Source organism: Sphingobium psychrophilum, from assembly GCF_012927105.1.
In the GTDB taxonomy this organism is placed as follows: domain Bacteria; phylum Pseudomonadota; class Alphaproteobacteria; order Sphingomonadales; family Sphingomonadaceae; genus Sphingobium; species Sphingobium psychrophilum.
On sequence record NZ_JABBFV010000016.1, the window covers coordinates 56,879 to 112,239 of the forward strand.

The following is a 55,361-nucleotide window of genomic DNA, read 5'->3' on the forward strand; positions in this document are numbered from 1 at the left end:
TGCAAACCCCTCATAGATTTGCTTTTCAACGTGTTCGTTGGGCCCATACACAGTTTTGGTAGCCTCATACGCGGCCAGCAAGCGGGTTTTGAGTGCGTCGTCGCTGCGAAGATCACTAGCCCGAACCGCAATGTCATCCTGCGTCAGATCACCGAATAGGTGGTCGGGCACATCCTCTAGCGGCGTCATGGTCGGCGCGGCGTTGGCTTTGATTTTGCGAAGCGGCTTTGGTGAGCTGACTACGAGACTTTGCAACTGAGCATCGGTCAGATTGCGAAACTTATCGAGATCGTGTGCCAGGTCGAAACAGACCGAAACATTGGACTGTTCGCTGTCCTGACCAATCCGCAATACCGGCATATGCTTGGGACGGTTGAAGTAGAATTCCGTCAGGAGGAATGGCTCATCTTCATCCAAAAACTCGGCGGCCGCGGCTCTTTGCGTGAACCGCAAAAAACGATTCCACAGATCGCCAGCGCCGTCCCGAACAAGGCGGCACATGTGAATCGTAGCCTCTACATCCGACAATGCATCATGGGCATTGTCATGAGCAAAGCCGTTAGCGGGTGCGAGTTGGTCGAGCTTGAAAACTGGCTTGCCGTTGCCACCATAGGGAACAGTCACACAATCTGGTTCAAATTCAGTACAGGCTTGAACGAGGGGCAACACGTCACCCCGGCAATTACCGTCGCGATTGGTCAGATATGGATTGTGCAGAGTTTGGTAGAAGGCTTGGCGCATGAGCTCTTCGTCAAACCGCAGACTGTTGTAGCCAAGAAAAATGGCCGGCGACCATTCGGTCAGCTTGCTGCGAACGGCTCTGACCATCTCGTAGTGCGATGGCGTGGCGGGATCGTGCAGCCGATCGATAGTCATTTTGGTGACACGAAGTGCGCCTGGAGCTGGAACAATGAACGGCAGGAGCCGAGAACGTACCTCAAAGCGTTCCAGGATGTTCAGGTCTTCGTCGGTCCTGATTGCCGCAAATTGCAAAATCTGATCGAAGGAGGTGTCAATGCCAGTCGTCTCAGTATCGTAAAAGACAAACCCCATGCGCCCCTCCGCAGTCAGCTAGATGTATGAGGAGAGTCTATTTTGCAACGCTGTCACGCTCACACGAAAACGCTTGGCGAGCGCCTTCATACCAACCTCATCGTCAATATCTAGGCTTTCAATTCCTTCGATTTGACTGATAAATTGCTTTGGCATCAGGAGTTCCGAGGCAAACGCATTAGCCTGTACCTCAACCCGGTCAGTCCCTTGAGTCGCCAACTCGCCGCGCCAGAGCGTAAAGCCTTTGTCTACATGCACCGTGCCATCAATCAGTTCGCGGTGCATGATGTGGTGCCCCAGTTCATGGGCGATGGTGAACCGTTGGCGATTGGGATGGTGGAGCGCATTGACCCCGATCACTGACACGCCGTCTTTGATGAGCGCCATGCCCGAAAGCTCCTGATCGAGCGGCGAAAAGCGCACGGCTATGCCGAGACTTTTTGCAATTTTCTCGACTGGCACCGGTAGCGCCGTCACAGCGTATTCTGTCAGGATACGCTGCGCGTGGTCACGAGCAATTTGAGCTGGGCTGGTCACTAGGAATCGTCCGAAGCAGCAAGCGTTGTGCCGTTGCCAAACATGCCCATCAGCGCATCGCTCACTTGAGCCTTTTGACGCTCTGAAATGTCACTGCGCGAAATGGGGACAACCATATCGTTTTCGCCACGCACTAGCGACTTGGGCAAAAGTTGCATGATCGACGGCAGCTTCAGGGCTTCCGCAAACAGATACACTTGATGCAGCAAAACCTTCTGTCGGCCGGACTCAATATTAGCGATTGAGGCGCGGGAAATGCCCACCTTCACAGCAACTTGTGCTTGTGTGAGGCCAATGGCTTTACGCCTTATCGCCACAGCTTCTCCCAACGCCGAATAGATTGACCACTCGTTCATGGCCGTGCCTTTGGACCAATACGCCAGCTATGTCAATCACACAAACATATGTTTGTGTGATTGACATAGCGTATGTTTGCGTTGACGCCATTTCCAAATCCCGTCATATAGCGAATCGAGGCAAGGGCATCGTGCTCGAGTCCAAGCGGAAAGGAACTGCCATGCAGCTCGAAGGTGCTGTCATTAAGGAACAAGGCCAGACCTTCGCGGTCGTGGTGGTCAAGCGTCATGTCACTGACAATCGGCATGAAGCGTCGTCGGCAATGCAGAGTTTTAGTCGCTGCTTTCCGGGAATGCCGATTGTCCTGATGTCTCAGGATTCTCGCGGGGTGCCGACATATTTCGGTCGCCGCGACATTGCCAATTTTCTTTCTGGGGTGCCGACCAACGCCATCCCTTGGAAGCGTTACACGTTCAACTAAGATCACAGGAGCATTTATGGCCAAGAATACCGGCAACAACTTTCGTCGCGGCGCAGTTACAGCCCGTACCCAATTTGAGCGCCCCGATGGCAACTACCAGAAGCGCAACGAGCGCACTGGCGAGTTTATGAGCGTCAAGAATGGCGGATCGCCGTTCAAGGGCGTCGCCAAAGAACCCGATGGGCGCGACAGCCCCAATTCGTGATACAATTATCGCATGTCTAACCCAACCCCCGTGCCCACCCCGAAGGATGCAATCCGCCTCGAACTTGAGCGGATCGAAGAGGATTGCATCCATTCCGGCAAATCTCACTTCAACGCTCACGAGCGGTGGAGCCGATTTCATTATTGGCTGGGAATCCCGTCGGTCATTTTAAGTAGCATCGCGGGCTTGGCCTTTTTTAAGGACTACCCCGAAATCGGTGGCGCGATTGCATCGGTGGTTGCCGTCTTGACCGCACTATCGACATTCTTGAAGCCGTTTGAACGTGCCGCATCGCACAAGAGTTCCGGCGATCAATATCTCTCGCTCAGAAATGATGCGCGCGTATTCCGGCAGATTCGGCTTGAAAACGTCTGTGACGACCAGTCGGCGATTGACGGCTTGGATGAGTTCACCAAGCGCAGAAACGAATTGAACCAAGCCAGTCCACAGTTTTCAACCAAGGATTTCAAGGTCGCCCGAGACGGGATCGATGCTGGCGAATCCACTCATGCAGTCGATAAATAATCCTATGACAGTCAACAGTTACCTCACCAATCGTGCCAGCAACGCAATCCTTTCGACCGGCGAACAGGATTCAATAAACCGTTCGGTTGCTACCTTGCAAACGCGCCTCAATTCATATTTTGGTTCCAAACTAAACAGCCATTTTCGTTTTGGTTCTTCTACGCGCGGTACGATTTTGCCTCGCAGCATGGATGGTCATTCCGATATTGATTACATGGTGGTGTTTGCCGAAGGGGGCTATACCCCTCAAACCTACCTCAACCGCCTTCGGGCCTTCGTCGATGCCTATTACTCATCGTCAGACATCAAGCAGTCCTCACCGACCATCGTGCTGGAACTCAACCACATCAAATTTGACCTTGTGCCCGCACTTGCCAACATGTGGGGAGGCTACCAGATTCCAGATGGAACAAGCGCGTGGCAAAATACAAACCCTAATGATTTCAATGGCAAGCTGACCGAAAAGAACACTGCTAATCACCACCTCATCAAGCCGACCATCAGGCTCGTGAAGTTTTGGAATGCCCAGAACGGCTATGTCTTTGATTCATACTCGCTGGAAAAATGGATTGTCGATCAATCATATTTCTACATCAGCACCCAGCGTGACTACCTGCTTGAAACATTCGAAAAATTGGCAACGCCAACCGATACGCAATGGCGAAAAGACAAGGTTGAGCGCGCCAAGAAGATTGTGGCTGAGGTTCGCAGGCTTGAGCGCGAGAATATGCCTGTTTCCGCTGAGCTTGAGATCAAAAAACTCATCCCGGAGTAATGGCGGATCGGCTCATTCCAATTAACTGACCAATATGCATCAGGCTGTAATCGAGTGAGAGGCTAGCCGGGAGCGGGCGAACCGCCCGGGTTTGAGAGAGAGTGTCCGGGCGTGATCCGCCCTTTCTGCTCTCCCGGAGATCCCACTAATGGCCCACATCCTTACGGACGCAGCGCTTGGCGCTGCGCCGCTCGCCACGCATTGCGCATTTGACGCGCGTGCGCGTGCGCTGCTGACCGCAGTAACCTCGCTTCTACCCCTGCTCGAAATCGGGCGGCCCGTTGAATCCGCCTGGTTGCGCGAGGCAATGACGGCAGCCTTTGGCGGCACCGATGCTGAAGGCGCATGGGATTGGAAGAGTGCCTATGATGCCTGTGAGGTTGCACAAATCCTTTTCCTGCGCCGTTTTGGCCCGGCAATCTTGTCACGCGGTGGCCCTCGATCTCGCTCCCTTGCGCTGATCGAACGAGTTTCGGCTCTCTTGCCGACCCACACCCGGCGCTCTGAAGCCAGCCAGGCCTTGCAACAATATTCGACGCCTGCTGGCCTGTCTTTCGTGGCCGTTGTCGCTGCTTCGATTGGCGCAGGCGAAACTGTGCTCGAACCGTCTGCGGGCACAGGCATGTTGGCGATTCAGGCCGAACTGGCCGGTGCACAACTCGTGCTGAATGAACTCGCTGAAGGCCGGGCAGCGCTGCTGTCGCACTTGTTCTCAAGCGTGGCCGTCAGCGGATATGACGCCGCGTCGATTGACGATCGTTTGCCCATTTCGGCACACCCGAGCGTCATCCTGATGAACCCGCCGTTTTCGGCAGTCGCGCATGTTGAGCGGACGATGAAGGACGCTGCGTTTCGCCACATCGCTTCCGCCCTAGCCCGGCTCGAACAGGGGGGCCGGCTGGTGGTCATTACCGGCGCTGGCTGTTCTCCGGATGCTCCAGCATGGCGCGATGCTTTCATCCGGTTGCAGGGGGCCGGACGTGTGGTCTTTACAGCCGCCATCGACGGCAAGGTTTATCGCAAGCACGGCACGACGATCGACACCCGATTGACGGTGATCGACAAGCTGCCCGCTTCCGATCCCACGACCTTCGTTCCGAGCGCAGGAACCGCTCCTGATACCGCGACCTTGCTCAAATGGGTCGAAGCGCAGGTGCCGCCGCGCGGACCGATGGCCCCAATGCCCGGTGCAGGACTGCATTGCGCTTCTTCGCCGTCGCCCGTGAACCGCGCGGTGGCTCGGACTGCCCCGATCAATCCCTTGGTCGATGCCGATGCGCCGGAACTCAGCTATTCGACTGCTGACTGGGCTCCGCCCGAGGGGCAGCTCGGTGACAGCATCTACGAACGATATGGACTTCAATCGGTCATCATTCCCGGCGCATTGCCGCACCCGACGCCGCTGGTTCAATCGGCGTCGATGGCCTCGGTGGCCCCGCCAAAACCAACCTATCGCCCGCACTTGCCCGAGCACCTGTTGGATGACGGCGTGTTGTCCGACGCGCAGCTGGAATCCGTAATCTACGCTGGCGAGGCCCATTCCGGGCATCTGGCAGGGGCCTGGACCGTTGACGAGACATGGGATCTCGTCTCGGCGGCGGCTGAAGAAAACGACGCAGCCATCCGCTTTCGCCGGGGCTGGTTTCTGGGTGACGGCACGGGCGCGGGCAAAGGCCGTCAGGTCGCAGGCATTATTCTCGACAACTGGCTCAAAGGCCGCCGCCGTTCGCTCTGGGTTTCGGTATCGGACCGCCTGCTTGAGGATGCTCAGCGCGACTGGTCGGCATTGGGTCAGGAACGACTGCTGGTGACGCCCTTATCACGCTACCGGCAGGGTTCACCCATCAAGCTGACGGAAGGCATCTTGTTCACGACCTATGCGACCCTGCGTTCGCAGGAGCGGGGCGGCAAGGCGAGCAGGGTCCAGCAGATCGTCGAATGGCTTGGCCGTGACTTTGACGGTGTCATCATCTTTGACGAGGCGCACGCCATGGCCAATGCCGCAGGCGGCAAGGGCGCGCGCGGCGATGTCTCAGCCTCGCAGCAGGGACGGGCGGGCCTGCGATTGCAACATGCCCTGCCCAAGGCCCGCATCGTCTATGTCTCGGCCACCGGTGCCACGACGGTGCAGAACCTCGCCTACGCACAGCGGCTCGGCCTGTGGGGCGGCGAAGACTTCCCTTTCGCCTCACGCGCTGACTTCGTGGCCGCGATTGAGGATGGCGGCGTCGCAGCTATGGAGGTGCTGGCCCGCGATCTAAAGGCGCTTGGCCTTTATGCTGCCCGTTCATTGTCATTCGACGGTGTCGAATATGACCTGCTCGAGCACCAACTGACCCCTGAGCAAGTGCGGATTTACGATTCCTATGCCGGGGCATTTCAGATCATTCACGCCCATCTCGATGCGGCGCTCGAAGCATCGGGCGTCACCAGTGCATCCCATGGGACCTTGAACGCACAGGCCCGATCGGCAGCGCGATCAGCGTTCGAAAGCGCCAAGCAACGTTTCTTCAATCACCTGATCACCGCAATGCAGACGCCAAGTACCATTCAGGCGATGCAGCGCGATCTTGAGGCCGGTCACGCCTGTGTCGTGCAAATCGTATCGACGGGCGAAGCCCTGCAGGAACGCCGCCTTGCCGAAATCCCGAACGACGAATGGGATGACGTTTCCGTGGACATCACGCCACGTGAATATGTGCTCGACTATCTCGCGCACAGTTTTCCTGTGCAGCTCTATGAGCCGTTCACCGACAGCGAGGGCAATCTCGCCTCACGGCCTGCTTTTGATGCCGACGGCAACCCCATCCTCAATCGCGAAGCCTGCCGAGCCCGTGATGCGATGCTCGAGCGGCTTGCGGCTTTGCCGCCGGTGCCCGGCGCGCTTGACCAGATTGTCCAGCATTTCGGGAGCGATGCGGTTGCCGAGGTGACCGGACGTTCCCGTCGCATTGTGCCCCGCGCCAACAGCGATGGTTCGGTGCGCTTCGCCGTCGAAAACCGGCCTGCTTCAGCCAATATTGCTGAAACCCATGCATTCATGGATGACAAGAAGCACATCCTCGTCTTCTCCGAGGCTGGCGGGACGGGGCGATCCTATCATGCCGACCTGGGCGTGAAAAACCAGCGCCGCCGCGTCCACTACCTGCTCGAAGCGGGCTGGAAGGCCGACACCGCCATTCAGGGCTTTGGCCGCACCAACCGCACCAATCAGAAGCAGCCACCGCTGTTCCGCCCGGTATCGACCGACGTGAAGGCGCAGAAGCGCTTCATCTCGACGATCGCCCGAAGGCTCGACAGTCTAGGGGCGATCACGCGCGGCCAGCGGCAAACCGGCGGCCAGAACATGTTCAGCGCCAGCGACAATCTGGAATCCTTCTATGCCCGCGATGCCTTGCGTCAGCTTTACCAATTGCTTGTGCGCGGCAATGTTGATGGCTGTTCGCTGGGGCAATTTGAAACCGCCACCGGCCTGTCGCTGCTCGACAGTGACGGCGGGCTCAAGGACGAGCTTCCTCCCATCACGACCTTCCTCAACCGGATGCTGGCGCTCACCATTTCCATGCAGAACATCCTGTTCGAGGCCTTCGAGGGCCTGCTGACGGCCCGGGTCGAAGGCGCAATCGCCAGCGGCACTTATGAAATGGGCCTCGAAACCCTGCGTGCCGAAAGCTTCTCGGTCTCCGACCGCAAGACCATCTACACCCATCCCGGCACCGGAGCGGTGACCCACCTCCTGACCATCGAACGCAAAGACCGGATCGAGCCGGTTGTGCTCGAGAGGGCGCTGGCCATGGCAGTGGATCGCGACGCCGAACTCGTGATCAACACCCGCTCCGGGCGCGCGGCAGTCAAATTGCGCGCGCGCAGTCTGATCGACGATGATGGCGGCATTCACCCGCGCATCCGCCTCGTCCGCCCCTTGGAGGCGACCAATATTCTCGCCGAGGCGTTCGCGACCAGTCATTGGGAGCCGGTGGACCGTGAACGGTTCACCGAAGTCTGGCAGGCCGAACTTGCCGACTTGCCCGAGTTCGAAACCTCGACCCTGCACATGGTTTCAGGCCTGCTGCTGCCGATCTGGCGGCGGCTCCCCAATGAATCGACCCGCGTCTACCGCCTGCAAACCGATGCTGGCGAGCGCGTCATCGGCCGCAAGGTTTCGCCCGCCTGGGTCGCCACGGTGATTGAGCAAGACACGGCGTCCGTCGTGCCTGCCGATGCTTGGGCGATGCTGTGCGCCGGAGATGCCAAATTGCATCTGGCCGAAGATCAGACACTCGCTCGCGTCCGCGCCATGAATGACTGGCGGATCGAACTGACCGGCTTCAACGATCTTGGTATCGAGCGATTGAAGGCAATGGGCTTGATCTCCGAGATCGTCTCGTGGAAACTCAAGCTCTACATACCGACAGGGGCTGTCGGGGTGGATGTGCTCGCCAAGCTGCTGGACCGGTTTCCGATCCAGCGGATTGCGGCACGAAAAGCCGCCTGAAGGAGCCCCGCATGGATAGTCCCGCCACCGATATCGCCCGCCGCCTTGCCGCCTCAGCCGAGGCGGTTTGCCGCCGTTACCTGTCCAATGGTCGCCGGGAAGGCCGCTACTGGCTGGTCGGCGATGTTCACAATTCGCCGGGTCGCAGTCTCTACGTCCGATTGTCTGCAACAACCGAGAGCCGGGGAGGCGCAGGCAAATGGACAGACGCGCAAAGCGGCGACCATGGCGATCTTCTCGACATCATCGCCGCAAGCTGTGCCCACCAGACCATGCGCGAAACGCTCGACGAAGCCCGCCAATTCCTGAGTCTGCCGCCGCCTGATGAGATCAAGCCCCGAAACCCGACCATACGCAAGGCGCCGACCGGCACACCAGAAGCGGCCCGGCGCCTATGGGCCGCCTCAAAGCCGATCACGAACAGCATCGCATCCCGTTATCTTGGTCGCCGGTCGATCACCGATCTGTCCGGCATAGATCATCTGCGTTTCCATCCGCGCTGCTACTATCGGCCTGCTGAAGATGATGTCCCTGGTGCGCGGGAGGCATGGCCCGCCATGATCGCTGCGGTCACCGACAATGAGGGCACTATCACGGGGGTTCACCGCACATGGCTTGATCCGCAATCCCACGACAAAGCCGCTGTCGCATATCCACGACGCGCCATGGGGCACTTGCTCGGCTCGGGCGTCCGGTTCGGCAAAGCGGACGGTGTCATGTTAGCCGGTGAAGGCCTCGAAACCCTGCTGTCGCTGCGACAGGTGATGCCATCCATGCCCATGATCGCCGGATTGTCGGCCGCCCATCTCGCTGCCATCCAGTTCCCTGCCGCGCTGCGCTGCCTCTATGTCGCGCGCGATGATGATCCCGCCGGGGCGGCGGCATTATCGACCTTGGCCGAGCGTTGCGACCCGTTGGGCATTGCGGTCATGCCGCTTGAACCCCGTCTCGACGATTTCAACAGCGACCTTACAGCCTATGGCCACGAGCGGTTGGCGGCGGCCATTCGGGTGCAGCTCAGCGCCGCCGATGCCGTGCAGTTTCTCAAAGGATGAGCAAAGCTGGCCGGTAAGCGGGGGATTGTCCGGAGAAGTGGGGCGCAAGGCCACCTCTCCCGGTCCTTGAAGGTCGCCACGCCCTCGGCCTTCGGGAGGGGGCGTCTGCGGCAGCGGACACGGGCACCGCAATGGCTACGCTGCGGCTATTTTCCGCCGGGGCTGCGCCCCTTTGCATCGCGAAACAAAATAGCCTTGCTTCGCCATCCTCCGCTGACGCTCCGGCCGCGCGTTTCCGCGCGGTGCAGACCCGTGCCCGCCGCCGCTGGTCGTCGCCACGAAGGCCGCGAGAGGCGCGGCTCAGGACACGGAGACCATCATGGCAAGCGCCCCAGATCTTCCCCTTGAAGACACCACCCCCGAACTCGGCTCAACCGCCTATCTCCTTCAGGAAATGCAACTCTACGGATATCGGCCCTTCGAAGACGAACCTGATGGCAGGCCGCTCCCCGATGCCCGCCTTGCCGGTGGCGCGGTCGCCGACATGTTCGACGGGCTTGTCTCAGCTTTGATCGACACCCGCATTGAACCCGATCTCGAAGACCTGCTCTGGAACGTCGTCAACATCTTCCACCGTGCCGGCGAGCGGGTCGAACGCGATCTCGACGACAATGAACAGGCGCAAAAACGCCTTCAACGCGAACAGGATGGCAGCGAAGTGCGCTCGGTCGAACTTGAGCGCCAGATCGCCGAGGGAATCTCACTCATCGAACGCCGCGATACGATGGAATTCTTCCGCGAAGCCGCCGCCGATCAATTCCGCATTCACGCACGCAAGGCCTGGACGCCCCGCACCGGATCCCGCGTCAACCGCAAGGCCATGACCTCAGCCATCATCGACAGCCGCGACTTTCTCGACAAACGCGCCAGAGAAAATGCCCGTGTGCTATTGCCCGAAGGCACCCGTATTGCCTTCACCGGTGGCCCCGATTGCAACGATCACTCGGCCATCTGGGATGTCCTCGACCGGGTTCATGCGCGTCATGCCGACATGGTCCTGTTGCATGGTGCCACACCAACGGGTGCCGAACGCGCTGCTGCCTGCTGGGCCGACACGCGCCGCGTGCCGCAAGTCGCCTTCCGTCCCGACTGGAACCGACACAAGAAGGCCGCTCCGTTCAAGCGCAACGATCGTATGCTCGAAGCCATACCCGTAGGTCTGGTCGTATTTTCGGGCACTGGCATTCAGGACAATCTTGCCGACAAGGCGCGCAAGATGGGTATCCCGCTGTGGGACTTCAGAGAACGTCGATGATGGTTTTATCCCTTCAATCCATCACACTTGTTGCAATAGCAATGCCGCCGCCGCTACCGGACGAGGTGCCGAACTACCGAAGCTGAAATATGATCGTGATCACCCTGGCAAGGGAGGGGGTCGGAGGTCGATTTTCCAGTCGGACGCCTGTTCAGCAGTGATGCCATTGCGTTCGATTGCGTCGAGCAGATCTTCCTGTCTCGGCAGGCCGATAACCAGCCGGTACGTAGCCAATCTCGCGCGAAGCTTTGGCCAGCCCTCCGCCTCCCGGCTATGGTTCAGATAGGGTACAATCCGCCGTATCTTTGTGGGATTTTCTCCTTGCTCGAACAGCCAGCAGGGCGAGAGATCGTTGTCCACATCGTGTCGCGCCGCAATGGCGAAGAGCCGCTTCCAGGGATCAGTATCAACCGGCGCACCCACCTCCGCCGACGATGGCTCAGCCACAAGCGCCAGGCCGGCGAGACCGAGAAACCTCGCGACGTTAAGCCGTACAGCATGTCCCTTGTACCGATGGACGCGACCTTCGCGCTGCTCGAGTTCGACGGGCGACCGCGGCAGGTTCCAGTGCACGACCGCATGACACCAGGGATGAAAATCCAAGCCCTCCTGGCCGACGGCCGTGGAAGCAAGAACAAACGGCCTGAAAGGAGAATTGAATGCGGCCCGCACCGCGTCGAGCCGGCTCACCGCGCCGTCCGCCTCCTTGATCTCGGCAAAGCGCACCGCATGGCGGCAACGAAGGCGAATGAAATCCGTGCTCGTGGTGGCATCGCGCCGACGGCGGCGCTCCAGGCCGCGCACGTCGATCGATGCACGGCGCAGGGTCAGCGAAGCGTGGACAAGGTTTGCTGCCATCACGAGCTTTTCCTCTGGCGTGCCTTCGAACATCGCCAACCCGTCAGTCTCGAAATGCAGCTGCTCATCCAGCAGTGCCTGCAGGTTTCCAAAGAGGCAATAATCGAGCACCTGATCCCAATAGACGCGTTTCGTACCCGGATATTCCAGCTGGACCGCCGCCGCGGCTTCTCCCTGATTGAAAAGGCTCTGAAACCCTCTTGCGACGTGAAAGGCGGATTGGCGAAGCTGGGCTTCAGAAACCGGGCCCGCAGCGGTGCGCGACAAGGCGCGATAGGCGCAATTGCCAGGGCCGGTAACAGCCAGTCTCGACAGGACCGCGACCAGGTTTTTGGGTTGTCGCCCGAGCTGATCAGGGTCATCCAAGATTGAAGAGATCGCGTCCGTGACCCGCTCCAGATCGACCGACGCGACTTCCTTGCTGGCCAGAAATGGATCGGCCAGGCCCAACCACTGCCTGATGCCGGGCTCGCCCTCCAGCAGGAGCGGAGCCGCCCAATACCAGCGATCATCAACGCGACCCTCGGTTTTGGCTGGTAGAATCTTCTTGAGCGCGGCCCTGATTTGGCGCCCAACGAGCTTCGCAAAAGCTGTCGCGTCAACCGGCGTTCCCGCGGCAATGGCTGCGGGAAGAGGATCGCCCCACGCCGCCATCCTTGGTCCCGACAGCAATAGCGCGAGGGGGATCATCGAGAGGGTTGGCTCGTCGGACGCCTGATTTGCCCGCCCGAGGCGCAGCATGTTTCCAAGGTCGCCGAAGCGCTTGTGTCGCTGTCCGGGCGCGCGCTCAGCGCGCCTTTTGCCGGTTGCGCGCGATGCCCGCAGTCCTGCGGCAAGGCGCTGCTCTATCTCATAGGAAGTAAGCGCTGCGATCGCGTCCGGAGCGAGACGCCACTCCGAGAAAATGAGGCGTTTGAGATCGTGAGAGGCGCCTGCGAACAGCGGACTTGGCATGAGATACGGGAGCGATGGCGGAACCCACAACAAGCGCTCAGCCTTGTCAGGGATCGCATTCTTGATCAGGTCGCGCAAACGCGCTGACGGCGGCACGATCGGATCGAGTCGGCGCACGCCGGGCTGATCGAGCAGAAGATTGCCGATCCTCGCTTGCTGCGAAACGAAGCGACGATCCTTCTCGGCCGCGCCGACCGCAGCCTCGCGGAATTGATAGTCGCGCATGAAATCGAGGAAATAGGGGGCCGATTTCCAATATTCGACCGGATCGCGAACCTTAAGTTTCACCGAAAGACGACGGGCGGCGATCGCCCCCCCCAGATCGACGCCGTCCGAGGCAAGAGGGCGAACATCTTCAGTCACCATGGCATTAGCATCGACTGTTGCGCTCGTCCGCTCGGTCCGGCACATGATCTTTCGAAGGATCGCCTGCGCCGCATCGCGCGCGCCGATCACCTCAGCCGGGATTGGCGGCCTGGCGCGCAAGGCGCGCGCAAAGGTGTCGAGCTCATCAGCGAGCTCGGTTGCGGTATCGTCGCCGGCAAGGAAGCGGACCAAGGCGACAAAATCGGCATAGGGCTTCTCGTCGGGACGCAGTTCTCCACCCGAAATGCGATAGGGCGTCGCCGACAAAAGGAGGACCCGACGATCCGGAATTGCTTCGGTCAGAAGGCGGTCGGCAAGGCGAACGCCAAAGTCTTTTTCAATGGATGAAATATCGAACAGCGAGGCGAAACGCTGAAATTCATCAACGACGATCAAGCCATTGCTAGCCAGTGCTTGCGCGCTCTGGAGCGCGAGTTCCTTGCGCAATCGCCCAACCAGCGCGTCGCGCTTCTTGTTGAACGCCTTGACCTCGGGACGCTCGGTCCGTTCGACCAGCGCTTCCCGGCCGAGGGCGCGGACTTCGGCCTTCAGCGCGTCGTCGGCGGCAACAGCCTGCCGAAAGGCTTTGATGACCGTCTGGTCGAGGTCGTGGTTTTCGATCGCTTCGACATGGTCGATCCAAGTGCGGTCGGAGACCTGTTGCAGGATCTTCAGAACGCCTTCGCCGGTGAACATGCCGCGCAGGCAAAAATAGATCAGCGCGCGCTCGCGCACGAGGCCTGAACGTCCGGCGACATTGAACGACGTTGTTGGTGTAAGCGCGAAATACCGGACGCCCTTGCGCTTCTCCAGTGCAAAAAGGGTAAGGCGGGTCGCCTTGGTCGCGCTGCCATGGCCATGGACCTTCAATCGTTTTAGGTTCTGGCTTGCGACCGGCTGGCTCGAGCAGAGATACACGATGTCGATATCCTCACCGGGCTTGCGCCGTAGCGCTTCCGCGATGACCTCGCGTGCAACGATCGTCTTGCCTAGGCCAACCTCGTCGGCGACCAGAAACCGCCGCGCTGGTTTGGCGTCGCCCCAGAAACGCTTGATGACATACGCGATCGTTTTTGCCTGAAAACGGGTAGGACCGGTCACGGCTTGTCACGCGCGATTGCCAGGACGGTCGACCAGAGGTCACGGAATTCAGGAGTCGTCACCTCGCTGAGCTGATCGACGCCAAGGGCGTCGAGCGTCTGCTCAACCGACTTGAGGCGATCCGGATCATCGGCGGCGCAGCGCACTAGCATCTCCAGTAGGCCCATATGGCCGCCAGCCTGCCAATCGACCGTTGCTGATCCCCCATCACCACCGCCAATACTCGTCTCCAGGGAATGGAAATCGCCGAGCAGGATTCGCAGAAAGAGCGAGAAGGTCTGCTGATCGGGCAGCAGCGCCTTCAGCGCCGCGTTGCGACGCGCATCGCCCTCGATTCCTCGAACTTCAAGGTTCAGAACAAAGGCGATTAGCCCATCCGGACCATCAGCTTCGAAAACGGTGAACCCGGTGATCTCGGCAAGCTCGAGTGTACCGGGAAATCTGGCTGAGTTTCCGGCTGCCAACGCGGCACCGCATGCAGCGCCGCGGCTGGACGCGAGCGTCGCGGGCCGGAAACGGAGGTTTGGAAGAAGCGCGTCGATCTGAGCGTCTCCCGACGCTGCGACCAAGGTGACCGTCCATCCGGTCTCGGCCTGATCGCATTCGAGATGCAGTTTCGCGTCGAGCAATGCGGACCGCGCCGGCCGGTCATCGAATGGTTTGGCCTCCTGTGGGACCATGGGATCTGGTTCGAAGTCTTCGAGCGCCATGCCAAGCCCGCGTCGCTCGAGCAGGGCATCGATACCACCCTCGCCGATCGCTGCAGTGCAGTCGAAGCTTGCCATGAATTCGACATTGCGCCCGCCAATCGCTGCTGCTGTGGCGTTCATCGATCCGATCGCCAGACGGGTTTTCGACCGGTTTTCCCATAACAAAATCTTGGCGTGCAGCCCGGTTGGCCGGGGAGCCTCCACCGGTTCGCCTGGCGGTGTAAGCACCATGTGACGGTCGAACGTTTTGCCGATATGGGGCCAGCATTGTGCCAGCGCGTCAGGGCGCGACAGGATGAACGGGCATGCCCGTGTCGTGCGGGCAAGCGCCGCGACGGCGGAAGTGCTTAGAAAGGGCGAGATGATGGCCAGTCGCTCACTTTGCGGCTGAACCCATACCCGACCCGGCGCATCGCCGGTAAGGTGGAATGTGGGGATACCGATCTTGTCGGGTGTTTTCCAACGCGCCCTTTCGACCTTGGCCGCGAGCTCGGTCAAGAGATCGCGCCGCGCTTGATCAAGCGGGCGTATGCAGAGCCCGGCAAGCGAGCGCAACAACAGGCCAAGGTCATTTGGTTTTTCAGCGCCAGGGCTGGGCTTGCTGTCGAGAACAAGGCCTGCGTCCCAGGACCGGTCTTCGGTAATGTTGCGGCTCATCACGACCACCCGGAGCGCTGTCCGCTGGTTCTCGCCATGTTTAAACTGCATCACCCAGACCTTAGGGTGAAATGCTCCCTTGTTGGGGGCGACGACCTCGTGAACCATCGTCTCTGCCTCGATCACCGCCGACGGCAGATCCGAGGCTGGGTGGATGGCAGCACCCTGGCAAAATATCGCCGTCCGGTCGCAAACTCTGCGCAGTGCAGCAAGCTCGGTGGCCGTAAAAACTCCAGCGGTTCGCCGCCCGATGCCAGGAATATCCGCAAGCATTGCCGCCGGCAGCGAGAGGACGGTATCAAGGGATGTTGTGTAGGTCGTCGCAATCAAGCAATCGAGTACAAACCCCGTCGGCGGACGGACGATATCGTAGATCGACAGACGGCCCTGTGGCTCAAGCATTTTTCGGGGTTGCCAGGTCGTTGAGGCAACTGCGTGCGGTGAACCATCGATAATCCATGGCTCCCCCCGATTCACCACCCCACCGCTCCCTAGCCTTTTTTGACCGAATTCGCGACGTGCCTCCGGCCGCCTTCAGAAAGGCTTCGCGATCGCTGACGAGTCGGTTCGCTGCCGCGTCGCCCAGGATCTTGCTCGGTTCCTGGCAATACCGGGTCCAGCGCGTCACGAATGCGATCGCCTTCTCGTCGATCCGATGCCGGGTCATACTGCCGAACAGAGACAATTCGGAAATCCTGCGGGTGAGCAGATCGACATCAGCTGGCGTGAGCGCGTCTGCCCAGGTGCCGAATGATCCGAGGTGGTTGTCGAGGATTTGGGCGGCATCCTCGCGCCCTTCCAGCAGGCGCGAGACGCAGACATTATAGAGGATCACCGCGCCGTGCATGATGCGCGAGAACGCGGCGCCCAACATTAGAAGGTCGCGGGCGCTTGGACGCAGTTCGGCAACCTTGGGGTGCTCCCAGGCAGCACGGACGAGCGTCTTGCGTCGATACCGGCTAAACGTCCCGAACAGATTGTACTCATGCCCCCTTCCGGTCTGGTCGATGCAAGCGTTCTTGAGGCGGGCGCGCAGGAAGTCTGCCTCCTCGACCAGCAATGTGAAGTCGACCTCCTGCTGCAAAAATCCATCGGGAGGAGGAGGGCGGCTAGGGTCAAAGCCAAGATCGTGCGAGCTGACGACACCTTCTTCCTCAAGCGCCTCGTAGCGGCCGGAAGCACGGCTCCCCGCCACTTGCCGGGCCCACCTCTGACGGCTGCCACTGGTGCGGCGCATGCCGAGCACCATTAGACCGTTCCAATAGATTTCGCTCGGCATCCGTTCGAGATCTTCCTGACTCAGAATACCGATAACACCCGCACCTTCACCGAGATGAGATAAGGCCTTGATCAGTCGAACCTCTGTGTCGTGTAGTCTCGCCACGATTCGATCGGCATCGCCTTGGCTAGCTGCAATTTCGCAGCACCATTGGACGAACAGAAAATAGCGAACGCGCTGCTGGATGGTAGACAGCCCGGGGAAGAACAGGTCCGCGAAACTGTCACGGATGGTTCCGAGACCGAGCTCATCCCGCGCGTCGTGTCCTTTCGCAGCACCAAGCGCCCGCAGAATTGAGTCTTGTTGCTCGGCGTTATGATCGACCCAACCCAAAAAGCTCACGAAAGTCCCCCCGAAGCACCGACTTACATGTGGGCACGATTCGCATGCCATAAATGACGATCGTTGGGGAAGAAAGTACGGGCCACGTTTGTGAAAGTGGCGCGAAAGTAAAACCTCGCATCGTTGGTCAACGAGATCAGCAATTGCCTTTGCTCGCCTATTCTCCACAGGGTCGAAAACCACCCCTACTTGTCGCCCGCCTACGGGTCTCGGATCGCCTTGGGCCGTCAACCCCGTTCGGGGTTCGCCCTTCGCTTGCGCTGCGGTGACGGCGGCTCCCGGCCCCTTCTTTTGGCGCCATCGGGGATGGTCCCCGACCTGCAAGGAGAAACGACATGGCTACCATCGCAAACCTCACCGTGAAGTCCGACGACAGCTTCGAAGGCAACCTCGCAACGCTGACTGTGTCCGCACCGATCGCCATCATCCCCAACAACCGCAAGACCAAGGACAGCGAACCAGACTACCGCATTGTCAGCCGCAAGAACGGCTTCGAACTGGGCGCAGGCTGGAAGCGCTTCTCCCAGAACACCGGCGCTGAATATGTCTCAGTCTCGCTCTCAGCTCCCGAGTTCGGCACGATCTACGGCAACATCGCCAACGCGCCGGGCGATGATCCTTCGAAGAAGGTCATCATCTGGAATCCGCCGAGCTGAGGCAATAGCACCGGCCCCGCCTTCGGGCGGGGCCAACGCTCCTGTTGGAGCTTCGCTAAGAATCAACTCCACAGACGTGACGGGCGTGCGTGAAGTCCCTCTCTTCGACGCACGCCCGCCTTCATCGCACGCGCAAAGCACGCACGCGGTCGGTCCATATGACGGCCGACCTGGTGGGCTTCATGCGGGTTCGCCGCCATCCCCACCACCATGCTTGATCCGCCCCTAAGTGCGGCGTCTCCCATGGTCCCCGCGCTTATTGGGTCCGGGTCCCCATTCTCTCAGTCCGCGTTGGGCGTGGCCAAGCTGCCCAGACTGTCGATCTCGGCAATGCGCTGAAACTCGGTCAGGTATTCAGCCCGGTGAACCGAAAGCCAGCGGACTATGCGCGCGTTTGCCAGCAGCTTTCCGAGATAGCCCCGCGCGAAGGTCAAATGGAGGTTGTCGATGCCGTAGGTTTCCTCGACCGATTTGACCTGAGTTTGCAGAGCGGCAAGCTCACGCTCCATGCGGCTGATCTGCTGGCTGGTCGGGCCAGTCACGTCGGGCTTGCGCGCCTTCTTGCCTGCGGGAACCAGCTGCTCTTCGGTCGTCGCCGCGAGCAGCGCGCGTGCGAACATCAACGAGAAATTGTTCTGGCCGATCATCAGGTCGGCTGCCTCAATCTGCCGCAGCGCAGTCATGCGTCGCAGCAGATCGAAAACCTTCATCGAGCAATTGGTATCCTTGAGGGCATCGGCGGCCTCGGTGCAGATGCCATCGAGCAGGCGGAAGCGCGCGCGGATCGACTGCACTTCGAGACCGAGCGCATCGGCGATGACGGCTTCGGTCACCCCGCGCTCGATGGCGCGCACGATCATCCGATGTTCCTGAACCGGCGGGAGGCGGTTGACGCGCTTGTTGTAGGTGTAAGTCTCATCGTCATTGGCGACGAGGCACTCGACCGTCGTAATTTCGAGCTGGCGCAGGGCTTCGACCCGTAGATGTCCATCGAGCAGGAAATACTTGCCCGCGTTCTTGGGGTCCGGCGCGACAGCGGGAGCCTCGACAATCCCAATCGCCTTGATCGAACTGAGTATCTGAGCGAACTTTTTGCTCTCGCGCACGCCCTGCTGGAGTATCTTTAACGGAACGAGCTGATCGAGCGCGACGGTGACGGTCTCGCGTTCAAAGCCGAGCCGGACACGGTGATCCAAGCCGGGTTCCAATTCTGGTGTGTTGGGTTCGGACCAGTCAGTCATCGCTCTCACCTGCAATTCGCATGGCCAGCGCGCGCGGCATCGTCTCGAGCGCCTCGGCGCGTAGCAGGGTCAGAAATCCCTCGTCGTCCAGGAGATCCTTGATGGCCTCGACGATGAACAGCAGCCGGGTCTGTGTGAAATCGGACTTCTTGATGAGCAGGCGCTGCTTCTCCGATTCCCGCTGGTAAACCTGCATGAGGTCGCTCGCGGTCAACTTGCGATTTGCGGAACGCCGACCGAGCTTTCCTGCGGGCATGGACTTGTTGTGCCCGCGCATCCGCAGCTCGAGCAGCCGTCGCACCGAAGCCAGCTTCTTGCCGCGCAGCTTGCCCGTCTCATATGCATCGAGCAGCAGGTTCTGTGATTCCTCGGATTCCGCGCGGGAGATTTCCATCGCGAGGCTGATCGGGATAAGGCCCGTTTCCACCGCCGCAACGAGCCGCTCCTCGCCGCGCTCAAGCAGCGAGACGATCATGCTGACCCATGAACTGCTGACCCCGATTTTGTGGCCGATCTGGGTTTCATTATACCCGCGCCCGCGCAAAGCACCGATTTCGCGCATCACGTCGATCGGGCGCGGCGTACGGCGTGCGATGTTCTCGACCAGGCTCATCACCAGACAATCGCTCTCGCTCGCCTCGATGACGACTGCGGGAATTTCCGTCTGGCCCAGCATCTGAAATGCTTCGAGCCGGCCTTCGCCGCAGACGAGATCATAGCGAGGCCCGCCCGGACCCTGATGGCGGCTCACGGTGATCGGCCGCTTCAATCCGATCGACTCGATGTTGTTCACGATCTCACGGTGCTGGCGCTTGTTGCGCGAGCGTGGATTGAGCACCGTAATCTTGGAGACCGGGATCATCTCGATCTGCTGGGGGCGCACGACGGGCATTAGGCAGCCTCCGGAATGGCGACGGGCGCCGTGATGTCATAGAAGAAGTCGAGCGTGTCGAAGCGATAGGCGTCGAGGTGCAGGTCGTTGTCCTCGGCGAGCCGCAGCCGTTCGCTTGCGACGTCGATCCTCGGAAACAGATAGTAGTCGAACGGCGCGCGGTTGTGCATGTCCATGCGCACGACGACGGTGATGTCTGCGAGGTGGCTGGTGTCAAAGCGGATCTTCCAGCGCAGGAGGCCGGTGGGTGTTGGTGTGCAGCGCACCAGAACAACGGCGAGGCTGAACTCGCCATTCACGCAGATGCTGTCGCTGGCGAGGTCCTGCCAGGCATCGCTCCCCTGGGACTGAAGGCCACTCAATATGTCCCGGACGATGTCTGGGTGCAGGCGGCGCAGCGCCTTGTTAATGGCAACGTAGCGGTAATCACGCTCCGGCGAAAAGCCCACCAAGCTGTAAGCGCGCAGGAGACTGCCAAATCGCGAGCCGAAGGCGCTGCTCGACGGCAATCCCTCGCATTCGTCGATGATGATGCCGGACAGCAGGCCCTTGCTGGCGTAGAGGCCTCGCAGAGCTTCCAGCATTTCCTCGTCGGACAAGCGGAACGAGCGGGCAGCGATGATCGAATGGGCCGCCTCGAACAGCTCCCGCTCAACGATCCCCTCGAATGCGCCCTGTGACCTGATCCACATGTCCGGGGCATTGCGAACACGCTTCTTCTTCAGCTTGAACGAGCGGCGATTCCAGACATTGTCGCCGACATATTTTTCATTGATCAGAAGCTGGTGGACGGTGCCGCGTGTCCACGGGCGTTCGAGGTCGGAGAGGATGCCCCGGGCGTTGAGATCCTCGGCGATCTCGTGTTCGGTCTGGCCGTCGTGAACGAAAGCCCGGTATATCTCGTGCACGACGCCAATCTCTTCTGGCGGTCCGGGTGTCAGGATGACGCGGTCGGTCTGGAGACTCTTTTGCTCGCCGCGGCCGAGCACCGCCTTGGTGTTGCCGTGCTCATCAATGAGCGTCCGGCGCAGGCCGAAACCGGCGGGACCGCCCTGGCGGTAGCCTTTCTCGATGAGCCGCCCCTGGCCGGCAAAAACCTTGACCGAAAGCTCGCGACTGTATTCGCCAGCCATGGCGCGCTTGAAGCCCTTGAACATGGTGCTCATCGGCGAGCCATCATTCTCGAACTGTTCGGCGCAATAGGTGATCTGAATTCCGGACCGGCGACAGATGTATTCGTAGTAGGCGCTCTCGTCCGCGTCCTGGAAACGGCCCCAGCGGCTGACATCATAAACTAGGATCATCTCGAAGTCGGCGGCGCCGGATTCGACGTCGGCGATCAGTCGCTGCAGTGAGGCGCGCCCATCGATCGACAGGCCGCTTTTGCCGTCGTCGGCATAGGTGCGGACAATTTCGATGCCCCGAGACGCCGCATAGTGGCGGATCGCGTCGGCCTGATTTTCAGTCGAGTATTTCTGATGATCGGTGGACATCCGAACATATTCGGCCGCCCGCACGGTGGGCCGCTGTTCGGCGTCGCTTGGCGCGTCCTCTTGATCCCAACCCGCCAATGCGCGCCCCTTTCGAAATCCGGACTGCAGTGGCCAGGTCGGCCAACCGCTGCAGCGCGAAACACGGACATCTCCGGCATTCCCGCACTCTCAACAGTATATGTGGGAAAGGACCGGAAGATGTTGCCGAAAAAGGGCAGGAAGTTGCCAGCTTGGGAAGGCGCACTCGCCAGCCGTCAGGCCTATGCCGAAGTCATCGCGAATCTGCTGCGCAAGGAACATGGCGATACGCATCGCGCGGTAAAGCAACTGATGCGTCTGACCCATGCCAGCGAGCGATCCGCCAAGCACTGGATGGCCGCGCAACATGGGCCAGACACGGTCTTCTTCTTGCGTTTGGTTGCGACGTCTCCGGTTATCCGGGCGTTTGTCCTGGGCATCATCGAGAGTCAGCAATCAGCCTTGTCGGAGGCTGCCATAGTAGGGCCAGGCAGAGCGTCTTTCGGGCACGGGCACCGGGAAGAAATGGCTACGGGCAGATATTGGCCGAATTCTGACCCTATAAATGGCCCTGAAAGTGGCCCTGTAAATGACCCAATAACGGACGGGCTCAATGAGCGTCAGCGCTGGATACTCGACCGAGTCGCGCGCGGTTTATCGACGAGGGCGCGCGATGTTGCCGCGCATTGGCGGGTGAGCATCAAGTCCGCGCGGCGCGATATTGCAGGACTGTGCGCCTGCAATCTTCTGCACTTTGTCGGTGCCCGGAAAAATGGACGCTATCACCTCGTTCGCGCGTGAACGCCGATGATGGCGGCAGGACCATGCCTCGCGCACGGAAGGCATTGATAGATCGCTGTCCTTCCGGTGGGTCTGTAGTTAAGATCCATGCCATGAAACGTGACATGGATCTGGTTCGCAACCTACTGCTGGAGATCGAGGACGGTCGGCGGGCGTTCGAATTGATGACTCCGGAGATCGCCGAGATACTGGGCGAAGATGGTGCAGGCAAAATGCCGCGCGAGCAGGCTGAGCTGATCGAATACCATCTGGCTCTGCTTGGCGAGGCGGGTCTCATCACGATCCAGGCGAAGCTGTCCGGTGCGGTCTGGCAAATCGGTCAGATTACCTGGGCCGGCCACGACTTCCTCGACACCATCCGCGACCCCGCCATCTGGCGCGAGACAAAGGCCGGGGCCAAACAGGCCGGCGGTTTCAGCCTCGACCTCCTGAAGGCGCTCGCCAAAGGGCTGATCAAGAAGAAGATCGAGCAGCACACCGGCGTTGAGCTGGACCTCTGATCTTCAATGGAAATTGCGTGATTATAGCCTGATCCGTCCCTCGTGTCGGTCGGCTCCGCGCGGTCCGGCCAGTAGCGGCACCCGCTCGCGGGGATCATCGGTGACCCCAAAGCGCGCGCCATCACCGCGACCTCCTGCCCGCGGGAAGTCGCCTTCACGCGCCTCGATCTCGTTGAGATGTGTGCTGCAACGCTTGAGCCGCGTTGGCGTCAGGCTGCGGCTGCGGCACTATGGACGCCCTTCTGCCCGGTCGAAGGGAGACGACCGCTTGCACTTTCCCGCGAGGCGAGCCTGCGCAGGTTGCGGAGGGTTTCCAGTTCCTCCGGATGGCGGTCCAGAATCTCGATCAAGCCCACTGCGGCTTCGCTGGGCGGTGTGGCTCCGCTTTCATACTTCTGGAATGCGCGCCGTCCGCCACCAATAATCCGGCCCGCCTCTTCCTGGGTGAGGCCAAGCTTCTTTCGCACAGCCTTGACGCGCGCGGCATAAGCCGTGCGCAGCTCGAGATAGGCCTGATCCAGAGCTTGCAGCTCCGCCCCCGAATGGATGGAATCACCATCGTCTTCGGGATACCAGCCCGGCACCTCGACCTCGCGCGACATCGACCCAACGCTGACCGTCTGCAAACGAGCGTCGCGGCGGAGGACCTGGCCGGTCTCGGGATGAATCCGTGTCTGCGTCACCTTCAAACCTCCTTGAACGACGTCAGCACGACATCGATCAGCGTCTCGCCGGCAAACTTCAGATAGAGATACAGACCGTCGCACGGGATTCGGTAGCTGTCGTGCCAAACCTTCGAGTTCACCGGATTGTGAGCCGTCTCCGACTTCACAAAGTCCCCGGGTTCAAGGGCCTGTACAACCGCCACCACATCTCCGAGCGAGTAGCCCAAGGCTTGAGCGCTACGCGTTGCCGTCCGCGTGATCTCCAAGCTTGCCACATCATAAAACTTCGCCTGCACGGCGGAGAGATTGTGGTGCGGGACTCTCTTTCTCGCCATTCAATATACACCTTGGAGGTTAATTTTCAACAGTGGGATTGCGGACACAATTCCACTCGGCATGACCCAGGCCGGTAGAGCAAAGGTCACGCGGCTTGCTGCATGGTTTGCAGTCGCGCCGCTCCGACCTCCAACAACCGAGCGATCTCATCCGAAGTCCGTTGGACCGCCAGCTTCAGCGCCTCATCGATATGGATGTAATCCTGCGTCACGTTCTGGGAGGCGTGCCCGAGCATGGCGCGGATCGTAAGTTCGGAAAAACCGAGTTCGCCCGCGATGCTCCCGAACGTATGCCGCAGTGTGTGGGGTGTGACCCCCGAGATCCCGGCGAGTTTGCAGACGCGGTCCAGACAGGAGCTTACAGCGGTGTAGGGGCCGGACCCAGCTTCAGACGGGAATACGTGAGGGTTTCCGACGATTTCCGCCTGACTCTGGATTACTTTGAGCGCTGCGGGCCCAATTGCGCGGACCTGCGCGCCGCCCTTGGTGTCAGGGAAACTGACAAATCCGCCCGTAGCATTGACCCAGGCACTCTGCATGGCTTGCGCCTCTTCCCGGCGATAACCGGTCAGAAGGAGCGTTTGTAGGACGCCCAGCGCAACAGGATTCTCATGATTTTGCTCGGCATAGGCAATCGCCTTCCCGAGCATCTCGATCTCGGCAACACTCAATCGCCGGGTTCGCTTCTTGCTAGCCAGTTTCTTGGCGCCTTGGGTGGGATGGTTGGCCAGCAATCCCTTGTGCTTGGCGTGGCCGATGATTGCCTGAATTGTGCCAAGGCACCGCGAGGCGACACCAGCTCCGCCGGTCGCCTTTCCGCCACGTCCACCAGTGCGAGCTTTGGCCGTTTTCCCATTTTTCACGTCGGATTGCATCTGCTCGACATCGGCGATGCTCAACTGCGCGACCACGCGCTTGCCGAGAAGGGGGATGATGTGCGTCTTGATCCGGCTTTCATCCATATCAAGCGAGGACGCCTTAATCGGCCGGTTCAGCCTTCCAAGGATGTTCCCAGCACGCGCCTCGATCAGATACCAATCGCACATCTCAGCGACCGTCATACCTTTGCGTGCCCGGCGATTCTCGTCGGCGGGATCTTCGCCTTGGATAACAGAAGCGAGGTGCAGCTTCGCCTGATCGCGAGCCTGATCAACCGTCAGTATGCCATATCGGCCAATATTGATTCGGCGCTGGATGCCCTCTGGATTCCGATATTGCAGGATAAAGGTCTTTGTACCCGAAGGCAGGATGCGTGCGCCGAAGCCCCGGACTTCCGTATCCCAGAGCACGGCTTGCCCTTTGGCGGGAGGGAGCAGCCCATCTACGCTGCGTTTGGTTAGTTTGACCGTGGGCATGAATTTCCCCCATTTGGTGACAAAATCTCTTGCCGAGCATTTTGTCACCATATTGTCACCAGACGCAAGCCCATTTTAGGCTATGTGATCGCGCTTCGGAAAAGATGAGTTGAGCTATATCGCTGGATTTGCGTACTCAATACAAGTCAGCCGCGCTCAGGAAAAGCCAGTCGGTCTTCTTGCCAAGGTTGGGGTCGAGGGTTCGAATCCCTTCGCCCGCTCCAAGTTTTTCAAGGGTTTAAGCGCCATCTGGCGGACCCCGCAGAAAAACGCCCCACCACATCCCCACTCGACAGCTTTGAAATCCCCACCCGGGTCTCCACTGGCGCGCTTTGCTGTTCGCTCCCGTCGGGGAGGGGGGCCTTGCCGTTTCTGCCTGATCACATGAGGGGGTGCCCCGGTGGGGGGTGGGGTAAAATCGCATCTACCCCGCGTTGTTAGAAAAGCGGCCTCGTGTCCGACGGAAAATTTTCAAAAAAATTGGCCGGAGCGTCAGCTCAAGACGCCACCTCGCGCCAGCGTTGCGTCCGCAGGACGGTTGCTTACGACCAAGCCTGCGCCAGAGATCGTTACCGAATGGACCAGACCCGCAGAGGCTAGATGCAGTAGCCGTCACGCAACGGCGTAGAGCGGGACTGGTCATCCCGGGGGCATCGTTTCCTAAAATACGTCGATACGCTGTATCGCATTGGCGCGCTTACGAGCGTTCACGCGCCGCGGGACGAACGAGAAAGTCCGTGCTCGGATCAGGTCGATTTGAGCTCCAACCCGCTCTGCGAATCTTCGCTTTCCAACCCTACCGAACGCATCTGCATGGCCATGCGCTGCCTGTCCATGCACGCCATCGATCCGAAATCGAGCAACGCGATGATTATTTCGCTATCATAACAACGGGCGAAATTGGGCATTTTCAACGTCGGAGACGGCCGCCAATCCAAATATCCTTGACAGATCGTCAACGCGAGCGTTGACAGTAGGAAAGATCGTTCCAAGGAGAGATGTGTCGTGAGTGGAGTTGAGACAAAGCCGGATTATGATGCGATCGTCATCGGTGCGGGTGTCACCGGCATGAACCAGACCTATCTTCTCGGCCGGGAAGGCATGCGGGTTCTGGGCATCGAGGCGGGCGAGGATGTCGGCGGAACTTGGTACTGGAACCGCTATCCCGGCTGCCGGCTCGATACCGAAAGCTACACCTATGGCTATTTCGCGCTGAGCGGCATCATTCCCGAATGGGAATGGAGCGAAACCTTCGCCGGGCAGCCCGAGATGCTGCGCTATGCCAAGTACGCCGCCGACAAAATGGATGTCCGTCGCCACTACAGGTTCCGCACCAAGGTTGAGTCCGCCCATTATGACGACCTCGCCAATGTCTGGAAGGTCGGCCTGGACAGCGGCGAGCAGCTGACCTGTCGCTTCCTGATATCGGCGACCGGCCCGCTATCCGCCTCGCGGATGCCGGACTATGCGGGGATCGAGGACTTCAAGGGAGAGGCCTTTCACACGTCCCGCTGGCCGACCGACGAACAGGGCAATCCTCAGTCGATCGATTTCACGGGCAAGCGCGTGGGCGTCATCGGCACCGGCGCGACCGGCGTGCAGATCATTCCGATCGCCGCGCAGACAGCCAAGGATCTCTATGTTTTCCAGCGCACGCCGAACTGGTGTACGCCGCTCGGCAACATGCCGATCGAAAAGGACGAGATGGATCTCATCCGCAAGCGCTATCCCACGATCCTGGAATATGTAAAATCGACGCCGACGGCGTTTCCCTATCATCGCGATACGCGCAAAGGCACCGAGGTTTCGGAGCCGGAGCGCGAGGCATTTTTCGAGCAGCTCTATAATCAGCCAGGCTATGGCATCTGGCTCAGCGGCTTTCGCGATCTCCTGCTGAACAAGGAGTCGAACAAATTCCTCGCCGATTTCATCGCGAAGAAAATCCGCCAGCGTGTGACCGACCCGGCGGTCGCGGAGAAACTGATTCCGACGGACCACCCGTTCGGTGCGAAGCGGGTGCCGATGGAAACCAACTATTATGAAGCCTATAACCAGGCCAATGTCCATCTGGTCGATATCAAGGACGCGCCGATCCAGCATTTCACATCCGACGGGATAGTGACTGCGGACGGCGTCTATGATCTCGACGTTATAATCTTCGCAACAGGATTCGACGCCGTCACCGGCTCGCTCGATCGCATAGACATCACGGGCAAGAACGGTCAGCGCCTCAAGGATGCCTGGGCCGACGGACCTTCGACGTTCCTGGGACTCCAGGCGCGCGGCTTTCCCAATTTCTTCACGCTGGTCGGCCCGCACAATGGATCGGCTTTCTGCAATGTAGGCGTGTGCGGCGGCCTGCAGGGCGAGTGGGTCACCCGCATGATCACCTATATGCGGGATCGCGATCTGACCTTCTCGGAAGCCAGCGAAGCCGCAGAAGCGCAATGGACCGAGGCCGTCTATGCCGATTTTGCAAGGACGCTCATGGCCGACGCCAATGCATGGTGGGTCAAGACGACGACGAAGCCGGATGGCAGCATCGTACGGCGTACCCTCGTCTATGTCGGCGGCGGCCCCGAATATCGCAAGCGTTGCGAGGAAGTGGCCTATTCCGACTATGCGGGCTTCGAACTCGCATAGACCGTTCGCCGCAGGTTTGCATCGGTCGTCTTTGCCGGACAACGATGAAACGCGCGAAATGGATGCAAGGTCGGGCGAGCACGGCATCCTTGTCGACTTCCGCTACAAAACGACAGTTCGCGCACCTAACAATCTTACCCAAATAGATGAGGAAGCCATGAAACCAGTCTATATCCTCTCCGGCGTTCGCACGGCCATCGGCGACTTCGGGGGAAGCCTGCGCGATTTCCCTCCGGCCAAGCTTGGTGCTGCCGTCATTGCCGAAGCCATTGCGCGCGCAGGGATCGCCGCCGACCAGATCGGGCATGTGGTCATGGGCAATGTTATTCCCAGCGAGCCCAAGGATGCCTATCTCGCCCGTGTGGCGGGGGTTGAGGCCGGCATCCCGATCGATGCCCCTGCTCTTACGCTCAACCGGTTATGCGGATCGGGCCTGCAGGCGATCATATCAGCCGCGCAGATGATCGCGCTCGATGAATGTGCCGTCGCTGTCGCAGGTGGCGCGGAATCCATGACGCGCTCTCCCCATATCGTCTCTGCGGCTCGATTTGGCCAGAAGATGGGCGACATCAAGATGGTCGATGCGCTGCTCGCAGTGCTGAGCGACCCTTTCGAGGGCATGCATATGGGGATCACGGCCGAGAATGTCGCGTCCGACCATGGCATTTCGCGCGAAGAACAGGACGCACTCGCAGCCTTAAGCCATAGCCGGGCGGCGCGGGCGCAGCAGGAGGGGCGCTTCGCCTCCCAGATTCTGCCGATCGAGGTCAAGGATCGGAAGGGCACCAAGCTGTTCGATACCGACGAACATGTCCGTGCCGACGTGTCGGTCGCCGGCCTGTCGGGTCTGAAGCCGGTGTTCAAGAAGGACGGCACTGTGACGGCCGGCAATGCCTCGGGGATCAACGACGGCGCGGCCGCGATCGTCCTGGCGTCGCAGGCGGCCGTCGATCGCGATGGACTCAAGCCGCTCGCGCGGATCATCAGCTGGGGCCATGCCGGTGTGCAACCCGACCGGATGGGCATCGGTCCCGTCAAGGCGGTCCCCATAGCGCTCGAACGGGCGGGCGTCGCGCTTGAACAGATCGACGTCATCGAATCCAACGAAGCCTTTGCAGCTCAGGCTTGCGCCGTTGCCAAGGTGCTGGGGTTCGATCCGGAGAAGGTCAATCCCAACGGCTCGGGGGTAGCGCTCGGCCACCCGGTCGGTGCGACCGGCGCGATTCTGACCGTCAAGGCGATCTACGAGCTTGAGCGGATCGGCGGGCGGTACGGTCTCATCACCATGTGCATTGGCGGCGGGCAGGGCATCGCCATGGTCGTGGAGCGTGTCGGAGGCGCTGAATGAAGAAGCTCTATCCCGACACAGCATCGGCGCTCGAGGGCATCTTGCGGACCGGCCCGTCGCCCCCGGATGCGCGCGCGATCAGCGTACGGGCGGTGAACTATGCGGCGGACGGTCTGTCGATGCGCGGACATCTCGCCATACCCGCTGACGCAGGGCCTCGCCCTGGCGTCCTCGTCTTTCCCGAGGGCTATGGTCTAAGCGACCAGGCCATCCTGCGCGCCGAACGGATCGCATCCGAGTTTGGGTATGTCGCGCTGGCCTGCGATCTCCATGGCGAGGCGCGCGAACTGGGCGGACTTGAGGAGGTTCTACAGAAGCTCGAACCCTTGCAGAAAAGCAGTGCCTGCGTCCGCGGCCGCGTGGTGCCAGCCTATGACGCGCTGCTTGCGCAACCGGAGGTCGATCCGGCGAAGGTCGGGGCGATCGGCTTCTGCTTTGGCGGTACGATGGCCCTCGAACTGGCTCTTACGGGCCGCGATATCGGAGCAGTCGTGGGCTTTCACAGCGGTCTGGCGCTGACTGCGCCACAGGATGCGCCGAACATCAAGGCAGCAATCCTGCTGCTGCTGGGTGCGGACGATCCCTCCATCGACGCAGAACAGCGGCTGCTTTTCGAGCAGACGATGCGGGAAGCTAAGGTCCGCTGGGAGATGCATGTCTATGGCGGGGTCCGCCACAGCTTCACCAATCCCAGGGCGCATGAGCGCGGCCTTCCCGACTGGCTTCGCTACGATCCCGTCGCCGATCGTCGCTCCTGGAATGCCATGCGTGCGTTTCTGGATGAAATCTGGGCAGCGCCTGACGGCGGGACGACGGCGACAATCGTCATGCCCTGATGCGAGCCGGCGTGCCAAGTCCAGCGGACTGGCACACCTGCGCTACACTTTAGGATTTGCGCGGGAAATCCGAGGTTGCAGCTTCGGCTCCCGGCCAGCGCACTGGTGTCGTCGAGGCGAACGCCGCGCCGACCTCATCCCACGGCGCGATATGAACCGCGCGCATGTCGCGCGAGGCGAAACGCCAGACCTCGCCGTCCCGGACATAGCTGTCGACATAACGGACGGCACCGACGACGCTGGTGCCACCGACAACCAGTTCCAGATGCGCGCCGACAAGGCCGGTAGCCCGATCGTCGGACTCGAACCGGCACTGGACATAATGGGGGGTGTGCACCGTCAGCCCCATATAGGAACGGGCCGTCTTTATGAATTCGACGATGGCATCGCGACCGGTCGCATTGAGAACGCCCGACGAACTGAATGTGGCGTCGGGGGTGAAGCTGGCTGCCACGCCGTCGGAATCGTCATCGTCGGACGCCAGGAAATAGGAGACGACGAGATCAGAGATCGCATTGCGATCCTCCAGCCGGCGAATGCGTTGCTCCAGGTCCATTTCTCTCTCCTTCTATCGCGGCGCCATTCTGATCGCGCCGTCGAGCCTGATGACTTCGCCATTGAGCATGGGGTTGCCGATGATGGCTTCCACCAGTTGAGCATATTCTTCCGGGTGCCCCAAGCGGCTGGGGTGGGGAACCTGTTGCCTAAGCGAATCCTGCGCCGGCTGGGGCAATCCCATCAGCATAGGCGTCAGGAAGATGCCCGGTGCGACCGTCATGACCCGGATCTTGTGCTGCGCCAGATCGCGCGCGACCGGCAGCGTCATGCCCACGACGCCGCCCTTGGATGCGGCGTAGGCCGCCTGGCCCATCTGCCCGTCATAGGCAGCGACACTTGCGGTGTTGACGATGACCCCACGTTCCTCGCCGACAGGCTCAGCAGCGGCCAGAAGAGCGGCGAACTGGGCGATGACGTTGAAGCTCCCGATGAGATTGATTTCGACGGCGCGGCGGAAGCTATCGAGCGGATGCGGCACATTCTCGCGGCCGACCGTCTTGATCGCAGGCGCGACGCCTGCGCAGTTCACCAGGATGCGCGCCGTGCCGTGCGCCTGTGCTGCGGCTTCCAGCCCATCCTTCACGCTCTGCGCATCGGCGACATCGACCCGGAAGAACGCGCCGCCCAGTTCCTGGGCCTTCTTGTTCCCCTGCTCTTCGTTGACATCGAAGATCGCGACCCGCGCGCCGTGCGCGGCAAGCATGGAGGCTGTCGCACCACCCAGGCCCGATGCGCCTCCCGTAACGATTGCTGCGACATCGCGCATGTCCATCGGTGTCTCCTTGAAAGTTGAATGCGCAAGGCGGCTCTCGCCCGGCAGGTTCATGATCTATTGCGCGCGGGCTCCGAGACCTGCGCCAACGCGGGTGGCTGCATCGATCAGATGCGCGATATAGATATCGATGCCACCTTCTGGCGGCTTGGGGAAACCATAGAGGGTCAGCGCCATGGCGATGGCACCGTCAGCGCCGAAAACCGGCACCGAGACGACCCGCGCCTGTCCCTTGGTCGCATCGGTCCATTCGGCAGGATCATAGGTCAGGTCCGAAATCAGTTCCTCCAGCGCCTCGACCGCGATCTCATCGTCACCTGTGGCGGCCAGCTGGGCAGAGAAGATGCGCTGGGCTTCACTTATTAGGCCGACCGAAAAGCCGCGCTCGCGCACTGTGGCAAGGACGGTGGCAGCAGCTTCGCGAACCTTAGCATCGTGGCGGCCAAGCCAGGTGCCGGCTTCCTGATCGGAGAGCCAAGCTGCGAACACCGACCCGGTCGGCAGGCGGAACGGCAATCTCTGCCCGACGAGCGTTGCGATGCCCGGCAGATTGCCCTGTCCGGCACTGGCCGCCACGATCAGCTCCTCCCCGGCCCGGACGGTGGCGATGCAGCGTCCACCGGTTTCGGCGGCAAGGCGCTCCAGTTCGGCCCGCGCCCGATCCACCTGCCGAAGCTGGGCAAGTGACAGGCCCGGCGCTTCGCTCGCGACGAGCGCGCCAGGGGCGAACTGGCCGTAACCACCCTGAAAGAAGAGAAGCGGAAGGCCCCCGCCAGCAATGTCGAGCGCGACAATTTCGCCTGTGACCATCTCATGGTCACCTGCATCGGTGATCGCGTGGCGTCGGCATTCGATCCAGGCGACCACATCCTCAAGCACGGGACAGCCCCGCTCTGAAATCCGGTGGGGCACCCCGGCAAATTTTTCGGGGTCCTTGGACGCCAGTTGGCGACAGACAGGCTCCTGCTGTGCGCCCAGGATATTCACGCAAAAATGCTCGCAGTCGCGCAGCTTGGCCCAACTGCTCGATCCGCGATCCGGAAAGAAGGCGACAAGCGCTGGGTTCAGTGAGACCGACGTGAAGGAACCCACGACCATCGACACCGGCACGCCATCGGCTGCCGTTGCGCTGATAACGCAGACCCCAGTCGGATATTGCCCGAGAACCTGACGATACCATTTCGGATCGATGGAAAGGACTTGCGGGGAAGATAGCACGGGGCGCCTCTTTCAGTCTGGCGTTCAGCCGGAACCGTTCGCAGGATCGACGACAAAGCCGACCTTCAATGTGACTTGGAAATGCTGGATCTGACCGTCTTCGATATGTCCGCGGGTCTGGACCAGCTCGAACCACCGCAGGCCATGCAGTGTCTCGCTGGCGCGGGCGATGGCGGTCTTGATCGCGTCGTCCACGCTTGACGTGGAGGAGCCGACGATCTCGATTATCCGATAGACATGATCACTCATTTCCTGGCTCCTCCTTGGTGCTATCAGCGTCCGGTCCAGACCGGCTTGCGCCGTTCGCCGGCGGCCTGTTCGCCTTCGCGCTTGTCCGCGCTTGCGGCATATTGCTCGATTTCCTCGAACTTCGTCATGAGGGCGACCTCGAGTGGGTAGCCGAGCCGATCAAGAGCGGCGACCTTCGCAGCCTGGTTGGCCAGCGGCGAAGCGCCATTGATCTTGTCCGCCCATTTCTGGGCCGTGGCCGCAAGATCGGCATAGGGCACGACCTCGTTTACGAGCCCATAGCGCTCTGCTGCTTCCGCTTTGATGCGATCGCCGGTCAGGATCATGGCCATCGCGATGTGATGGGGAAGCTGACGCACGGCCCGATGGACGACGCCGCATTCGCCGATGATACCGACCTTGGTTTCGGGCAGGCCGAACTGGGCGGTGTCGGCGGCAACGATGATGTCGGCGCACATGGCAAGTTCGAAACCGCCGCCGACGCAGAAACCCTGAACCGCAGCAATGAGCGGCTTCTTGAGTTTTACGAGCGGGCCGCCGATGCCGGTCAGGCCACCAGCCAGCGCCATGCGCGTCTTGCGTTCGGCGCCGCCGGAAACGTCCGCGCCAATGCAAAAGCCTTTCTCGCCTTCAGCCGAAAGAATGACGCTCCAGATATCGGGGTCGACATTGATGTCGGTCCAGGCCGCGAGCAGCAGGTCGTCCATTTCCTGCGTGATCGCGTTGAGGCCTTGCGGACGATTGAGCTTCACATGCGCGGTGTGACCGTCTTTCGTAAATATGATGTCAGACATTCATGACTCCTTTGGCGCGACCAGCGGGCTCGTCGGCGCGACCTTATATTCCTGGATGACCGCCTTGAGACCCTTGTCTTTCATGCGGGCGCGTATCTCGAGGACGGCGGGGGCGAGGTGCAGTAGCGCGTCGATTTCGGCGATGCCTGACAGCGCCTGACGGAAGCCCTGGGCTTCGGCCGCACGATTGATCGAAAGCTTCTTCAGCCTGAGCACTTCAGGCGGCGTGAGCGCAATGCGCTGCGCAAGCGAGCGCACGCAGGCGATGAGGTCGTCGGCCGGTACGCAGTGATTGGCCCAGCCCCATTGGACGGCCGTAGGACCATCGATCCAGTTGCCCGGCACGAAGGCGAATTCCTTCGCCCGCTTGTGCCCGACGAGCGAAACCCAGGCCGGGGCGATGAAGCCGCCACCGATAGGAATGGTCGGTTCGCCGATCTTCACATTGTCGGCGACCACGGTGATGTCGGTGAACACGCACATCTGCGCGGCGGCGGCCATGCAATAGCCATGGACCGCCGCGATGACGGGCTTTGGATGGTCCCACATCTGCAACCAGCGCGCGACATTGGCTTCGAGACGGTCACGGTCGGCCATGGGATCGGCCGGGCCATTGTCGCCACCGCCATAACCTCCCAAATCGATGCCCGAACAGAAGCCCCGACCTTCGCCCCGGATGGCGATGACCGGACCGCCCTCATGCTTGAGCGTTTCAAGCGCATGGCCGAACTCGTCGAGCAATTGCGGAGATAAGGCGTTGGCGGCCTCGGGTCGATCGAGCACGATCCAGCTCAACGCCTTCTCATGCTCTATCCTGATGGCTTCATAGGGAGGCATGGAGCGATTACTCCAGCCGACCGATGGGATTGGAAGCCTTGACGTGATAATCGGTGGTCATGGTCGTGCGCAGCTCGCGGCGCTTGAACTTCCACTGCCCGTCGACCTTGACGACGCGATCGAAATACTGGCCGTAGAGAATGCCGTCGGGACGGTCCTTGGTGTAGCGATGGACGGCCAGAACGATGGAGCGGACATCCGCTTCGGTCTCGCTGATAAAGTCGACGACAGCATTGGAATTATGGTGGCTGGTGCCCTTGAAGAAGGTGCCGATACCGTCGAGCGTCTTCTTATACGCTTCGATGCCGACCGCGCCGAAATTGGGGGCGTAGCTGACCTCACAGTCATCCACGAAGAGCGTCGCCATGTTCACCGGATCGTTCATGTCGAGATAGTAGGAATATTGGAACATCATCCGTTCGATCGCCTGCTGCTCCAAAAGCTGCGAGATCTGGCTGTCTGTCATCTTTGATCATTCTCCTTTGGGGGCAGAAGTCTCTCCCGCTCGCCCCTTCGCCGAGCGGGAGAGTAAGCGTCAGCGGAACTTGACGCTCAAGGTTGCGCCATAGGTCGCCGGGCGGGCCGGCCAGCGCGTCACAGTGTCGAAGAAAAAGGCGACGTTGTCCCAATAGTAGCTGTTGGTCACGTTCTTGCCCCAGACTTGGAACGACCAGCGGTCATCCTGAGACTTGATGCCTGCGCGCAGATCGAGCGTGCCATAGTCCTTGATTTCGAACAGGTTGGATGCACCGATGAACGCATTGGTCTGGCTACGATAGTTGAGGTCGGCTCCGCCAAAACCGTTGACGTTGTCATTGAGCGGGAAATCGACGCTGAAACCCGTGCCGATCTGATATTTTGGCGTGTAGGGCAGTGCGGCACCGTCGAAATTTTGTCCGACTGCTAGCGTCTCCGGGTTGAGACCGGTATAACGCTTCACCTTGGCATCGAGATAGGTGAAGTTGGCATAGGCGGTGAACCAGTCTGCGGGATTGGCCGTCAGTTCCAGTTCGAGACCCTTCACGTTCGACTTTGGCACGTTCACCAGAACGTCGAGCGGACCGAAATTGGGATCGAGCAGCTTCGATCGGATCTGGCGGTTGCGATAGTCATAATAGAAGATCGCGCCGTTGGCCTGGAGCGTCCGGTCGATCAGCGATAGTTTGAAGCCCGCTTCATAGGATTGCAGAGACTCCTGACGCACTGGCTGGCTCTGCTGGGTCGTAGAGGCTGCGACCGACGGGAAGCTACCCGCCTTGTAGCCCTTGGCGACGTTCGCATAGAGCAGGATGCCCGGACGCGGCTTGTAATCGATACCCGCGCGCCAGGACACGTTGTCCTCGTTCAGCTTGCCCACGAACTGGCCGGGCAGGAATGTGGGGGATTCGCCCAACAAGCCGGTATTGTCGATAGTCAGGCAGCCCAAGGTCTGTTCCGGCGTCACGGTGATGGGCGGAAGGCCATTTTGCGAACGGAGCAGATTGGCAAAGAAGGTATAGAGCGGCGCGAACGGCACGTTCGAGCCTTCCGCCGCAATGCCGAAAAAGCAACTGTCCGCCTCGCGTTTCGACTTGGTGTAGCGGACACCACCCTTGAAGGTCAGATTGCCGACGTCATATTCCGCGTTGGCGAAGGCTGCGTAGTTCTTCATATTCTGGTTGGCGCGGAAGCCCGACCGGAAGATACCGCCGAATGCTGCGGTGCCGGTGTTGATCGTGGAATCGCGATAGTCCAGTTCCGAACTGTCTTTCGCACGATCGTCGGAATAGTTCAGGCCCACGATGTAACGGAAGGGACCGCCGCCGCCATTGGCGATGCGCAGTTCCTGTGAAAAGCTCTTGATGCCGCCGCCGAAGAAACGGAAATCCGCATTGTTGAGCGTAGTGCCGTCACCATCGAACGCCATGTTCTGCTTATAGTCGACATAGGATGTCAGCGAGGTCACCGACAGATCGTCCGTCAGGTCATAGTCGATCCGGCCGATCGCCTGCCACATGCTATTGTCGAGATAGGGATCGATATTCGTCGAGAAATCGGCCGATCGCGCATTTTGCGGTGCCAGCGGATAGTTTGTAACCGGGTTGCCAGGGCCTGGATTGCGGATGCCGATCAACTGCAATGCTGGCGGCTTGCCCTTCTCGAGCCATCCGTTGACGTTGAGGTTGACCCGAAGGCGATCGGTCGGTTCCCAAGCGAGAATGATGCGGCCGGCATAATTTTCGCTGCCGCCGGTCTTCGCGTCGGTGGTGTAGCTCTTCTGCCAGTCGTCCGAATGCGATGCCTTGCCCGAAATGCGCACACCCAACGTTTCGGAAATCGGTCCGCTCACATAGGCTTCGCCGTCGATGGCGTTGAAGCGGCCATAGCTGAGAGTGCCGCCGGCTTCGAATGTCTTGGTCGGCTTGGCAGCGATGAAGTTGATCGCGCCGCCGGTTGCATTGTTGCCGAACAAGGTGCCCTGCGGCCCTTTGAGCACTTCGAGGCGATCCAGGTCGAAGCCGACAAGCTTGGTCATCACTGGGAATGGAAGCGGCGCCTCGTCCAGATAGACACTGACGTCGGGATAGGAACCCAGCGTCGTATCGTTGAAGCCAACACCGCGCAATGTATAGACCGGCGTGTTGGACGCACTGTTGGAAAACACCAGGCCAGGAACGGCCGAGGCAATGTCCGTCAGGCTTGAAATCTGGCGATTCTGAAGCGCTTCGCCGCCGATTGCCGTGACGGCCAACCCGACATCGTTCAGGCGCTGCTCGCGCTTCTGGGCGGTAACTACGATGTCCGCCGCGCCACCGCGCGGAGCCGAACTAGTGGCCTGACCGGCCTCCTGCGCGCTTGCCATTCCGGCAGGCATTGTGGTGGCGACAAGTGCCGTCGATGCCAGAAGACTCATGCGGCGCAATCGCTTGGTAAATGCTTGGGTCAAGCTATCCTCCCTCTCCCATGGCCGTGTTAGGACCAGTTTACGTGGAGGACTCATCCGGCCCTACCATCGTCAACGCCAGAGTTGACACAAGCATATTCGGTCGTCAACACCAGAGTTGAAGAAGCGGAGAATAAATGATGACGCCGACGTCGGGAGTGGGGATTGAAGAGTTTTATGCGCTGGCCGAGGCAGCGGATGTGGGTGATGGGGACGCGCTCATCGCCGTCGATCGCGCGCTGATTCAGCTCGGTCTGGCCTGTGCGCTTCCGTCGCTGAACAAGGATGCCAGTCGGCATGCGATCGCCGAGGCTCTGGCGCTTGGCGCGTCACCGCAGCAGATACAGGAGATCGTCTCTGTGATAGCGGGCCTGGGTGTTCACTCGCTGATGCTGACGTCTAGCCTCATCACAGAAGCGGCCGGCTTGGCCGATGCCGACGGCGTTATCGTATTTACTCAGCAGGAACAGCAGATATGGGACGATCGGGTCGGAAACGATCCTTTCTGGCATCGCATGGAAGATGAACTGCCCGGCTTTCTGCGTTCCATGCTCAAATTGTCTCCGGCTCAGTTCGAAGCCTTTTTCGATTTCTGCGCCGTGCCGTGGCAAACACGGACCGTGTCCGCGCGGACGAAGGAATTGCTCGCCATGGCGAGCGATGCGATGCCCTCGCACCGGTTCATGCCCGGCTTCAAGCTGCATCTGGCGAACGCCATCAAAATGGGTGCGAGCCGCGCCGCGATCAAAGACTGTCTCGAACTTGCGGCAGGCGCTCCGTCGCATATCGGTGTCGCATGAAGCAAAAGCGGCATTCCGACCCGATGACCGGAATGCCGCCACGCCGCGTTAAGGTTCAGGCGTTGACGCCACGCCAGGCCAGCGTGCCACCGTCGATCACATAGGCAGCCCCCGTGATGAAGCTGGAATCGTCCGACGCCAGGAAGCATGCGAGCTTGGCGATCTCTTCGGGCCGACCGAGCCGCGGGATGAGATGCGCACCGGTCATCACCGAAAGAATGAGGTCTTTGTCGGGTGCGGCCTCATAATATTTCTGGACCATCGGCGTGTCGATCGCGCCGGGGCAATAGCAATTGCAGCGGATGCCATATTTGGCGAGATCGACTGCCGCAGCCTTGGTCAGCATCAAGACGCCGCCCTTCGTGGCGCAATAGGCGCCTGCCTGCGGATAGGACACGAAGGATCCTGTCGATGCGACGTTGACGATCGCTGGGCCACGTTTCGACGCTTTGAGATAGGGCGCTGCATATTTAATCGCCAGCCAGACGGCGCGCAAGTTGATCTCATAGACCTTGTCCCACACATCGTCGGGCAAGTCCTCGATCGAGGTCTGCGGGGTCAGGTCCGTCTCATGTACCGCTGCATTATTGTGCAGCACATCAATGCCGTCGAACAGTTCCGCCGCCTTCGCCGTCATCGCCTTGATCTGGCCCGGATCGCGCAGGTCGCATAAATGGGCAGCGGCAACGAACCCCTCGGCAGTGATTTGCGCCACGGTTTCCTCGACCGCCTCCGCGTTGATATCGACGGCGAAAACCTTGCCGCCCTGCCGCGCCATCTCGATTGCGCACGCGCGTCCCATTCCGCTGCCAGCGCCCGTGACGATGCAACTCTTACCGGCGACGCTGTTACCCATGTTCTCTTCCTTTGCTCGCTGGCGAGAGTTCCGGGTCGATGACTGCCTTGATGACCTTGCCCTGGTGGACGGCCTCCAGGGCCTTGTCGGCATCCTCAATGGCGTAGCGATGCGTCACCAGCGCAGCGAGCGGCACCTTGTCCTGCAACTGAGCAGCCAGGTGCATTGCGCCGTGATAATGTTTGGGTTTGGGAAAGGTCGCCCCGGCAATGGTGATATTCTTGGTCGTCATGTCGCGCGGTGAGATCGGCTGTGTGCCGATCGCGCCCCACAGGCCCAGAATGACGTAACGACCATGGATGCCGGTCAGGTCCACGCCTTCGGGGAAAGCCGGCAGGAAACCCGCAGCCTCGACGACAAGTGACGGCCCGGATGGACCTGCAATGTCGTATATTTGCCGACGCCGTTCTTCAGGCGAATCCGACAGCGAGACAGTCGCGGTGGCGCCAAGACTCCGCGCAACTTCTAACTTGCTGTCGACACCGTCGATGACGATCACGTCCCTGGCACCAGCCTGCCTGGCAACGAGAACGGCCGACAGGCCCACCGGGCCGGCACCCTGCACAACGACTGTTTCGCCGAGACGGACGGGTCCGCAGCGGTCGAAGCCGCGCAGGACTGTTGGCAGGGCGCAACCCAGCGCCGCGATCGCGAGCGGGTCTGCGCCGTCGGGCAGCTTGAAGAAGGCAAGACCGTTTGGCAGCCACGCGAAGTCGGCATAGCTGCCCCAATTGGGCTTGCTAGCATCCTCGAAGAAGCGCGAGTTTTCGCAGGGCGTCTCGTCGAGGACGTTACAACTATGGCAACGATGGCAGGCAGCTATCGGCGACCAGTAGACAAGGTCGCCCGGCTTCACGGGCACACCAGCATAGTCGGTGTCGAAACCCCCCAGCTTCTCGATCCGCCCGATGCCTTCATGGCCCAATATGATGGGAAAGGGCATGACGCCGGCCTGTCCGTTGGTGATGTGTACGTCGCTGCCGCACACGCCGCCCAGGACGATCCGCACCAACGCGCCACCCCGTTCGGGCTCGACGATCGGCACGTCCCAGGTTTCCAGTCGATTGGGTTCCACCAATACGGTGGCGCGGCCTGTTGCCATCTTCTTTCTCCTCAGGGGCTGCTACGCCGGATGCGTCAGAAGCAATGCGACGCTGGAATTCTAGCCAGCATCTTGGTCCGATCCCCTGCCCGCTCTTGCCTTGCGCAGAAGGCAAGAGCGGGCAGGGGAACCGATCCGTATAAGCGATCGGATGCCTCGAACTCAGTCGATGCCAGGCATCCGCACCTTAGGGGCGACTTCCGACGCGAAACGGCGCAGCGATTCTTCCCAAGGTTTGGGATCGTCGATACTATCATGCTGATTGTAGACGAGTTGTCCCCAGCCGCCGACTTTGTCAGCGAGCGCCTCGAGCTTTTCGATCGCGGTTTCCGGTGAGCCGCACAACACGACATGTTCGGCCAGGAAATCCTCATCGATATCATCCGGCGTCAGATCCTTGCCGGAATCCTGGATGATTCCGTTGAACAGGCCGAATTTGACGTAAATCTCCTTGAGATAGTGTTTCCATGTCTGGGCGAGGCCGCTGGCAAGGAACCGGCGCTTTGCCTCCGCATCGGTGTCGGCGATGAAGATATCGCGGCAGACCCGGTACCGCTTGCGATCGGGCGTGCGTCCTTTGGATTCCATCGCGGTCGCCCAGGTATCCCAATGCGCCTTCATTTGCGGTGTGCCACCGAAGAAAGAGATCGGCGAATAGTCCCGCTCACCGGCGAAGCGCATGGAAGAGGAGTTTTGCGACAGGCCCGTGACTGCGATTTCCAGCTTGTCCCGGCCGCCATAGGGGCTGTTGTCGGCAATGATGACGTTATATTCCGGCATCGTGTCCGCGCCTGGGAAGCCTGCCTTGAAATATTTGCCCTTCTCCAGGAAAGGCTTCCCTTCCCAGATACGCTCGATCAGGTGAAGGGCTTCCAGTTGCATCGGCGGCAGTTCGCTGATGCTCTCGAAACCATGGAGAATGGCGTCGGTATGGTGGCCGCCCGGCGCCACGCCCAGGAAGTAGCGGCCTTCCATCACCTGGCTCAGCCAGCCGATGCGAATCGCGAGCGTGGCGGGGTCGTGATAGGGCAGCAGGTGCGCCATCGGTGCGAAGCGGATCTGCTTGGTGGTCTGGGCGCAGGCCGCGATGATGGCTTCGGGCATGGGGATATTCTCCCAGCCCAGGGTATAATGTTCGCCGATCATATAGTCGGCATAGCCCGCCTCGTCGGCGATCCGGGCTATATCGACCGCCCAGTCGAACACCTGCCGCGGCGTCCGGCTCGGCGGATTATACGGGGTCATGAAGATGCCGCACTGCATTGCCATTTCTCTCTCCTAATCTTTTGAGTGCGCTTAACCGGGCTTAGACGAACGTGCCTTCGGCATCCTTGGTCGAGAAGCGCGGCGCGACCTTGCTGATGAATTTCTCCAGTTCTTCCTGATTGGCCTCGGGCTCCAGATGACCCTGCCCGAACATCAGGAACAGTTCGTCGAAGCCAAGCCGATCATGAGCACGGCCGATCTTGTCGGCGATCTCGTCGGCCGAGCCTATCAGGACATTGGGTGGACGCTGGCCGAGCGGGATGAACCACTCGTCCCAGAACCACATATGCTCCTCCATAAGCTTGGCGGCGTGATCCTTGTCATCGGTGAGCATGAGAAACCCGCCCCAGGCCGATGCGTCTGTGTTCGTGACTTCGCGGCCGTTCTTGGCGGCTGTCGCGATATAGCGATTATTCAACTGCTCGCAGAAATCGATATTGTCGGACAGGACGATCAGCTTCCCGCCTTCTTCGGCCCAGAAATCGATCGTTCGGCCGGACGCTGCAAAGCCGCCGTAGATCGGAGGGTGGGGACGCTGGTAGGGCAGGGGGGCGATGCCGATCTGCTGCACCCGGCCATTTTCGTCCTGGCCCTTGCCATATTTCGCATAGGCGGGATGGCCGGCCGATCCGCCCTCTGGCGGGAATTGCCAATTGTCGCCCTTGTGGCTGAAGACGTCGTTGGTCCATGCCTTCTTCACGACCCGGACGCCCTCTTCGAACAATGAGCGGTTACGGGCATCCTGCTCGTCGCGCGCCTTCACATTGTCGGGCGTCGTGGCGCTTACGCCCTCCTTGATACCATAGGCATCGACCCAGCGGGCGTGATAGCCGCGTGTAAAGCCGCAATAGAGGCGGCCCTGGAGCATATGATCGAGAGTCGCGATCTCCTCGGCGACGCGGACCGGATTGTGCGTGGTCATGGTGTATCCCATGATGCCCGCCTTCATCCGCTTGCTATGCTGGCCGACGAAGAGGCTGAACATACCGGGGTGATTATTGGCCTCGAAGCCTTCGATCTGAAGGTGATGCTCAGGCTGGCAATAGCCGTAGAAACCCAGTTCATCGGCGAGCTGCACATAGCCCTTAACCTCTTCTAGAAAGCGCTGGTAGAGCTCCGGCCGCTGGCCGGCCATCCCCTGTTCGATTTCATGACGGCGACCGACGACGCCGGTCTGCATAAGATGAAACTTCATACCTCTCCATCCCCAAAGGAGCTTTAATGCTCCCCCGCTCTTAGGGTTGATCCTGTGTCGACCCCCTAATCCAATCCCCTTTCGGCAGCCTTGTCAACTCTCGTGTTGACGAGTGCCGATATTTTTCCGCATAAGTGCATCTGGCTCGATGATGCTGTGCGAAGCGGCACGGCCAGGAGCGGAGAGGAACATGATGGATCGTCCGATCACGACCGAAGTCTCAACCTTGGGTGACCTGGTTTTTCGCGCGGCAGCCGACGCGCCGGGGCGTGACGCTCTGGTGCTGCCCAACCAGCGCGCGACATATTCGCAACTACGTGACGGCGCCATCCAGGTTGCGCGCTCTCTGACAGCGCTAGGGGTCCGTCGTGGTGAACATGTCGGCTTGCTGATTCCTAATTGCGTAGAGTTTGCCGAGGCGATTCTGGGCGTCGCCTTGCTCGGCTGCGTCGCCGTGCCATTGAATGCGCGGCACAAGGCAACGGAATTGGGATACATCATCCGCAACGCTGACCTTGTCGCGATCCTGACGAGCCGCCATTCGGACGATCCTGTCGATTTTCCGGCTGTGCTGGCAAGCGGTCTCGAAGGTGAGCCAGCCCTCCATTTGGAGCATATCGTTCTTGTGCGCGGGAGTGGCGGCCAAGGGGTCATGGATGTTGCGACGTTCGAGGCGCTGGCCGATCATATCGATCCGTCGGTTATCGAGACGAGGCGGAGACAGGTCCGAGTGCGAGATGCGGCTCTCATCATCTACACATCGGGCACGACCGCGAACCCCAAGGGATGCGTTCTTAGTCACGAAGCGGTCACGCGCGGTCCTGTGGAGCGGGCACGCTACAGGTTGAAAGCACCGGGGCACGACGTCGTCTGGGGCGCCGGGCCGCTGTTCCATATCGGTACCTTCGCGCCGTTCGTCGGATCGCTCGGCGTCGCGGGCACGTTCCTGACGGATGGGCACTTCGAAGCGGGGCGAGCGCTGCAGCTCATGTACGATGAAAAGGTGACCCTGACCTGGCCGTGGTTTCCTGCGATCATGCAGGGTCTTCTTGGACATCCAAGTTTCGATCCTACAAAGCTCGCCAGCATGCGCTATCTGTGCATCATTGCGCCGCCCGCGCAGGTCGATGCGGTCCAGGCCATCCTGCCCGACTGCGAGGTTATACAGGGCTGCGGCATGACCGAGACGGCAGGCGTCTTTGCGTTGTGCGAGCCGGACGAAGATCCTGTCTCGCGTTCGACGACTAACGGAAAGGCCAGTCCCGGCATTGAGATCCGTATCGTCGATCCCGAAACCGGCGCCGATCTTCCCGATGGCACGCTGGGCGAGATTTGGGTGCGCGGCTACAATGTGATGGAAGGCTATTGGGCTGCGCCTGAGAAAACCGCAGAGGCTCTAACCACCGACGGATGGCTGAAAACCGGCGATCTCTATACAAGATTGCCTGGCGGTAGCCTCGTCTTTGGCGGACGCTACAAGGATATGCTCAAGGTCGGTGGAGAGAATGTCGCCGCCATCGAAATCGAAGCTTTTCTTTGCACGCACCCGGCGGTCAAGACAGCTGAAGTCGTCGGTCGCCCGGATATGCGGCTCGATGAAGTGCCTGTTGCATTCGTTGAAATTCATCCAGGACATGAGATTGACGAAGAGGGGCTCATTGCGCACTGCAAAGGCAGGATCGCGAGTTATAAGGTGCCGCGCGCGATCATCTTCCTGACCGGGTCGGATTGGCCGATGTCGGCTACGAAGATCGACAAACGCGCATTAAGGCAGCGACTCGCAGAGCCGGCATCGTGAGGGAACCGAAAACCCTTGCCGCATCTTTTCTGGCGAGCTTTTCCTCGGGCGATGTCGAGGTTATTCTCGACCATCTCGCCGAGGATGCCACATGGTGGGTATTGGGAAGTCTGGACGGTATGTCCGGCACGATCGACAAAGCCACGCTTGGAAATTTGCTGCGGCGCGTGAAACCGCTTTATGCCGACGGCGCACTCACGATCACGCCATTCGACATGATCAGCGAAGGTCAGCAGGTGGCGGCAGAAGCGCTATCCCACGCAAAGCTGCGCGATGGGCGGGAATATGCCAACGCCTATCATTTCAGGTTCGAGATCGACGAAGACCGAATAGTGAGCGTACGCGAATATTCCGACACGCAGCATATGCTGGAGATATTCGGACCGCAGGCGCAAGCCTGCGCCCAGGGCGACGTCAGCCGTTCACCACGCTGAGTACGGGATCCGAAGTACATATTTTCTTCCGGCCCGAATCGGTCAGCGCTCCCCCGGTGTAGATCGACCAGAATGTCTCGGCGACCTGACGGCCAGTCAGGCCGCCACCGGGCACGAACCAGCGATGGGTCCAGTTCAACATGCCGAACAGGGCATTCTCGTGGAGCCGAGGCGGGATGTCGGATCGCAGATCGCCCTCTTCTATGCCTTCCTTGATAAAGTCGATCAGCATCCGGTCGAACAGACGCGTGCGCTTTAGGATTGCCTTCGCCCATTCGGTTTCCTGAACGCCGACCTGGTGCATCTGCTCCTGGATATACACGAAAGTCGCTGGATAATTTTCCTCGTAGCTCGTCATCAGGATCACGAAGATCTGGTGCAGCCTCTGCATGCCGGTAAGTGTAACATCAGCGCCTAGCTCTTGGGCTGCGGCGATTGCGGTGTCGAGCACGCCACCGACGATGTCCTGAAGCAGCTCTTCCTTGCTGCCGGCATAATAATAGATCGTCGCCCGATCGAGCCCTGCCTCGCGGGCGACATCGACCAGCCGCGTCGAGTGAAAACCCTGCTGCTTGAATAGCGTAGCGGCCGCTCCGAGCACCTCCGCACGTTTTGCCACATAGTCGGCACTGTCCTTTGCACGCGCCGTCCGTCGACGTTTCGAAATATTGCTGCTCTTGTCGTTCATGCACCTAAACTTGCACGCAACGCGCGCAAGAGGCAAGCTACCTCATCAACGTCAACGTCGGCGTTGACGAACTTCGGCATTCATATAGAATGGAATCCGGAGAGGAATAAATGAGTCTGAGCCATGTCCCTATCAACCCGGATTACGGGAACGGCTGTTTTCGACGGCTGGTCCGGACATTTCGCGTGCCCGGAAGGATACTCCTGACGCTCGATGATACCCATCATTCGATGTGGCTGCTGCTACACCACTTTTCAGGGCGAATATCCAATGTCGAAGCCTGTGTGGCGCGTGGACCCGCGACAAGTTGCGGAACGGCAACCCTCGCGCTCAACAAGCTGATCGGCCTTGCGATCGACGAGGACATGAGCGCGTTTCACGAGCGCCTGCCTCCCATTCTCAACTGCACCCATCTGATGGACATGGCGCATTGGGCCTTCAGGAGCGCGACCGGCCAAGTGTCGCTCAAGCGCGAAGTCCTGATCGAGATACCAGACGAAGCGGGCGCGCCGGTCTGGATTGCGGTCGAACGGGATGGAATCGTGGTTCACCGGTGGTATGTTAAAGATCATCACGTGGTCGAGCCAGGCCATTTGGCCGGACGGCCGCTGATGAAAGGCTTTATGTCCTGGGCGCGCGAACAATTCAGCGGTGAGGATCTCGATCTGGCGATCATGCTCCAGCGGGGGGTCTTCGTCGCGCGCGGACGGCGCCACCTAGTCGATCTCTCGCCGCCTGTTCCTCTCAGCGCAGCACCAGCGATGCGGGATGCGTGTCACAGCTATTCGCCGGCGCATTTCGAAACGGCGACGAGCGTCGTCGGCTATGTTCGCGACTTCACCGACAGCGTCGTCGCTGCGCCCCTTCCACCATCTGTTACCGCATATTTCAAAGGCTTTTTCCAATGACCCATTATGGTGAAATTGCGCCGATCGAAGAGATTATCGAGGATGCGCGCAATGGCCTTCCTTACATCCTTGTGGACGCGCCGGATCGCGAGAATGAGGGCGACATCATCATTCCCGCCCAGTTTGCGACGCCGCGGATCATCACCTTCATGGCGACCCATGCCCGCGGCCTGATCTGCCTGGCGATCACGAACGAGCGCGCCAAGCAACTCGACCTGCGCCCGATGGCGACCCGCAACGAAAGCGGACATGGAACCGCATTCACGGTTTCGATCGAAGCCCGAGAAGGGGTTTCCACGGGCATATCGGCACATGACCGTGCCCACACCATCGCGGTCGCGGTGGACCCGTCCAAACAAGCGATCGACATCGTCTCGCCGGGACATGTTTTCCCTCTTACGGCGCGCGACGGTGGCGTCCTGGTGCGCGCCGGACACACCGAGGCGGCAGTTGATATCTCACGACTTGCCGGCCTCACGCCCGCCGGTGTCATTTGCGAGGTCATGAATGACGACGGAACGATGAGTCGTTTGCCCGATCTCCTGCGCTTCGCCAGTGAGCATAAGATGAAGGTCGGGACGATCTCCGACCTCATTGCCTATCGTCGGCGTCTTGAGACGCTGATCGAACGGGTGGCAGAGGCGCCCTTCGAAAGCTGGCACGGCGATTTTCGAGTCATTGTCTATCGCAACAAGATCGACGGTGCCGAGCATATTGCGCTGGTTCGCGGCTCGCCCAAGAAGGATAAGCCAACACTGGTGCGCGTGCATCAACTCGACCTGACAGCCGATGTGCTGGGATGGCGCGAGGCGCACCGCAATTATGTGCCAACTGCTTTGAGCGCCCTTTCGGACTATGACGGCCCAGCCGTGGCCGTCTTCGTATCCGATCCCAATCCCTCGTCGCTTTCCGAGCGGATCAAAGGCAATCGCAAGGCTTATTCGGATACGCACGGCTATCGCGACTACGGGATCGGCGCGCAGATGCTGCTCGATCTGGGGGTGGGCGATATGATCCTTCTCACTTCCAGTCCGACGAAGATGACCGCGTTAGAAGGTTTTGGCCTGAAGGTGGTGTCGAAGCGGCCGCTCGTCGAGCCCGCCATGCGGCTGGTCCAGTCGCAGGCTTGATATTAATCCCCTGGGTGAAGGCGGCTCGTTGGCACCCCCCAAGCGCGTCCGCAGCGATGGCAGGCGTGAAACAAGCAGTCCGCCGCAACTGTCGGAATGACTACGGAGCGCAACCGCAGGGCGCGCTCCGTAGCTTGCATCGTTCAAATGCGGGACGTCAGTCTTCAGGCGCGATCGTCAACTCCAGACCTTTCATATCTGCGTTCACGATAAGCTGGCAGGCAAGGCGCGAACGCGCATTCCGGTGATCGGAACTGTCGAGCAGATCATTCTCGTCATCCGAGCGCGCGGTCAGCCTGTGCTCGAATTCTTCCCGGATATAGACGTGGCAGGTCGCGCAGGAGCAGCAGCCGCCGCATAGTGCCAGCAACTCATCGATTCCTGCATCCCTGATTGCTTCCATCACGCTGATGCCTTCGGCGGCATCAACAAGGCGCGCTTCACCTGTTCGCGTCACCACATTGATAATAGGCATCAATTCAGCGCTCCGACCAGATCAGCGGAACATTATCGACGGCAGCGACAATGCCGGAATGATAGATGGGCTGTGCCCCCTGTTTCATGGCGAAGCTGGGAATACGTTTGAGCCATTCCTCGATCGTTACGATGACTTCCATGCGTGCCAGATGCAGGCCTGCGCAACGGTGCGGGCCACCGCCAAAGGTGCTGTGCGAGATGCCGCGGCGCTCCAAATTGACGCGCCAGGGATCGTCATTCAGCGTCTCGTCGAGTCCATGCAGCGCGGTAGGAAGCAGGATCATGTCGCCCCGCTTGAGATCGATGCCGCGAAACTCCTGGTCTTTTGCGACCATGCGCGCCTCGGACACCACCGGAAAGCGGCGGAACATCTCTTCGGCGCTGCGCATCAGCTTGAGTGGATCGGCTCTCAGCTCTTCGACAACCTGCGGGTTTTTGGCGAGATGGATCATCATGAAGCTGAGGAAATTCACCACCGTATCGAGTCCGCCGAGAAGGAGCAGGGAGATGAGGCCAAGCGCTTTGTCGTGGGTGATCCGTTCCCCGTTTATCTCGGCATTCACCATGACGGTGATGAGATCCTCGCCCTCCTTGCCCCGCCGTGCCTGAATGATGGGCTCGACATAAGCGAAGAAGCCCTTGTTCCCTTCCTCCAGATGTTTCGCCATTTCCTCGGGCGTGTTGCCCTCCGGGCGCGTCATCATCTTGGCAAAGCGGCTGAGCGTCGGGACGTCGCTTTCAGGCAGATCGGCAAGGGCCATGAAGACCCGTACGGGAAAGACATTCGCATATTCTGCCGAAAAATCGCATTCGCCCCGACCGACGAAACTGTCGATGAGATCAACCGCGACCTCCCGAACCTTCGATTCCACCTTGCGAATCTGGGCAAGGCTCAGTCCTTTGTCGAGCGCCTTGCGATACGGGGTGTGCTCGGGCGGGTCCATGCGCGTCGGGACCATTTCATACTTCTCGCCGGCTTCCTTGGGCAGGAAGATCACCTCGCTCGAGAAGCGGGTTGGATCGCTGTAGATCTCGCGGACGGTATCGCCGTTCGTCGCAATCCAGTGTCCGCCAGTGAAAGGCGTCCAGATCAGGTCGGGCATGTCTGGTCTGGGAATGTTCTTCCAGGCTTCATGATAGCCCTGCTCTATGCCTTCGAGCGCGTACATGTCGATTTCATGGACATATTGCTCGGGAATATGGTCCGGGCGGCGCGCGCGGGCGCGCGACATCGTTTCAGGGACATGCTCAGGCATCGTAGCCAAGATCGCTCTCCTTATCTCAACGCGCCCAGCCGTTCCCGAGCCGTGCGTGTACGTTACACGCACGAAAATTGTCATGCAAGAACTTTCAACGCTGGCGTTGATTCGAAACATTTGCGCTGAGCGCGGTCACGCGCGTAGTTAGGCATCATGAAGATGCGCGAACTCGAAGAGCGGACCGGTGTGGATCGGGAGGTTATACGGATCATGATCCGTGAAGGACTGCTGCCCGAACCCCTGCGTCCCGCGCGAAACGCGGCGGAGTATGACGAGGGGCATGTCAGCGGAATTGCGACTATCAGGCATCTACAGCACGCGTCCCGGATGACGCTTAAAGAGATCAAATCCGTTTTGTCGGGCGAAGCGCTCGAACGCCCCGGCCCCGCATCGGCTTACAGCCATCTGGAGGCTCTGCTGTCACGCTCTTTCGGACTGGAGCAACCGACATCAGTGTCGCTGCAAAGCCTTAGCGAGCGCTATCCCCGCGCCGAACGCGATGCCCGTGCATTCGAGGCGATGGGGATGCTGACGCTTTTGCCGACCGAGAGCGGTTGCAGCCTGAGCCTTACAGATGCGCGACTTGTGGAAATATGGGGAAAGATACGGGAGGCGGGATTTGTCGAGGAACAGGGCTTCCCTCCGGAAAATATCAGCTTCTATCGTGAGGCAGCGGAGCTGGTCGCCCGGCATGAGGCGTCGATATTTTTCAGCGGGTCGGATGGCGCGATCAGTGAAGAAGATGCAGCCAGAATGCTGCAGATAGCTCTACCACTGATGCTCGATTTCTTCGGCCTTCTCCGGATCAAGGCTTTCATGACCAACGTACATCGGTCCCTCGAGATGGGCGACCGCTAAGCCGTCGGCGGCTCTCTTACGATTCCATATCCGGGAGGCGGCTCTTTCAGCGGCGTAGTGCCGGTCAATCGATCCACTCAGCCGTCAGCACCGCGATGCTCTGCCTTATCGCATCCTTGATGAGATAATGGTCGCTCCCCGTCGCGTCCAGCGATGTCTCACCAGACAGGCCTACCAAGACGACGTTGAGATGCAGCAATGAGACCGAAAATCGGCGCCGCCGACAGCATCAGCACCAGCCAGCGACATTTCTTCCGGGTATCTCCCAGCCGCATTGCGAACCAGTCCCCGGGTGAGGCATGCGCCATTTCGGCCATGCTGACCGCTGCCACAAGCGCGAATAGAAGGACGATCGGCCAGAATCCGGTCAACCTCATAGGCTCAGCTCAACGACGAGCATCGCAAGGGCCGGTTCGCCTGTGCCGGCTGCGCGCTGCCGCTTTTGGCGTCCGCTATCAAGTTCGACAGTGGGAACTGGATGGCCGAGCTTTTACCACCACCTTGGTCGCGCAGTGGCGACGGAAACCGATCACAATCTCTTCATGACGCGGACGGAAGTGCATTGTGCGCGCTGCGCTGGACATATGGGCCACGTCTTGAAGGACGGGCCCAAGCCAACCGGGCTGCGCTACTGTATCAACGGGGTCGCACTACGCTTTATGAGTAGTTGATCGTGGCCCATGCGCTTGCGCGGATACCGGCTTTTACGGATATTGGCTTTTCCATGTCTGCCGCGACCTGCGCTCAAAGCTGCGGCGCGCCATCGGTATAGCCTTCGAAAGCATAGTCATTGAGGAACTGACGTCGCCATAGATATCCGCGATCTACCGTACTCAACTCGGCTTCGTCGCAAATGCCGTCCCATAATTGGGTGATCGAAGTGACCTGATGGTTGATCAGATCGCGGGCATCCCGGTCACTCAACAGGAAGTTTGACGCCGACAATCGGCAGCTTTCCACAAGGCTACGCTTATCCTCGCCATTCACCAGCATCGCCTGATTGGCCTCCCGGCCGTTACGTGGCTGTGGGCATATGTCGTATGCCTTTGTCAGCGTGAGGTTGGCGCCATCCCAGAAAGCAGCATGGTTGCGGGCATGGTCATCGGTGTTGCCCGTCAGAACGTTGAAGACCAGCCGCCCGAACAGTTCGCGCAGCGTTGCTTGCGGATCGGTGAAACGCGTGCGCACCATTTCGGCCAGATCGACATAGCTGGCATAGCGTGCCTGCATTTCCCCCAGCCCGAACATGGTCAGGGCAGAGACCATTGCGCGGCGTGTCCAGCCAGTACCGTTCCATTCGCGGTCGAAGCGGCGAACGAGCAGGACGTCCTTGCCACTTGCCCTCGCCAGACGGACCGGCGCGACGTCCAGCCCTACCCCTGCCGCCAGGCGCATGGCAACAAACTCGGCCTTCACGACGGCCATGGTATCGTTTGTCGCCGAGAATTTGGCGATGAACTTGTCCTCGCCGTCCTGGATCAAGGCTTTGGGACGTGCGCCGCCGATGGAACTCCCGTGGAACAGCGCCTTGTCGAGAGCGTGGGGGATGGGCTCGCCCCTCTCAACCCGTTCGGCTGCTTCCAGCAGTTCCTCAAGCGCCGCATTTTCCTGCTCACGAGGCTGATACCGATCGGCTGACGTCTGGAAATCGAGCGCGCCAATGCGGTCAGAGCCCGAATTGAGCATGTAGGTCAGTTCGTCGAACTCGATATTGTGCGCTGCGTTGCTGCGAATGCCGGTTAGGCGATTGATGATGACTCGACGCCCCCATGCGTCCGGAGCGCCATCTCGCAAGCAGCCGGCCATATCCAGCGGGGTTTGCGGGATGATCCTGCCACGCTGGAGAGGCAACTCCGGCGCATAGATTGGCATAGCGTTGGCACGTTCAAGATAAGAACGACCATAGTTGAAGGTATAAATATCCCCGTTCAACTCGATCCGCCCGGCGATGATGGGTTCAAGAGCCCCCGGTAGCCATATCCACACGAATGCTTCGGTGGCTGGCGGGATGAGACCTTGAGCGGCAAATGTAGTCACAGGCCGAGGGCGATCAGAAGTCATCTTTCACTTCCGAGCGCGGACGCCGCACCGCCTGTGGGAGGAGTGCCAGCTTGTCGTTGACCCTCGAAATCTCGGGAGCGAGACGTGAAGGTTCGTCAACGAATAACGGCACGCCTGCTAGAGTCGCGGCCTCAAATACCAGCCCGATTTCAACTTTGGGATGGCCCTTCTCGATGAGTTGTAGCGTGCTGCGCGCGATGCCGATCCGGGCTGAAAGGTCAGCTTCCGACATCTTGCGCTGTTTGCGCGCAAGGCGAATGAGTCCCCCCATCATGGTCAGCGCTTCGCGCGTCACGCGAGAATAGGTGCGGGTATGCGTCTTCATGCTGGCCTCAATGCTTGTTATCGCGGTCATTAAGTAGCTTTAAGACCGCCGTAACGGTCCATACAATGCAGAGAATTAATAATCAACGGAATGACCGCGAGGTCAGGCACAAAATCCATTTGTGACTGCTATATCGGTCAATTAAATCTAGTTGACGTTAACCCGGGAAGGCGTCGGCCTCGCCAAGTCAGGAAGCATGATACTGCACCAGAGCAGTACGAGGCTTGCAACGGAATTGTGCCGGTCACCTTCCTGACTCTACCGACGGCGTGTCATCAATTGGGACTTGGACGAACCCGCTGCGCGGGAGTGGTCGGCAGCTGCACTGAAAGGAATGTTCAGGACCGTCCGCTTCCAAGCGTATCAAAAATCCAATCGGGTGGCGACAAATGGCGCAAAGCCGCCTGTCGGAGAATACATGATTCCATCACGCTAACTATCTATATTGTCTGGGATTTCCCCTATTCTTGTTACTCAATCGACAATCCGCGAGCTTATTTGGAAAGCAATATCGTGGGCACGTTCGAACTGCTGGAAGCGGCGAGAGCTTATCCTCCGGCACATGTGTTGCTCGCCTCGACCTCCTCGGCGTTCGGCGCGAATACGCAGATGCCCTATCGTGAGATCGACAAGGCCGATCACCAGATGTCTTTCTATGCCGCTGCCAAGAAGGCGGGCGAAAACATGGCGCACAGCTATGCGCATCTGTTCGACGTACCGGTGACGATGTTTCGCTTCTTTACAGTGTACGGACCTCAGGGCCGGCCGGACATGGCGCTGTTCAAATTTACTAAAGCGATCCTAGAAGGCTGCCCGATCGACGTGTATAATCATGGCGACATGAGGAGAGACTTTACCTATGTGGAAGATCTGGTCGAGGCAATCCGTCTGCTGATCGATACACCGCCTGTGCGGCCGGATCCGGGCGAAGGGGTTCCCGAGGGTGACAGCCTTTCACCGGTCGCGCCGTGGCGGGTGGTGAATATCGGCAATAGCGATGCAGTGCAGTTGACCGACTTTATTGCGGCGATTGAGGATGCGACTGGTCGCAAAGCGGTACGCAATCTGATGCTGATGCAAGCAGGTGATGTACCAACAACATGGGCGGATGCGAGCCTGCTTAAATCGCTGACGGGCTATGCCCGGCGTGCGCGAGGGCGTCGCCAAGTTCGTGCAATGGTATCGGGAATATTATCAGGCGTGAGGAGAAATGAAACAGAAATGGCTGAACCGAGTATTTCGGATCATCAACTACATATGGCGCTAGGATTGGAAATTTCTGGGCCCTGCATCATATTAGCATAAGATACTGAGAACGGAATACTGGAGGATCTTCTGTAAATGCCGAACTGCCAATATGCCGATGGATTGTCGTTATTATATCCAATCGGGGCATTTGTTTTTTCCAATTCTTTGACATCATTAACATAAAGCCGAACATATGCTTTTCCTCTGGGGCTTGTTCTCAACGTCAGTTGAATCTTGTACCATTTTCCTCCTTCGATAGTTTTTTCCCATATCATCTTTGCTTTGGGAAATGCGCGCGAGATTTTTTTGGAATCCGATCGGATATGCATCTGCCAGACATATTTACCAGATTCTTTCTGCTTAAGGACAAAGGCCATAATGGGTGGCATGGCTGCAATGTCGTCTCGATCCTCTACGGCGTGAACCTGCCCTACGATCGTGAATGAAGACGTTATTTTTTGTCCCGCTGGAATAAACATTGAGTAGGAAATGTTGTAATCCTTTGATACCATAATAACCTCTTTGGATTTCCTAATGATAGGATCCAATGTAATAAGTTCTATTCTTTCATTACTGTGTGCCGCGTCCAGTGTGCCGCCGCCATTGCCGGGTGAAATGGTAAATGTGTCTATGATGCTACAATCTGATACCACATACTTGAAATCGCTCATGCTCCCAAGAAGTCGGTATTTGGTGCCGTTTTGTGTTAGTATCGTCTCGCCCCGCCTTTCGTTTAGAGGTCCCGCGGTGGAGTTCGAAAGCGACACCGTGGCGAGTAACCCCATGGCCGCAACCGCCGCTGAAATGGATATCCTGGGCATTATTGGCTCCTTTGCTGGGCTGGTGGATTGCAACCTTTCGAAACAAGTAAGGAGCTACAAAGGCGCGAAAACCCCCGCTTTGCAAAAGGCCTGCGGCAATGTGGCATAAGATCCGGCCTCATCTGAAGTATGGCGCATTGCGCAGCTTGCTGGCGATCCGCTGGTCGCGCAAACGGCAAAAGGTCGCGGTAAGAACAGCCTTTTCTTCAAAAGTCATTTTGACGCTGACCTCATATCCTCCGCGATTTCCAACGTTGCATCTGACGCTCCAGTCTCTGCTGGCTCAGTCTGTCGCGCCGGCCCGGACCATACTGTGGATCGCAACGGAGGATATGGATCAGCTGCCATTGGCGGTAAGGGAACTGCAGCGGTACGGCCTCGAGATACGGGAATGCGTGAACCGCCGCTCCTTTGACAAATTGGTTCATGCCCTTTCCCTATATCCCAACATGTATTTTGTCATTGCTGATGATGATGTCCTCTACCAGGAGGACTGGATGGAAACCCTACTTGCAGCCTATAGCGGCAACGACCGAGAGATTATCTGCCACCGCGCTCACAGGATGACAATCGACGACAAAGGCGAGGTAATTCCTTATCGACAATGGGAGAAATTCATTTCCATCGCGATGAAATCAAATCAACTCTTCCCAACGGGAATAGGAGGTGTCCTCTACTCTCCCGGCATTTTTTCGGAAGACGTGCTCAAGTCAGAGTTGTACCAAACATTGTGCCCTGCGGCTGACGATATCTGGTTTTACTTCATGGCTCTCCGCAATGGAGCGACGGTCCGGACAACGGGTGCGCGCCAGCGCTTCGCCTTATGGCCCTCGACCGAAGCGGTAGGGTTGAAGAACGACAATGCCGATGGCGACGGAAACGATCGTCAGTTGCAAGCAATGATCGCGAAGTTTGGCCTGCCATTCGGAGATACTGAGAGCCCGATCCGAAACTAAGTTGAGTGGTATCAGCGGGTTAGCTTGACGCTTGCCGCAGTCGTTGATTCAGGGGTTTTGCAACAAACTTCCGGAGATCAACAATGTGGACCGATACCAC

54 protein-coding genes and 1 pseudogene (1 of these 55 cut by a window edge) are annotated in these 55,361 nt (G+C 59.7%); 23 read left to right on the top strand and 32 right to left on the bottom strand.

Going from position 1 to position 55,361, the window contains the following annotated elements; translation table 11 throughout:
• The 3 genes in view from HHL08_RS18475 to HHL08_RS18485 are tightly spaced (at most 18 nt apart) and all read right to left on the bottom strand, a layout consistent with a single transcriptional unit that may run on beyond the window.
• On the bottom strand, positions 1–1,053 hold the 5' portion of the coding sequence (locus HHL08_RS18475) for an exonuclease domain-containing protein (protein WP_169574510.1). It extends 342 nt beyond the left edge of the window; the window shows 1,053 of its 1,395 coding nt (coding positions 1–1,053); its start codon is at positions 1,051–1,053; the stop codon falls past the left edge of the window.
• 18 nt (positions 1,054–1,071) lie between these two features.
• On the bottom strand, positions 1,072–1,590 hold the full coding sequence (locus tag HHL08_RS18480; protein ID WP_013831722.1) for an ImmA/IrrE family metallo-endopeptidase: 519 nt from the start codon (positions 1,588–1,590) through the stop codon (positions 1,072–1,074).
• Complete coding sequence (locus HHL08_RS18485; RefSeq protein WP_013831723.1) at positions 1,590–1,946, bottom strand: helix-turn-helix transcriptional regulator; 357 nt, start codon at positions 1,944–1,946, stop codon at positions 1,590–1,592. Before HHL08_RS18485 ends, HHL08_RS18480 begins: the two co-directional genes overlap by 1 nt.
• A gap of 161 nt (positions 1,947–2,107) precedes the next feature.
• Here HHL08_RS18485 and HHL08_RS18490 point away from each other — a divergent pair, with 161 nt between their 5' ends.
• From HHL08_RS18490 to HHL08_RS18520, 7 genes are all read left to right on the top strand, one after another.
• Positions 2,108–2,368 carry a hypothetical protein gene (locus tag HHL08_RS18490; RefSeq protein ID WP_041559193.1) on the top strand — a complete coding sequence of 87 codons (261 nt, stop codon included), beginning with the start codon at positions 2,108–2,110 and terminating at the stop codon, positions 2,366–2,368.
• Positions 2,369–2,384: 16 nt separating this feature from the next.
• Complete coding sequence (locus HHL08_RS18495) at positions 2,385–2,573, top strand: hypothetical protein (protein WP_041558666.1); 189 nt, start codon at positions 2,385–2,387, stop codon at positions 2,571–2,573.
• A gap of 30 nt (positions 2,574–2,603) precedes the next feature.
• Positions 2,604–3,098 (top strand): SLATT domain-containing protein, encoded by a 495-nt coding sequence (locus HHL08_RS18500; RefSeq protein ID WP_328804685.1) that lies wholly within the window; start codon positions 2,604–2,606, stop codon positions 3,096–3,098.
• Positions 3,099–3,102: 4 nt separating this feature from the next.
• Positions 3,103–3,873 (top strand): SMODS domain-containing nucleotidyltransferase, encoded by a 771-nt coding sequence (locus HHL08_RS18505; RefSeq protein ID WP_013831726.1) that lies wholly within the window; start codon positions 3,103–3,105, stop codon positions 3,871–3,873.
• Positions 3,874–4,021: 148 nt separating this feature from the next.
• Positions 4,022–8,368, top strand: coding sequence for a strawberry notch-like NTP hydrolase domain-containing protein (locus tag HHL08_RS18510; RefSeq protein WP_169574511.1), 4,347 nt, complete (start codon positions 4,022–4,024; stop codon positions 8,366–8,368).
• An 11-nt stretch (positions 8,369–8,379) separates the two neighbouring features.
• Positions 8,380–9,423, top strand: coding sequence for a DUF7146 domain-containing protein (locus HHL08_RS18515; RefSeq protein ID WP_169574512.1), 1,044 nt, complete (start codon positions 8,380–8,382; stop codon positions 9,421–9,423).
• A gap of 319 nt (positions 9,424–9,742) precedes the next feature.
• Positions 9,743–10,678: a DUF2493 domain-containing protein gene (locus tag HHL08_RS18520; protein WP_169574513.1), complete on the top strand. Its 936-nt coding sequence runs from the start codon at positions 9,743–9,745 to the stop codon at positions 10,676–10,678.
• Between the two features lie 99 nt (positions 10,679–10,777).
• Here HHL08_RS18520 and HHL08_RS26145 read toward each other — a convergent pair whose 3' ends face one another.
• From HHL08_RS26145 to HHL08_RS18535, 3 genes are read right to left on the bottom strand one after another with little or no spacing between them, the layout of a single operon-like run.
• The gene (locus HHL08_RS26145) at positions 10,778–13,957 is read right to left on the bottom strand and encodes a helicase C-terminal domain-containing protein (protein WP_169574514.1); all 3,180 of its coding nucleotides are present in this window, start codon (positions 13,955–13,957) and stop codon (positions 10,778–10,780) included.
• The gene (locus HHL08_RS18530) at positions 13,954–15,726 is read right to left on the bottom strand and encodes a phospholipase D family protein (protein WP_169574515.1); all 1,773 of its coding nucleotides are present in this window, start codon (positions 15,724–15,726) and stop codon (positions 13,954–13,956) included. Before HHL08_RS18530 ends, HHL08_RS26145 begins: the two co-directional genes overlap by 4 nt.
• Positions 15,719–16,945: a DUF6361 family protein gene (locus HHL08_RS18535; RefSeq protein ID WP_169574516.1), complete on the bottom strand. Its 1,227-nt coding sequence runs from the start codon at positions 16,943–16,945 to the stop codon at positions 15,719–15,721. The genes HHL08_RS18530 and HHL08_RS18535 overlap by 8 nt, the downstream gene beginning before the upstream one ends.
• A 335-nt stretch (positions 16,946–17,280) precedes the next feature.
• Here HHL08_RS18535 and HHL08_RS18540 point away from each other — a divergent pair, with 335 nt between their 5' ends.
• Positions 17,281–17,601, top strand: a complete 321-nt coding sequence (locus HHL08_RS18540) for a DUF736 domain-containing protein (protein ID WP_006966713.1) — start codon at positions 17,281–17,283, stop codon at positions 17,599–17,601.
• Positions 17,602–17,882: 281 nt separating this feature from the next.
• Here HHL08_RS18540 and HHL08_RS18545 read toward each other — a convergent pair whose 3' ends face one another.
• From HHL08_RS18545 to HHL08_RS18555, 3 genes are read right to left on the bottom strand one after another with little or no spacing between them, the layout of a single operon-like run.
• The gene (locus HHL08_RS18545) at positions 17,883–18,842 is read right to left on the bottom strand and encodes a plasmid partitioning protein RepB C-terminal domain-containing protein (protein WP_169574517.1); all 960 of its coding nucleotides are present in this window, start codon (positions 18,840–18,842) and stop codon (positions 17,883–17,885) included.
• On the bottom strand, positions 18,835–19,734 hold the full coding sequence (locus tag HHL08_RS18550; protein ID WP_169574518.1) for a plasmid partitioning protein RepB C-terminal domain-containing protein: 900 nt from the start codon (positions 19,732–19,734) through the stop codon (positions 18,835–18,837). The genes HHL08_RS18545 and HHL08_RS18550 overlap by 8 nt, the downstream gene beginning before the upstream one ends.
• The gene (locus tag HHL08_RS18555) at positions 19,734–21,227 is read right to left on the bottom strand and encodes a recombinase family protein (protein WP_169574551.1); all 1,494 of its coding nucleotides are present in this window, start codon (positions 21,225–21,227) and stop codon (positions 19,734–19,736) included. Before HHL08_RS18555 ends, HHL08_RS18550 begins: the two co-directional genes overlap by 1 nt.
• A gap of 198 nt (positions 21,228–21,425) precedes the next feature.
• On the opposite strand from HHL08_RS18555, the gene HHL08_RS18560 reads away from it, so the two are divergent.
• Entirely contained in the window at positions 21,426–22,046 is a 621-nt protein-coding gene (locus HHL08_RS18560) for a hypothetical protein (RefSeq protein ID WP_169574519.1), read from the top strand.
• Between the two features lie 92 nt (positions 22,047–22,138).
• Positions 22,139–22,546: a DUF2513 domain-containing protein gene (locus HHL08_RS18565; RefSeq protein WP_169574520.1), complete on the top strand. Its 408-nt coding sequence runs from the start codon at positions 22,139–22,141 to the stop codon at positions 22,544–22,546.
• Positions 22,547–22,755: 209 nt separating this feature from the next.
• Here the strand turns inward: HHL08_RS18565 and HHL08_RS18570 are convergent, their stop codons facing one another.
• The 3 genes from HHL08_RS18570 to HHL08_RS18580 all read right to left on the bottom strand — a co-directional run bounded on the left by HHL08_RS18570 (position 22,756) and on the right by HHL08_RS18580 (position 24,901).
• Complete coding sequence (locus tag HHL08_RS18570) at positions 22,756–23,229, bottom strand: type II toxin-antitoxin system MqsA family antitoxin (RefSeq protein WP_169574521.1); 474 nt, start codon at positions 23,227–23,229, stop codon at positions 22,756–22,758.
• A 2-nt stretch (positions 23,230–23,231) separates the two neighbouring features.
• Positions 23,232–23,546 (bottom strand): type II toxin-antitoxin system MqsR family toxin, encoded by a 315-nt coding sequence (locus tag HHL08_RS18575; RefSeq protein ID WP_169574522.1) that lies wholly within the window; start codon positions 23,544–23,546, stop codon positions 23,232–23,234.
• A gap of 86 nt (positions 23,547–23,632) precedes the next feature.
• The gene (locus tag HHL08_RS18580) at positions 23,633–24,901 is read right to left on the bottom strand and encodes a tyrosine-type recombinase/integrase (protein WP_169574523.1); all 1,269 of its coding nucleotides are present in this window, start codon (positions 24,899–24,901) and stop codon (positions 23,633–23,635) included.
• A gap of 1,005 nt (positions 24,902–25,906) precedes the next feature.
• On the opposite strand from HHL08_RS18580, the gene HHL08_RS18585 reads away from it, so the two are divergent.
• From HHL08_RS18585 to HHL08_RS18595, 3 genes are all read left to right on the top strand, one after another.
• On the top strand, positions 25,907–27,544 hold the full coding sequence (locus HHL08_RS18585; RefSeq protein WP_169574524.1) for a flavin-containing monooxygenase: 1,638 nt from the start codon (positions 25,907–25,909) through the stop codon (positions 27,542–27,544).
• A gap of 157 nt (positions 27,545–27,701) precedes the next feature.
• Positions 27,702–28,892, top strand: coding sequence for a beta-ketothiolase BktB (gene bktB / locus HHL08_RS18590; protein WP_169574525.1), 1,191 nt, complete (start codon positions 27,702–27,704; stop codon positions 28,890–28,892).
• Entirely contained in the window at positions 28,889–29,728 is an 840-nt protein-coding gene (locus HHL08_RS18595) for a dienelactone hydrolase family protein (protein WP_206377974.1), read from the top strand. Before bktB ends, HHL08_RS18595 begins: the two co-directional genes overlap by 4 nt.
• Before the next feature lie 49 nt (positions 29,729–29,777).
• On the opposite strand, the gene HHL08_RS18600 is transcribed toward HHL08_RS18595, so the two are convergent.
• The 8 genes from HHL08_RS18600 to HHL08_RS18635 all read right to left on the bottom strand — a co-directional run bounded on the left by HHL08_RS18600 (position 29,778) and on the right by HHL08_RS18635 (position 37,082).
• Positions 29,778–30,284: a nuclear transport factor 2 family protein gene (locus tag HHL08_RS18600; RefSeq protein WP_169574526.1), complete on the bottom strand. Its 507-nt coding sequence runs from the start codon at positions 30,282–30,284 to the stop codon at positions 29,778–29,780.
• Positions 30,285–30,296: 12 nt separating this feature from the next.
• Positions 30,297–31,058, bottom strand: a complete 762-nt coding sequence (locus tag HHL08_RS18605; protein ID WP_169574527.1) for an SDR family NAD(P)-dependent oxidoreductase — start codon at positions 31,056–31,058, stop codon at positions 30,297–30,299.
• Between the two features lie 57 nt (positions 31,059–31,115).
• Positions 31,116–32,276, bottom strand: a complete 1,161-nt coding sequence (locus tag HHL08_RS26150; protein ID WP_169574528.1) for a flavin reductase — start codon at positions 32,274–32,276, stop codon at positions 31,116–31,118.
• 24 nt (positions 32,277–32,300) lie between these two features.
• A complete protein-coding gene (locus HHL08_RS18615) occupies positions 32,301–32,525 on the bottom strand; it encodes a dodecin (protein ID WP_169574529.1) in 225 nt (74 codons plus the stop codon).
• A gap of 23 nt (positions 32,526–32,548) precedes the next feature.
• Positions 32,549–33,319 carry an enoyl-CoA hydratase-related protein gene (locus HHL08_RS18620; protein ID WP_169574530.1) on the bottom strand — a complete coding sequence of 257 codons (771 nt, stop codon included), beginning with the start codon at positions 33,317–33,319 and terminating at the stop codon, positions 32,549–32,551.
• The gene (locus tag HHL08_RS18625; RefSeq protein WP_169574531.1) at positions 33,320–34,156 is read right to left on the bottom strand and encodes an enoyl-CoA hydratase/isomerase family protein; all 837 of its coding nucleotides are present in this window, start codon (positions 34,154–34,156) and stop codon (positions 33,320–33,322) included. It lies immediately after the preceding gene.
• A 7-nt stretch (positions 34,157–34,163) separates the two neighbouring features.
• Positions 34,164–34,622 (bottom strand): nuclear transport factor 2 family protein, encoded by a 459-nt coding sequence (locus HHL08_RS18630; protein WP_169574532.1) that lies wholly within the window; start codon positions 34,620–34,622, stop codon positions 34,164–34,166.
• A gap of 69 nt (positions 34,623–34,691) precedes the next feature.
• Positions 34,692–37,082, bottom strand: coding sequence for a TonB-dependent receptor (locus HHL08_RS18635; RefSeq protein ID WP_235955134.1), 2,391 nt, complete (start codon positions 37,080–37,082; stop codon positions 34,692–34,694).
• 134 nt (positions 37,083–37,216) lie between these two features.
• On the opposite strand from HHL08_RS18635, the gene HHL08_RS18640 reads away from it, so the two are divergent.
• On the top strand, positions 37,217–37,879 hold the full coding sequence (locus tag HHL08_RS18640) for a beta/alpha barrel domain-containing protein (RefSeq protein ID WP_235955135.1): 663 nt from the start codon (positions 37,217–37,219) through the stop codon (positions 37,877–37,879).
• A gap of 55 nt (positions 37,880–37,934) precedes the next feature.
• On the opposite strand, the gene HHL08_RS18645 is transcribed toward HHL08_RS18640, so the two are convergent.
• The 4 genes from HHL08_RS18645 to HHL08_RS18660 form a co-directional block, all read right to left on the bottom strand.
• Entirely contained in the window at positions 37,935–38,735 is an 801-nt protein-coding gene (locus HHL08_RS18645) for an SDR family NAD(P)-dependent oxidoreductase (RefSeq protein ID WP_169574533.1), read from the bottom strand.
• Positions 38,728–39,837 (bottom strand): zinc-binding dehydrogenase, encoded by a 1,110-nt coding sequence (locus tag HHL08_RS18650; RefSeq protein ID WP_169574534.1) that lies wholly within the window; start codon positions 39,835–39,837, stop codon positions 38,728–38,730. Before HHL08_RS18650 ends, HHL08_RS18645 begins: the two co-directional genes overlap by 8 nt.
• A gap of 162 nt (positions 39,838–39,999) precedes the next feature.
• Positions 40,000–41,106, bottom strand: coding sequence for an LLM class flavin-dependent oxidoreductase (locus HHL08_RS18655; protein ID WP_206377975.1), 1,107 nt, complete (start codon positions 41,104–41,106; stop codon positions 40,000–40,002).
• Positions 41,107–41,143: 37 nt separating this feature from the next.
• Positions 41,144–42,298: an LLM class flavin-dependent oxidoreductase gene (locus HHL08_RS18660; protein WP_169574535.1), complete on the bottom strand. Its 1,155-nt coding sequence runs from the start codon at positions 42,296–42,298 to the stop codon at positions 41,144–41,146.
• 190 nt (positions 42,299–42,488) lie between these two features.
• Here HHL08_RS18660 and HHL08_RS18665 point away from each other — a divergent pair, with 190 nt between their 5' ends.
• Together HHL08_RS18665 and HHL08_RS18670 are read left to right on the top strand one after the other, a co-directional pair.
• A complete protein-coding gene (locus HHL08_RS18665; RefSeq protein ID WP_235955136.1) occupies positions 42,489–44,096 on the top strand; it encodes a class I adenylate-forming enzyme family protein in 1,608 nt (535 codons plus the stop codon).
• Positions 44,027–44,530: a nuclear transport factor 2 family protein gene (locus HHL08_RS18670; protein WP_206377976.1), complete on the top strand. Its 504-nt coding sequence runs from the start codon at positions 44,027–44,029 to the stop codon at positions 44,528–44,530. Before HHL08_RS18665 ends, HHL08_RS18670 begins: the two co-directional genes overlap by 70 nt.
• On the opposite strand, the gene HHL08_RS18675 is transcribed toward HHL08_RS18670, so the two are convergent.
• Complete coding sequence (locus HHL08_RS18675; protein ID WP_169574536.1) at positions 44,511–45,218, bottom strand: TetR/AcrR family transcriptional regulator; 708 nt, start codon at positions 45,216–45,218, stop codon at positions 44,511–44,513. The two genes, HHL08_RS18670 and HHL08_RS18675, sit on opposite strands and share 20 nt — an antisense overlap.
• Positions 45,219–45,328: 110 nt before the next feature.
• Here HHL08_RS18675 and HHL08_RS18680 point away from each other — a divergent pair, with 110 nt between their 5' ends.
• Entirely contained in the window at positions 45,329–46,126 is a 798-nt protein-coding gene (locus HHL08_RS18680) for a DUF2889 domain-containing protein (protein ID WP_328804687.1), read from the top strand.
• Positions 46,123–47,256, top strand: a complete 1,134-nt coding sequence (gene ribB, locus HHL08_RS18685) for a 3,4-dihydroxy-2-butanone-4-phosphate synthase (RefSeq protein ID WP_169574538.1) — start codon at positions 46,123–46,125, stop codon at positions 47,254–47,256. The genes HHL08_RS18680 and ribB overlap by 4 nt, the downstream gene beginning before the upstream one ends.
• A gap of 157 nt (positions 47,257–47,413) precedes the next feature.
• On the opposite strand, the gene HHL08_RS18690 is transcribed toward ribB, so the two are convergent.
• Both HHL08_RS18690 and HHL08_RS18695 read right to left on the bottom strand, forming a co-directional pair.
• Positions 47,414–47,731: a 2Fe-2S iron-sulfur cluster-binding protein gene (locus HHL08_RS18690; protein WP_169574539.1), complete on the bottom strand. Its 318-nt coding sequence runs from the start codon at positions 47,729–47,731 to the stop codon at positions 47,414–47,416.
• Positions 47,732–47,735: 4 nt separating this feature from the next.
• Complete coding sequence (locus HHL08_RS18695; protein WP_169574558.1) at positions 47,736–48,989, bottom strand: cytochrome P450; 1,254 nt, start codon at positions 48,987–48,989, stop codon at positions 47,736–47,738.
• A 156-nt stretch (positions 48,990–49,145) separates the two neighbouring features.
• Between HHL08_RS18695 and HHL08_RS18700 the strand changes: the two genes are divergently transcribed.
• Positions 49,146–49,850 (top strand): MerR family transcriptional regulator, encoded by a 705-nt coding sequence (locus tag HHL08_RS18700; protein ID WP_169574540.1) that lies wholly within the window; start codon positions 49,146–49,148, stop codon positions 49,848–49,850.
• A gap of 64 nt (positions 49,851–49,914) precedes the next feature.
• Here HHL08_RS18700 and HHL08_RS25985 read toward each other — a convergent pair whose 3' ends face one another.
• Together HHL08_RS25985 and HHL08_RS26285 are read right to left on the bottom strand one after the other, a co-directional pair.
• A complete protein-coding gene (locus HHL08_RS25985; RefSeq protein WP_268932732.1) occupies positions 49,915–50,049 on the bottom strand; it encodes a hypothetical protein in 135 nt (44 codons plus the stop codon).
• Positions 50,009–50,227: an NrsF family protein gene (locus tag HHL08_RS26285; protein ID WP_408021793.1), complete on the bottom strand. Its 219-nt coding sequence runs from the start codon at positions 50,225–50,227 to the stop codon at positions 50,009–50,011. Before HHL08_RS26285 ends, HHL08_RS25985 begins: the two co-directional genes overlap by 41 nt.
• A gap of 8 nt (positions 50,228–50,235) precedes the next feature.
• Here HHL08_RS26285 and msrB point away from each other — a divergent pair.
• Positions 50,236–50,521: pseudogene (gene msrB, locus HHL08_RS18710) on the top strand (peptide-methionine (R)-S-oxide reductase MsrB); the annotation flags it as partial.
• Positions 50,522–50,594: 73 nt separating this feature from the next.
• On the opposite strand, the gene HHL08_RS18715 reads toward msrB, so the two are convergent.
• Both HHL08_RS18715 and HHL08_RS18720 read right to left on the bottom strand, forming a co-directional pair.
• Positions 50,595–51,887, bottom strand: coding sequence for a type II toxin-antitoxin system HipA family toxin (locus HHL08_RS18715; RefSeq protein WP_328804688.1), 1,293 nt, complete (start codon positions 51,885–51,887; stop codon positions 50,595–50,597).
• A gap of 13 nt (positions 51,888–51,900) precedes the next feature.
• Positions 51,901–52,236 carry a helix-turn-helix transcriptional regulator gene (locus HHL08_RS18720; protein WP_169574543.1) on the bottom strand — a complete coding sequence of 112 codons (336 nt, stop codon included), beginning with the start codon at positions 52,234–52,236 and terminating at the stop codon, positions 51,901–51,903.
• Positions 52,237–52,473: 237 nt separating this feature from the next.
• On the opposite strand from HHL08_RS18720, the gene HHL08_RS18725 reads away from it, so the two are divergent.
• Positions 52,474–53,541: an NAD-dependent epimerase/dehydratase family protein gene (locus HHL08_RS18725; protein WP_328804689.1), complete on the top strand. Its 1,068-nt coding sequence runs from the start codon at positions 52,474–52,476 to the stop codon at positions 53,539–53,541.
• Here HHL08_RS18725 and HHL08_RS18730 read toward each other — a convergent pair.
• Entirely contained in the window at positions 53,484–54,155 is a 672-nt protein-coding gene (locus tag HHL08_RS18730) for a heparin lyase I family protein (RefSeq protein WP_169574545.1), read from the bottom strand. The two genes, HHL08_RS18725 and HHL08_RS18730, sit on opposite strands and share 58 nt — an antisense overlap.
• A 112-nt stretch (positions 54,156–54,267) precedes the next feature.
• On the opposite strand from HHL08_RS18730, the gene HHL08_RS18735 reads away from it, so the two are divergent.
• Positions 54,268–54,414, top strand: coding sequence for a hypothetical protein (locus HHL08_RS18735; RefSeq protein ID WP_169574546.1), 147 nt, complete (start codon positions 54,268–54,270; stop codon positions 54,412–54,414).
• Complete coding sequence (locus HHL08_RS18740; RefSeq protein WP_169574547.1) at positions 54,404–55,261, top strand: glycosyltransferase family 2 protein; 858 nt, start codon at positions 54,404–54,406, stop codon at positions 55,259–55,261. Before HHL08_RS18735 ends, HHL08_RS18740 begins: the two co-directional genes overlap by 11 nt.
• Positions 55,262–55,361 lie beyond the last annotated feature (100 nt).

Bases quoted from the DNA above. Each gene is read 5' to 3' on its own strand.
- HHL08_RS18485 (WP_013831723.1), bottom strand. From the start codon at position 1,946: ATGAACGAGTGGTCAATCTATTCGGCGTTGGGAGAAGCTGTGGCGATA.
- HHL08_RS18490 (WP_041559193.1), top strand. From the start codon at position 2,108: ATGCAGCTCGAAGGTGCTGTCATTAAGGAACAAGGCCAGACCTTCGCG.
- HHL08_RS18495 (WP_041558666.1), top strand. From the start codon at position 2,385: ATGGCCAAGAATACCGGCAACAACTTTCGTCGCGGCGCAGTTACAGCC.
- HHL08_RS18505 (WP_013831726.1), top strand. From the start codon at position 3,103: ATGACAGTCAACAGTTACCTCACCAATCGTGCCAGCAACGCAATCCTT.
- HHL08_RS18510 (WP_169574511.1), top strand. From the start codon at position 4,022: ATGGCCCACATCCTTACGGACGCAGCGCTTGGCGCTGCGCCGCTCGCC.
- HHL08_RS18515 (WP_169574512.1), top strand. From the start codon at position 8,380: ATGGATAGTCCCGCCACCGATATCGCCCGCCGCCTTGCCGCCTCAGCC.
- HHL08_RS18520 (WP_169574513.1), top strand. From the start codon at position 9,743: ATGGCAAGCGCCCCAGATCTTCCCCTTGAAGACACCACCCCCGAACTC.
- HHL08_RS18530 (WP_169574515.1), bottom strand. From the start codon at position 15,726: ATGCTTGAGCCACAGGGCCGTCTGTCGATCTACGATATCGTCCGTCCG.
- HHL08_RS18540 (WP_006966713.1), top strand. From the start codon at position 17,281: ATGGCTACCATCGCAAACCTCACCGTGAAGTCCGACGACAGCTTCGAA.
- HHL08_RS18545 (WP_169574517.1), bottom strand. From the start codon at position 18,842: ATGACTGACTGGTCCGAACCCAACACACCAGAATTGGAACCCGGCTTG.
- HHL08_RS18550 (WP_169574518.1), bottom strand. From the start codon at position 19,734: ATGCCCGTCGTGCGCCCCCAGCAGATCGAGATGATCCCGGTCTCCAAG.
- HHL08_RS18555 (WP_169574551.1), bottom strand. From the start codon at position 21,227: ATGTCCACCGATCATCAGAAATACTCGACTGAAAATCAGGCCGACGCG.
- HHL08_RS18560 (WP_169574519.1), top strand. From the start codon at position 21,426: ATGTTGCCGAAAAAGGGCAGGAAGTTGCCAGCTTGGGAAGGCGCACTC.
- HHL08_RS18565 (WP_169574520.1), top strand. From the start codon at position 22,139: ATGAAACGTGACATGGATCTGGTTCGCAACCTACTGCTGGAGATCGAG.
- HHL08_RS18575 (WP_169574522.1), bottom strand. From the start codon at position 23,546: ATGGCGAGAAAGAGAGTCCCGCACCACAATCTCTCCGCCGTGCAGGCG.
- HHL08_RS18580 (WP_169574523.1), bottom strand. From the start codon at position 24,901: ATGCCCACGGTCAAACTAACCAAACGCAGCGTAGATGGGCTGCTCCCT.
- bktB (WP_169574525.1), top strand. From the start codon at position 27,702: ATGAAACCAGTCTATATCCTCTCCGGCGTTCGCACGGCCATCGGCGAC.
- HHL08_RS18595 (WP_206377974.1), top strand. From the start codon at position 28,889: ATGAAGAAGCTCTATCCCGACACAGCATCGGCGCTCGAGGGCATCTTG.
- HHL08_RS18600 (WP_169574526.1), bottom strand. From the start codon at position 30,284: ATGGACCTGGAGCAACGCATTCGCCGGCTGGAGGATCGCAATGCGATC.
- HHL08_RS18605 (WP_169574527.1), bottom strand. From the start codon at position 31,058: ATGGACATGCGCGATGTCGCAGCAATCGTTACGGGAGGCGCATCGGGC.
- HHL08_RS18615 (WP_169574529.1), bottom strand. From the start codon at position 32,525: ATGAGTGATCATGTCTATCGGATAATCGAGATCGTCGGCTCCTCCACG.
- HHL08_RS18620 (WP_169574530.1), bottom strand. From the start codon at position 33,319: ATGTCTGACATCATATTTACGAAAGACGGTCACACCGCGCATGTGAAG.
- HHL08_RS18625 (WP_169574531.1), bottom strand. From the start codon at position 34,156: ATGCCTCCCTATGAAGCCATCAGGATAGAGCATGAGAAGGCGTTGAGC.
- HHL08_RS18630 (WP_169574532.1), bottom strand. From the start codon at position 34,622: ATGACAGACAGCCAGATCTCGCAGCTTTTGGAGCAGCAGGCGATCGAA.
- HHL08_RS18640 (WP_235955135.1), top strand. From the start codon at position 37,217: ATGATGACGCCGACGTCGGGAGTGGGGATTGAAGAGTTTTATGCGCTG.
- HHL08_RS18645 (WP_169574533.1), bottom strand. From the start codon at position 38,735: ATGGGTAACAGCGTCGCCGGTAAGAGTTGCATCGTCACGGGCGCTGGC.
- HHL08_RS18650 (WP_169574534.1), bottom strand. From the start codon at position 39,837: ATGGCAACAGGCCGCGCCACCGTATTGGTGGAACCCAATCGACTGGAA.
- HHL08_RS18655 (WP_206377975.1), bottom strand. From the start codon at position 41,106: ATGGCAATGCAGTGCGGCATCTTCATGACCCCGTATAATCCGCCGAGC.
- HHL08_RS18660 (WP_169574535.1), bottom strand. From the start codon at position 42,298: ATGAAGTTTCATCTTATGCAGACCGGCGTCGTCGGTCGCCGTCATGAA.
- HHL08_RS18665 (WP_235955136.1), top strand. From the start codon at position 42,489: ATGATGGATCGTCCGATCACGACCGAAGTCTCAACCTTGGGTGACCTG.
- HHL08_RS18675 (WP_169574536.1), bottom strand. From the start codon at position 45,218: ATGAACGACAAGAGCAGCAATATTTCGAAACGTCGACGGACGGCGCGT.
- HHL08_RS18680 (WP_328804687.1), top strand. From the start codon at position 45,329: ATGAGTCTGAGCCATGTCCCTATCAACCCGGATTACGGGAACGGCTGT.
- ribB (WP_169574538.1), top strand. From the start codon at position 46,123: ATGACCCATTATGGTGAAATTGCGCCGATCGAAGAGATTATCGAGGAT.
- HHL08_RS18690 (WP_169574539.1), bottom strand. From the start codon at position 47,731: ATGCCTATTATCAATGTGGTGACGCGAACAGGTGAAGCGCGCCTTGTT.
- HHL08_RS18695 (WP_169574558.1), bottom strand. From the start codon at position 48,989: ATGCCTGAGCATGTCCCTGAAACGATGTCGCGCGCCCGCGCGCGCCGC.
- HHL08_RS18700 (WP_169574540.1), top strand. From the start codon at position 49,146: ATGAAGATGCGCGAACTCGAAGAGCGGACCGGTGTGGATCGGGAGGTT.
- HHL08_RS26285 (WP_408021793.1), bottom strand. From the start codon at position 50,227: ATGAGGTTGACCGGATTCTGGCCGATCGTCCTTCTATTCGCGCTTGTG.
- HHL08_RS18720 (WP_169574543.1), bottom strand. From the start codon at position 52,236: ATGAAGACGCATACCCGCACCTATTCTCGCGTGACGCGCGAAGCGCTG.
- HHL08_RS18730 (WP_169574545.1), bottom strand. From the start codon at position 54,155: ATGAGCGATTTCAAGTATGTGGTATCAGATTGTAGCATCATAGACACA.
- HHL08_RS18735 (WP_169574546.1), top strand. From the start codon at position 54,268: ATGGCCGCAACCGCCGCTGAAATGGATATCCTGGGCATTATTGGCTCC.
- HHL08_RS18740 (WP_169574547.1), top strand. From the start codon at position 54,404: ATGTGGCATAAGATCCGGCCTCATCTGAAGTATGGCGCATTGCGCAGC.